This window comes from Rheinheimera sp. (assembly GCF_037442345.1).
Taxonomy (GTDB): domain Bacteria; phylum Pseudomonadota; class Gammaproteobacteria; order Enterobacterales; family Alteromonadaceae; genus Pararheinheimera.
This window is the reverse complement of the sequence record NZ_JBBIQL010000014.1, coordinates 57672-115342: the sequence shown is the minus strand read 5'-3', so window position 1 is coordinate 115342 and position 57671 is coordinate 57672. Positions and strand designations below refer to the sequence as shown.

Here is a 57671-nt window from a genome sequence, read left to right as displayed (position 1 = left end):
GGGCGGCTTAAAACCACAAGTGGAACTGGCACTGCAAATGGGCCTGCTGGGCATGGGTTATACCCATTCCGATTTGGGCGGTTTTGCCGGTGGTGAGCAATTCGATCAGGAGCTCTATGTGCGCTGGCTGCAATACGGTGTGTTTCAGCCCGTGTTCCGGCCTCATGCGCAGGAGCATATAGCGCCTGAGCCTGTGCTTCACGACCAGGCCACTCAGGACCTGCTGCGGCCTTTCGTCAAGCTGCGTTACCGCATGGCGGCGTACAATTACACCCTGGCTTACCAGAACTCCACTTTGGGCTTACCCCTGATGCGGCCGCTGTTTTTTGCGGACGACAGCCAGCCACAGCTGATGCTGAATAAAGACAGCTACTTCTGGGGGGATGCCTTTTTGGTTACCCCGGTCACAGCACCGGGCGTAAAAGCCGTAACAGTGCAGCTGCCTCAAGGCGTCTGGCTGGATTATTTCACCGGCCAGCGCTACGAAGGTGGCCGCAGTATTGAGCAGCCGACCAGCCTGAGCACTTTACCTGTGCTGGTCAAAGCCGGTGCTTTTGTGCCTTTGGTACCGGCCGTGCAGAGCCTGAGCCAATACAGCAGCCGTCAGCTGGAACTGCATTATTACCATGACGACAGCGTCAGTCAGGCACAGGGAGAGATGTTCGAAGACGATGGCCGCTCGCCAGACAGCCTGGCCAAAGGCCAGTATGAGCTGCTGAAATTCAATGCCACTTATGCCCAAGGTCAGTTGCAACTGAGCTTAGATCGCACTGGCCTGGGGTATGCCGGTATGCCAGCACAACGCAGCCTGACGCTGGTGGTGCATCAATTTAGTAAGGCAAGCGCCATCACGCTGGATGGTCAGACCCTGCCAGAGCTGCCAAGCCAGGCTGCGCTGGACGGGGCGGCGGTTGGCTTCTACCGGGATAAAACCAACAACAAGGTATGGCTGAAATTCGACTGGCAGCGAGCACGGCATCAGCTGCAACTGACAACAGGGAGCTAAGATGAAACAGGTTCTGTGGCTAAGTATTTCGCTGATGGCGGCCTCAGCCGGGGCTGCGACTATAGACCGGCTGGAGCCCGCCTTCTGGTGGGCAGGGATGAAAGAACCCAGCCTGCAGCTGATGGTGTATGGCAAAGGGATCCAGCATTCAACTGTGAGCCTGAAGTACCCCGGTGTCCGTGTCACAGGTATTCAGAAAACGGCGAACCCGAACTACCTGTTTATTGACCTGCAGCTGGCGGCCGACGTGCAGCCGGGTCAGTTTGATCTGGTGTTTTCGCAAAGTGGCAAAGAGCAAAGCCGTTATCAGTACCGCCTGTTACCACGGCGTGCAGGCTCAGCAGAGCGGCAGGGCTTCAGCCAGAAAGATACTATTTATCTGATTACACCAGACCGCTTTGTCAACGGTGACCCGGGCAACGACAGCGTGGCGGGTTTGCCAGACCGGCTGGACAGAAGCAATCCGGGTGGCCGCCATGGCGGCGATATTGCCGGTATGCAACAGGCGCTGCCGTATTTGCAGCAGCTCGGCATCACACAAATCTGGCCGCAGCCTTTGGTGGAAAATAACAGCGCGGCTTATTCCTACCATGGCTATGGCGCCACAGATTTATACAAAATTGACCCGCGTTTTGGCAGCAATGCCAGCTACCAGGCCTTTGTTGCGGCCGCCAAAAAGCACGGCATAGGGGTGATCCAGGACATAGTGGTCAACCATATTGGGGTGGATCACTGGTGGGTAAAGGATTTACCGTCCAACGACTGGCTGAATTATGGCGGCAGCTTCCAGCCGACCAACCATGCCCGCACCACGGTGCAGGACCCTTATGCGTCGGACGCCGATAAAAAAGCTTTTGTGGATGGCTGGTTTGTCGACAGCATGCCTGATCTCAACCAGCGCAACCCGCTGCTGGCGACTTACCTGATCCAGAACTCGGTCTGGTGGGTGGAATATGCCGATTTATCCGGTATTCGGGAAGACACTTACCCTTATGCTGACAAAAACTTCTTAACCGCCTGGTCGAAACGCCTGATGACCGAGTACCCCAATTTCAATATTGTCGGTGAAGAGTGGAGTGCCAACCCGCAGGTGGTGTCGTACTGGCAACGTGGCAAACAGAACCCTGACGGCTATGTGTCCTACACCCCCAGCATGATGGATTTTCCGCTCTATTATGCGTTGCTGGGGGCCTTAACTGCGCCTGAGAGTTGGGATGCCGGTTGGGTGAAATTGTATGAAGCCCTGGCCAACGATGTGCTGTATCCAGACCCGACCAACCTGGTGCTGTTTGAAGGCAACCACGACACAGCCCGGCTGTTTTCACTGCTGGACAATGACGTTGACCTGTACCGGATGGCCCTGGTGTATCTGTTTACCAGCCCACGTATTCCGCAGCTGTATTACGGCACCGAAATTCTGGCGCAAAGCCCGAAACAACGGGACGATGGCCTGGTGCGCAGTGATTTTCCCGGCGGCTGGGCGGGCGATGACCGCAATGCCTTTACCGGCAAAGGTTTAACAGCGCAGCAGCAACAGGCACAGCAGCTGGTGAAACGGCTGGCCAATCTGCGCAAAAACCAACAGGTGTTGCAGCAGGGCAAGATGAAACATTTCAGCCCCCTGGATGGGGTTTACAGTTACGCCCGTTACAACGACAAGGAACAAATCTGGGTGTTTTTTAATAAAAACAACAGCGACAGTCTGTTGCCGCAAAGCCGTTTTGCCGAGCTGATGCCTGCCGGGGCCAAAGCGACCAATCTGCTGACAGACCAGGCGGTGCAACTGGGCTCACAGCTCACTGTTCCGGCCCGGGGCACAGTGCTGCTACACATCCTGTTACCTTAAACAGCGGCCAGTTGGTCGTTAATCCATACAAGCCTGCTGGACATCAGCAGGCTTTTCTTTACACTGGTCCGGTCCAGGATGCGCTTAGGCGCAGTGTGTATCTCAATAAAAAATAACGAAATTCAACGAGGTTCTTATGCAACATCAATCCTTACTGGCGGTGGCCGTACTGGCTGCACTGGCCGGTTGTGGTCAGCCGCAACAGGCTGTGCCTGCTGACAGCAAGCCAGCGGCTGTGGCAGAACAAAAACAACTGACGTCCGGCATTGAAGTGGCCAATATGGACACCAGCGTTAAACCACAACAGGATTTTTTCCGCTACGTAAACGGCCAGTGGCTGGAACGCACCGAAATTCCGGCTGATAAAGGCCGTTGGGGCAGCTTTGATGAGCTGCGCGAAAATGCTGACAAACAAGTGCTGGCTATTGTGAAAGAGCTGGCGGCACAACCTGCGGATGCAGGCACAGACGCACAGAAAATTGCTGACTTGTACCGCTCTTATATGGACACTGAAACGCTGGACAAGCTGGGCCTGACCCCGCTGACGGCAGGTTTTGAGCGCATCGACAGCCTGAAAACCCATGCAGATCTGGCTGTACTCTGGGGCGAATGGCAGGCCTACCGTGTGGGAACCCCTGTGGTGCTCTTTGTCGGTCAGGATCAGAAACAGTCTGATCAATACACCACTATGCTGAATCAGGCCGGTTTGGGTATGCCAGACCGCGACTACTACCTGAACAGCGACGAAAAATCGAAAGAGACACAAACCAAATACCTGGCGTATATCCAGAAAGTGGCCGAGCTGGCCGGCTGGCAAGAGCCGGCTAAAGTGGCTGCCACTGTGTACGCTATTGAAGAGAAACTGGCGAAAGAGCAGTGGAGCCGGGTACAAAACCGCGACCGCAATGCCACGTACAACAAGCTGACAGTGGCTCAACTGGCCGAAACCGCACCTGGCCTGGATTGGGCGGCGCTGCTGAAAGCGGCCAGGCTGGATACAGTCAGTGAGGTTGTCGTACGTCAGCCAACCTATCTGGCTGCTTTTGCCAAACTGCAGGCCGAAATTCCAGTGGCAGACTGGCAGACGTACCTGAAGTTCCATCTGGTCCGCGCCAACAGCGACAGCCTGGCCAAAGCCTTTGACGAGGCCAGCTTCGAGTTTTACGGCAAAACCTTATCTGGCCTGGAAGCCCAACGTGAGCGTGAAAAACGGGCGGTGGAATCTGTGCAGCAGGCGCTGGGGTTTATGGTCGGCAAAATGTACGTTGAGCGCTACTTTAAACCTGAAGCCAAAGAACGGATGGATCAGCTGATCAAAAACCTGCGGCTGGCGTTTAAAGAGTCGATTGATGGTCTGGAGTGGATGAGCCCAGAAACCAAACTGGCGGCACAGGAAAAACTGGCCAAGTTCAACACCAAAATTGGTTATCCGGATGTCTGGCGTGACTACAGCTGCCTGGAAATCAAAGGTGGTGATTTGATGGGCAATATGCAGCGCTCCAGCCAGTGTGAATACGACCGCATGATTGACAAACTGGGCAAGCCAGTAGACCGCACTGAGTGGGGCATGACACCTCAGACAGTGAACGCCTACTACAGCTCGACGATGAACGAAATTGTGTTCCCGGCCGCTATTCTGCAACCACCATTCTTTAATGTGGACGCCGATGACGCGGTGAACTACGGCGCTATCGGTGGTGTGATTGGTCACGAAATTACCCACGGCTTTGACGACCAGGGCAGCCGCTCTGATGGCAACGGTAACCTGAAAGACTGGTGGAAGCCGGTGGATGCCGAGCAGTTTAAAAAGCGCACCCAACTGATGGTTGAGCAGTACAGTGCCTTTAACCCTATTGACGATTTAAAACTGCAGGGCGCGTTGGGCCTGGGTGAAAACATTGCCGATTTGGGTGGCCTGACCGTGGCTTTTAAAGCCTACCAGAATTCTTTGCAGGGCAAAGCAGCGCCGGTTTTGGACGGCTTCACGGGCGATCAGCGCTTCTTTATGGGCTGGTCTCAGGTGTGGCGTATCAAGTTCCGCGACGCCGCACTGCGTCAGCAAGTGATCACAGGCCCGCACTCTCCGGGCATGTACCGCGTGCTGGGCGTGCTGTCGAATATGCCTGAGTTCTACCAGACCTTCGACGTCAAACCGGGTGACGGCATGTACAGACCGGACGATGTGCGGGTGAAGATTTGGTAAGCGCTAATGCATTGAGTTGGTTGAATTAACCCTTTATAAGCCCTGGACTGTCTGGGGCTTTATTTTTGTTGATTACGCAGTGGCCACCCTCTTGCCATCAGCCACAGTAAAAATACGCAGGCATGTGCGTTGAGTGCAAAGCTGCAGTCGAAAAGGATTTCCAATGGCGAATTTCACTTTATTTAAAAGTTATACTGCGTGGTTGCTATCCAGTGCGAACTTTTTGGTCACACTCCTCTTTTTGCTGGTTTTTTATGCCTTCCATGACAAGGTCTTTAACTCGGCTTCAGTCGTCGATATGAATTACCTGACTGCGACCATAGTGGCACACGGCGCTTTGGTTTTTTATGGTGGGAAATTCATCGTATTTGTCTGTAAACCCAAAACTCTGGCGATTGTCGTGCAGCAGGGAACAGTGCAGCTTGGTAGCGGTGCGTCTATTGCTGTGGATAAGGCGGTGTTCCGGCTGAACAGGTTTGATGACGAAGTGGTGGTGATTAATTTTTACCACAACGACAAAAATGTACTGAATATTGATCTCGGGTACCAATGTCCAGATGGCTTTAAGCCGCTCGCCAAACAACTGCAAAGCATGCAGTGCATCGTTGAATTGACCTAGCTAAAACTCTGGGTCTGTTTCAGTGCTTAAAGTGAGTCACCGCAGGCAGCCAAAAGAGAGCTGGCTGCTTGAATACGTATTCATCTGTAGTAGCATGGAAAAGCTGCTCTAATCGGGCACCCGCGCGCGTTGGCAGTGTCTGTCGTACTGCCGCAGCAAACGCGGTATCGGTGACACATATTCTAAAACAGGACTTCAGTCCGGACGCTCTCTGGCAACAGCCCCTAAAGTTGTTTGCACTGCAGGGCTTAATAAGACAACAGGACAGCAGATGAAACAACCACAGTTAAGCTTCTGGCAGATCTGGAACCTGAGTTTCGGTTTTTTGGGGGTGCAAATTGGCTTTGCACTGCAAAACGGCAATGTCAGCCGTATTTTATCCGACTTAGGCGCCGATTTATCGTCGTTATCGTTATTCTGGCTGGCCGCCCCTATTATGGGCTTGCTGGTGCAACCAATTGTGGGCGCGGCGTCTGACCGCACCTGGAATAAACTGGGCCGGCGTTTGCCTTTTATGCTGGGTGGGGCCTTAGTGGCGGCGGCGGCCATGTTGCTGTTGCCAAACTCGTCGATGGTGGTGGCTTTTATTCCGCCTATGTTGTTTGGTCTGGTGATTTTTGCCATTAAAGACGCCGCCTTTAACGTCACCTTTCAGCCGTTCCGCTCTTTGGTGTCGGACATGGTGCCGGCCAATCAGCGTAACCTGGGTTACTCAGTACAAACGCTGCTGATCAATATTGGCGCTGTGGTCGGTTCTGTATTGCCTTTTGTGCTGACCAATGTGATGGGGCTGAACAATGCCTCCACACCGGGTGAAGTGGCGCCTTCCGTGGTCTGGTCTTTCTATATTGGGGCCGCTATTTTGCTGGGCTCAGTGGCCTGGACTGTGTACCGCACTCATGAATACCCGCCGGAGCAGTACTTTGCCTACAAAGGTGAAACCGCGCAGCCTGCTGAACCTGCCGAAAAAAGCTTTGGCGAAAAGCTGGCCGGTTTCTGGCAAACCACCAAAACCATGCCACGTATTATGCGTCAGCTGGCGCTGGTACAGTTTTTCTCCTGGTTTTCGTTATTTATTATGTGGACTTATTTCCCGGCTGCTATTGCTCAGCACAGCTGGGGCGTGGACGTGCAATGGTTTGACCCGGCGTATATCACCCAGATGGGAGGCTTGCCGGCCGATATTGCCGCCGCCAAAGGTGCTGCAGGCGACTGGGTGGGTATTCTGTATGCCGGTTATTCTTTGTTTGCCGTGCTGTTCGCGCTGGTGATGGCCAAACTGGCCAACCTGTTTGGCCGCCGTCTGGTGTATTCAGCCGCGCTGCTGTGCGGTGGTTTGGGTTACCTGAGTTTTATTCTGTTTAAAGACCCCAGCATGATTGAAGTGGATTTACTGATCACCCAGGTCACTATTCCACAAGGGGCCCTGAGCCTGATGTTCCCTATGGTCGGCATTGGTATTGCCTGGGCCGCTATTCTGGCCATGCCATACGCCATTCTGGCGGGTGCATTGCCAGCGCACCGCACCGGCGTTTATATGGGGATTTTTAACTTCACCATAGCCGCACCACAGATTATCTCAGGCCTGCTGGCCGGTTGGATCTTAGGCAACCTGTTTGCCAACAATGCGGTGTACATTGTGATGCTGGCCGGTGGCTCTATGGTGCTGGGCGCCCTGTCGGTCTGGCTGGTGCAGGATAAAGACAGCAAAGAGTAACTGCTGCCGTGATTGACAACAAAGCCGCTGATACAGCGGCTTTGTTGTTTCTGGCAGCGTTCATTCAGCCGGGATTATTTCAATCTGTACTGACACCATAACTGACGCTGTTTGGCGTTTTGCCAGCTCCAGGCCAGAATGCGGCTGCTTTTCTGGCCTTGTTGCATCTCAATGGATTTGACTTCGGCTCCGGCTTGCTGCGCCTGTCTGGTTAACGCTGGCAGGTGATCGGCTTTGGACACCAGGCTGCTGAACCAGAGCACCTGGCTGGCGAAGGTTTTGCTTTCATCAATCATCTGGCGGATAAACCCCAGTTCACCCCCTTCACAGACCAGCTCATGGCGGCGGCCAGCGAAATTCAGCCCGCTGCCGGTTAAGCCGAGCTGACGTTGTTTGCGTTCGGTACCGGCGGCTGCTTCTTGCTCTGTGGCATGAAAAGGCGGGTTGCACATTGTCAGTTCAAATAAATCTTTGGGGCCAATAATGCCGTTAAAGATCTGTTGTGCCGAAGCCTGCTGGCGCAGCGAAATTTTCCCCTGCAGCTGGTTCTGTTCTATCAGCTGCGCGGCCACAGCCAGAGCGTCCGGGTCCAGTTCTGCTGCCACTACCTGCCAGCCGTAGTCGGCCTGCGCCAGCAGTGGGTAAATCAGGTTGGCACCGGTGCCAATGTCCAGCAGCTGTACCTTGCGGCCTTTCACCAGTTTGCCGGTTTCCTCTGCCAGCAGGTCGGCCAGATGGTGCAGGTAATCCACCCGGCCAGGCACGGCAGGGCATAAAAAGCCGTCCGGCAATTGCCAGTGCTGCACACCATAGTGGTGGGCTAATAAAGCTTTGTTTAACTGTAAAACTGCCGCAGGGTCGGCAAAGTCAATGGATAAACGGCCATAGCCATTGTCGCGCACAAAGGGCTGTAAGGCCGCATTGGCCAAGGTTAATGCGGCGAAATCATAGCCGTGCAGGTGTTGGTTACGTAAGTGCATAGGGGGCGGGTTGGCTCAGCTTTGCGCGCCGCAGGACTGACGCACCACAATTTTCGGTTCAATTTCCGTCAGTTGCACCGTTTCATGGTTAATCAGGCGCAGCAGGTTCACCACCAGCATTTCACCGGCCAAAGAGGTGTTCTGCGCTATGGTCGTCAGGGCTGGCGACGAAAACGACGCCACCGGAATATCGTCAAAACCCACCACAGCCACATCTTCGGGTATGCGTTTGCCGAGTTTTTGCAGCGCACGCATCGCCCCTATGGCGATCAAATCGCTGGCACAAAACAGGGCGTCAAAGTCGTTGCCTTGGGCCTGCAGCTGCATAATGGCGTCAAAACCAGCCTGTTCAGTGGAGATGGCATCCAGCTGCGCCACCTGGGATTCGTCTATACCCGCCTCTGCAATGGCTTTCAGCATGCCCTGATAACGGTCAAAAAACTCCGGGCTGCCTGCCGAGGCATTGCCAATAAAGGCAAAACGGCGCCGGCCCAGGCCCAATAAATGCTGGCCGGCCAGTTTGCCACCTTCGAGGTTATTGCTGCGGATGGTCACTTCCGGATGGTTCAGTACTTCGGCCCCCCAGCAGACAAAATGAGTTTGTTGTGCCAGCAGGGTATCCAGTTTTTCTTCGTAATCTTTGTAGTCGCCATAGCCCAGCAGAATAATGCCATCGGCTTTTTTACTGTCTTCGTAATCGGCATGCCAGTCGTTACTCAGTTGCTGAAAGGACACCAACAGATCATGACCCCGCTGACTGCAGGCGCGGGTAATGCTGCCCAGCATCGACAGGAAAAACGGATTAATCTGCGATTCGTCCACAGTCGGGTCTTCAAACAACAACAAGGCCAAAGTACCACTGCGTTGTTTACGCAGGTTGCTGGCGTTTTTATCCACCTTGTAATTCAACTGCTTGGCAATAGCGAAGATTTTATCTTTGGTTTCCTGATTCACAGCCGGGCTGTCGCGCAGCGCGCGCGACACTGTGGATTGAGACACCCCTGCCAGATAAGCGATATCAAAAGAGGTCGCTTTTCCTTTTAGTACGGGCCATTGCGTTTTGTCTGACTTCATCTGAGGATTCGGTGCTGTTTACGACTGATGCGGCATCATAGCATTATTCCGCTGGATTGGATCGCGGCAGACCAACGTGCAAAAATTGTCATGCATTTTGTGAAACATTGTTATGTTGGCTTAAGCTGGTTTTCAGAAACTGCTAAAGTATCGCCATCTGATGAGGGCTGGTTGAGGTTTCAGGGGTATTTTTGCAGCAGTCTGGCCGCACCCTGAACTTTGTCACTCGTCGCTTATTCAGACGAACTAAACTTCGCTCCTCGTTTCGCGTTCAGAACGCCACCAGAGCGGACAAAATTTAATCTCGAACGTCCACAGGCCCTAGTGAGTTATTCCTATGAAGAAACTGCTGATGATTGTGCTGTTGTGTCTCAGCGGTCTCCAGACTGCTTTTGCCTCCTGCACAGAAACATCTGCGTCCGCTGATTGTGTGGAATCAGGCCAGCTGAATCTGGCGCTGGCCTTTGGCCTGGGTCAACGCACCAATCCTCTGCATCAGGGCGAAAATGTGCCTTTGTTGCTGATACCGGATGTCAGTTATTACGGCGACCGCTGGTTTTGGGATAACACCACGGCAGGTTACAGCCTGGTGCAGCAGCCTGATTTTGTGATGAGCCTTGTGGTGAAGCTGAATCAGGAAAAAGGCTATTTTCAGCGCTGGTTTGCCGGCAACCTGATGACCTACAGCACCTCGGGCTCGCTGTTGCCGCCAGAAGTCGATACAGGGACGACCAAACAAATGGCGATGGTGTCTGTCACTGAGGTGAATAAAAGACCCACAGCCTGGGATGCTGGCGTGCAATTGCAATGGTTCGGTCAGGGCTGGCAACTGGGTATGAACCTGATGCAGGACGCCAGCGGTGCTTATGACGGCCAGAATGCCAGTGTCTCAGCCAGCACTCAGGTCCCTCTGGCCGGAGGTCAGCTGCAGCTGGGCGCCAATCTGCACTGGAAAAGCCGGAAGCTGATAGACAGGTATTATGGGCTGGATGATTCGGAGCTGTTTTATCTGCAGCGTTATCGGGGGGAAGCCAGCTGGCAACCTGAACTAAGGCTGGGCTGGCAAAAAGCGTTAACACCCCAATGGTCCTTGCTGAGCTTCTATCGTATGCTGTTGCTGGATGATGCAATGACAGACAGTCCTTTGGTAAAAAGCTCCAGGGTGCATACCTGGTTTGTCGGGGTGAGTTACCAATTTTTTTAAGGCAGGGATAGAGCATGTTTGGGCTGATATTGTCCAGCCAGTTGTGGCTGGCGCCCGCCCCAAAACCAGAATGTAACCAAGATTTATGCTGGTCGGTCAGTCCGGCTTTTTGTATTTCTGCGTTACCTGAACAAGCCTGCGAGGCACAGCTGTCGGTGCACTGGCAACACAGTGCCAGTCTGAATTTGTGCCTGACACTGGCGCAGCAGAATTTATCCTGCTGGCAGGATGCTCAGTCTGGGCACTGGCAACAAAACATTGTCTGGCCGGATAAAGGCGTGTTGAGTTTGCAGCAGGGAGAGCGGGTGTTATTGCAAAAGGAGTTGGTGGTGTTAAGCCGGCAACCTGAAAAAAGACGGCGTCTGGTAGCGCCCTGGAGTGTATTCTGATGCATAAAATTTTACTGGTCGAAGACGACGCCCGGCTGGCCAGCCTGGTGCAAAGCTTTTTGCAGCAACAAGGTTTTGAAGTGCGGCTGGAAAGCCGGGGTGACACTGTGGCGGCGGCCTGTCAGTCCTTTGCGCCTGATTTACTCATTCTGGATTTAATGCTGCCAGGTATGGATGGGTTTACTGTCTGCCGTACTATCCGGGCCTGGTTTCAGGCACCCATTCTGATGCTGACCGCCAAACAAAGTGATATTGACCAGGTGCTGGGATTGGAACTGGGCGCCGATGATTATGTCATTAAACCGGTGGAACCCAGGGTGTTGCTGGCCAGGGTCAATGCCTTGCTGCGACGGACTCAGGCGGCCAGTAAAAGCGATAATCAGGAATTGCAGTTTGGCAAACTGAAACTGAACAACAGTGCGCGGGAAGCGCATTATGGTGCTGAGCTGGTGGAACTGACCAGCTATGAGTTTGATTTATTATGGATGCTGGCCAAACACGCTGGCCAGACCGTGAAACGTGAAGCCATTCACAAGCAGATTATCGGCCGTGAATACGACGGTCTGGACCGCACCGTCGATGTGCGGGTATCGCATTTACGCCGTAAATTAAACGACAATGCCGACACCCCTTTTCGGATAAAAACCGTCTGGGGCAAAGGGTATTTGTTTGTCGCTGACGCCTGGAATGACTGACAAAAAGCCATTCGCAGCCATGCCCAGGCTGTTCTTACATTTTTATTTGTTTATCTCGCTGGTGTTGGTTGGCATTGGCTGGACGGTCGAGCGGCTCTGGCAACAGGTGCATGCCGAGCAGGTGCCGGCTTGGGTACTGGTGCTGGCCGGGCAAATCAGTCAGCAGCTGAAACAACAGCAGTTAGCCGCCAACAGCCATGATCTGGTGTTGCCGGTCACCGCTTTGCCTGAAGGCAGCATTCTTTGGTCTGACGCCGAGTTGCAGCAATTGCAACAAGGTGAGGTGATCCCGCTCTTTACCAAAGACCAGGCATTTTTTTACGCCATGCAACAGCAGCAGCTGTGGCAGCTTGGACCTTTGGATCTGACCGATGACAGTCAGGTGCCAGGGTACTGGTTCAGCTTGTTGTTTTTGGGGTTGCTGGCCGTGGCGGTCTGGTTGTGGCTCTGGCCTGTGGCCCGTGACTTACAACGGCTGAAGCAACAGCTGCAGCAGGGCCAGTCACCCGTTGAGGCCTTACCTGTACGTTCCTTTATTGCGCCAATTGCCCACAGCTTTCAGCAAATGCGTCAGCAGATCGAGCGGTTGTTGGGGTTGCAACGCGAGATGACGCAGGCGGTGTCGCATGAGCTGCGTACTCCACTGGCCCGGCTCAGTTTTGCACTGGAGTTGTCGTCGCTGCCAGAAACGGAAAAAGAGCTGATGCTGAAGGATGTGAAAGAGCTGGAGCTGCTGGTCGATGAAATGCTGGACTATGCCCGGTTGGAGTCGGCGCAGCCAGCGCTGGACTGGCAGCAGGTGGACCTGACCGAGCTGTTGCAGAACCTTTGTGAAAAACTGTCGCCTTTGCCCGGCGCTGCCATCGAAACCCGGCTGCCACCTGTGGCGCTCTGGTGGTGTGATGCACATTATCTGGAGCGGGCTGTGCAGAATTTAGTGGTTAACGCCAAAAGGTATGCCAAAAGCCGGGTATTGCTGAGCCTGCAGTTAACGGCTACCGACTGTCTGTTGCAGGTGGATGATGATGGCCCCGGTATTCCGGCCGCCCAGCGGGCTGAAATTCTGAAACCATTTGTCCGGCTGGACCCAAGCCGGCAAAAAGGTTTTGGTGGTTTTGGGCTGGGGTTGGCCATTGTCTGCCGGGTGCTGGAGTGGCATCAGGCTGAGCTGGAAGTACAAAGCAACAGTTGGGGCGGTGCGCGTTTTGTATTGCGTTTTCACCGCTCCGGTAGGCCTGGGGCTCTATAGACCCAGGTTTTTCAGAAAATCATCGTCTGCGTCATCGACCACAGCGGCTGGCGCCACCTGTTCGCTTTGCGTGGCGTTGGCCAGAATATCATCCGGGTTCTCTTCGGCATTAGGCGCAAAGTCATGCAGCTGGATAAACTCGGTTTTGTCCATCGACAGTTCCATATAAAAAATGGCGTGGCTTGGTGTACTGAAGGTGACACGACGCGCCTGAGGCTGGTCCAGCTGGGTATTGACCATGATCTGCACCTGCTTGTTAATGGCCATCATTTTCGGCTGGCTCTGGTTGATGGAGGTTTGCAGTTCCTGCCGTACCCTGTTGGTAAAGTCACCGACAATCTGGTTCATCAGTTCACCCATCACATTGCCCACTTCATCGGAGGTGTGGAACTGCGCCAGTTCGGATTCTGGCATGCCCATGCTCATCAGGTATTTGCGGTAAATTTCCATCGCTGCCGATGCGGTGAAGTTCATAATCACCAGGCCGGAGAAGCCGCCATCAAATAACACAAAACAACCCAGGTCAGGGCGCAGGCAGGTTTTGTGGATCTTCTGCACCATAGGGGAGTAATTGACATTGTGGTTGCCAGCCGCGGATAACACATCGGTGACAGAGCGGCATAACGTCAGCAGAATTTCTTCAGTGGTAATAATTTTGTTCTTTTTCATTGTGTTCTCTACAGCCAGACAGAATTTAACCTAGTATAAGCCGATTTTTAACATGAAGACCATAACTCAGAATTGGGTGATGCAGAGGGAAATGAAAAATGACTGAGCTGGAAAAAATGCGCAGCGGGCTTTGGTTTAACGCCGGGGACAAAGAGCTGGTCGCGATGCGGCAAAAAGCCAAAGCCTTGTGCAGGCAAATAAACCAGCAGGGACCTGTACCGGTGAAGGCGCATCAGCAACTGGCAAAGCAACTTTTTGCCCGGGTCAGCCGTTGTTACATTGAGCCAGACTTTTATTGCGATTACGGTGTTCATATTGAACTGGGGAACAATTTTTACGCCAACCATCACTGCGTGATGCTGGATGCGGCGCCGATACGCATTGGCAACGACGTGTTATTGGGGCCTGGGGTGCAGATTTATACCGTGACTCATCCATTGGACGCGGAGCTGCGGAAAACTGGGGTGGAGCAAGGGTTGCCTGTCACCATAGGCGACTCGGTCTGGATAGGCGGCGGTGCGCTGATTATGCCTGGTGTCAGCATAGGCAATGGTGCCGTGGTGGCCGCTGGTGCTGTGGTGACCAGGGATGTGGCGGCTTTTAGTCTGGTGGCCGGTAATCCGGCCCGTGAAATCCGCAAACTGGAGCCGGGGCCGTCAAAGTCGCAGCCTCAGAATCGAGGCTGCGCATAAATTTCTGCCAGCTTGCCTTGTGTCTTCAGCTGTTCCAGGCCCTGATTAAATTGCTGCTGCAGTCCGGCATTCCAGAACGCTGCCGGGTAATCGACTGCAGGGAAAATCGGATAAATGCTCAGTAAATTGGGGCCGTAATAAGTGCGTGAGTAAAACGACAACACCCGCTCGTCGCCGACAATCAACTGCACTCTGTTATTAAACAGCAGTTCAAACTGCTTTTTCCGGTCTGCTTCTTCCAGGTAATAAGCCTGCTTCATTTGTTGGGCAAAATCTGGTCCTAACACGGCACTGGCCTGTTGATAAGCCACTATGCTTTTGCCTTTTAAATCAGAGAGCTGGCGAATTGGCATTGGACTGTCACGACGGCTGACCACCACGTCCTGGATGGTAAAATAGGGTTGGCTGTAGTAGGCCCCGGGGTAAGGCACAGCCACAGGGCTGGCGATATCCAGTTTGTGCTCTGAAAACAGTTTGAGCAGGCGGCTGTAGCTGTAGAGTTCAAATTCGGCTTCAATGCCTTGCTGGCGCAGAATGTTCTGCACTATGTCGTAATCAATGCCGGTAATTTGTCCCTGGCTGTCGCGGTACGCCCAAGGGGCAGAGTCATGCAAACCAACTTTGATAGGACTGGTGTGGGCCAGGCTACTCAGACAAAGGCCAAGGCAAAACAGGATAAATTTCATAAAGTCCATAAAACTGGCTCAGCTCTGGGTTCAAGTCTGGCATAAATTGGGTTTAAAGTGGCGCCCTGCGCGACAGATAGTAACAGGTTTTTGTGTCAGATCAGCTATCATAGTAAGCCCTCTCGGTTCGAAACCAAAAGTCTGTTGATGAAGTCTCCTGTTTCCTTTGCGATGCTGGCATTGTTAGCCAGTATTATCGCCAGCACCCCGCTGGCAATTGATATGTACCTGCCGGCTATGCCTCAAATGGCACTGGAGCTGGGTACCGATATAGCGGTGATCCAACAATCCCTGAGCAGTTACCTGGCCTTTTATGGCCTGGGGATGTTGCTGTTTGGTCCACTGGCTGACCATTGGGGGCGCAGACCATTGGCCCTGTTTGGTTTGAGTGGTTTTGCGCTGGCCAGTCTGGCGTTGTCCTTTTGTCAGGACGCGCATCAGTTGATTTTTCTGCGGGCAGTGCAGGCCTTTTTCGGCAGTGCAGCCACAGTGGTGGTGCCTGGGATTATCCGCGCTTTGTTCAAGGAGCATACCGCCAAAGGCATGTCTTATGTGTCGATGATTATGATGCTGGCACCGCTGATTGCTCCGGCCATTGGCAGTGTGGTGCTGTGGCTGGGGCACTGGCAGCATATCTTCTTGTTGCTGGCCTTTTATGCGCTGCTGGTGTTGGGCTGTGCCTGGCGTTTCCTGCCCGATCCGACGCCCAGGCTGGCAGGTAAACTGAATTTACTGACCGGCTACAAAGTGGTGTTTGCCCAGGCCAAAGCCCGGCCTTATATCGCCACCTCCATGTTCAGCTCCTTTGCCTTTTTCTGCTTTTTAACCGCAGTGCCTTTTGTGTATATCCAGTTTTATGGCGTGGATGAACAGCAGTTCAGCCTGCTGTTTGCACTCAATGTCGGCGCCTTGATGCTGGCGAATTTTACCAACAGCCGATGGGTGGTACGGGTGGGATCGCCTCGTATGCTCAAAGCAGGTTTAGCGGGTGCGCTGTTTTGTGCCAGTGCCCTGGTCACGGTGAACCTGCTGGGCTGGTCTTTGTGGTGGACAGTGCTGTGTATAGCGCCACTGATGGGCTGTCTGGGCTTGGTCGCTACCAATGCCGACGCTATGATTCTGATGAAGTTTCCGCAGCACAGTGGCAGTGCGACCGCGGTGATAGGCACACTGAGGTTTGGCAGCGGTGCAGTGGCCGGCCCCCTGCTGGCGCTGAGTTACACCGGCACCCCTGTGCCTTTTGCCTGCCTGATGCTGGCCGGGGTGCTGGCGATAGCCTCTTGTCAGTATTGGGCCATCAGGACTGATGCAGGTACTGCAGCAACCGGTCAAACGCCCGGTAACTGATGGCTTCGAGCATATGCTCTCGCCTGACTTGGGGGCTGGCGGCCAGATCGGCAATGGTGCGGGCCACTCTGAGCAGTTTGTGGTAGCAGCGGGCCGACAGCTGCAGTTTATCCAGGCTCAGCGCCAGAAAGTCCCTGTCAGTCTGACTTAACTGACAATACTGCTCCAGCTCGGCAGGCGACAGCCGCACATTGGCTTTGTGCTGGCGCTGCAGTTGCCGCTCTCTGGCTTGCCACACCCGGCTGCGTACCTGCGCCGTACTCTCTGTTGTTTGCGGTGTGTGCAAAGCCTGAATGGGTAATAACGGTACTTCAACCTGCAAATCTATTCTGTCCAGTAAAGGACCTGACAAGCGGCTGAGGTAACGGCGGATCTGCTCGTGACTGGCGCGGCCATCCTGATGGTGACCGGACGGGCTGGGGTTTAACGCGGCCACCAGCTGAAATTCGGCCGGAAACTCAGCCTGACGGGCGGCGCGGGAAATAAACACAGTACCGGCTTCCAATGGCTGACGTAATACCTCCAGCACAGTGCGGGGAAATTCCGGCAGTTCGTCCAAAAATAATACCCCATGATGGGCCAAAGAGATTTCACCAGGTCTGGGCACAGAGCTGCCGCCAACCAGAGCCACCGCTGAACAGCTGTGATGCGGCTGGCGAAAGGGGCGCTGCTGCCAGTCAGCCAGGGGTCTGGGCTGACCGGCAATCGAATAAATGGCGGCGCAGCTTAAAGCTTCACTGGCGGTTAAAGGCGGTAACAAACCTGGCAGGCGTTGGGCCAGCATCGACTTTCCGGTGCCGGCCGGGCCATACATCAACAAATGGTGGCCGCCGGCCGCCGCCAGTTCCAACGCGCGTTTGGCCTGCTGCTGGCCCCGCACATCCTGTAAGTCCGGCCAGTCAGTGGCGGATGCCAACGGCAGTTCAGGCACGGCAGGCAATGCTTGCCCATGCTGCAAAAAGGCGTGGACCTGCAACAGATGGGCGGCACCATGCACCACAGCCTGTGGGATCTGCCTGGCCTGACTGGCGTTGTCCAAGGGCATCAGCGCCTGATGCCCTGCGTGCTGGCAGGCCAGCATCAGCGGAATTTCACCCACAATAGGACGTAAGGCTCCGGACAGCGCCAGCTCGCCATAAAATTCATAGCCTGAGGTGTCGGCCTGCAACTGGCCGCTGGCTTTCAGAATGCCCAGGGCGATGGCCAAATCGAAACGGCCACTTTCTTTGGGCAGGTCGGCCGGGGCCAGGTTGACGGTGATTTTTTTATCCGGAAACTCAAACCCACTGTTCAGCAGTGCGCTACGCACTCTGTCTCTGGCTTCTTTTACCGAAGTTTCAGGTAAACCCACCAGCAGAAAAGCGGGCAAGCCGCTGCTCAGATGCACTTCCACTGTGACTATGGGGGCTTGCAGGCCACAACGGGCTCGGCTTTGGATCAAGGCCAGACTCATCACAGTTCCTTTGTGATTCGTGGTGTTTGCTCAGTCTAATTCAGCTGCTGTTTTTTGCCACTGCCCCGGCTCTCGCTTGTACCGGAAAGAGTTCTGGTCAACAGGTATGGCTCTGCGCTATTTTTAACGGGTGTTAAGTTGTTGTGAGAACCCGGATGCGATTGACGTTGGTGCTGACTCTGTTTTGCCTCTGTCTGAGTGCGGCTGCTGTAGCAAAGGAGTACCTGATAGGTATAGAGCAACTGGATTATTACCCGCATTATGATTTTAAATCGGCGCAGCCCAGAGGCTACATTTACGATCTGATCCAGCTCTACAGCCAGTGGAGCGGCGACAGTTTTCGTTTTGTGCCTTTGCCGGTCAAACGGCTCTATGCAGACGCAATGGAACTGACCGATTTTGTTTACCCGGATAACAGTGCCTGGCAGGCACATCTGGCTGTTGCTGGCCAACCGGAAAAAATCTTCAGTGACCCGGTGATTTATACCCTGGGCAGCACTATGGTCAGGCCGGAAAATGCGGCTATGCAGCTGGAACAATTTAAGGTGCTGGCCCATATCCATGGTTTTTCACCCACTTTGTGGGCGCCATTACTCAGCCAATACAAGATCCGCATTCTGGAGGTCCCGGACGCCGAGTTTGCGCTGAAAATGACATTGCGGGGGCGGGTGGATGGTGCCAACGTGGAATACAATGTGGCGGCTTATCATCTGGCGCAGATGAAGCAGTCTGGCGCCCTGGTGGCCGGGCAGTCGTTGCCGTTCAGCAATCTGGCTTTTCATCTGTCCACCCAAAAACACCCGGAGCAGATCCGGCGTTTTAACCGTTTTTTGCAGGAGCAGGCGGCAGCTGTTAAGGCGCTGAAACAACGATACGCCTTAATAGAATTTAAACACCAGTTGCCTGCAATTGCACCGGCGGCACCGCAAGCTGCTGAAATCCGCCAATAAAGCCGCTACACTAGCCGCAGTTTCTCAACTTTACAGGACATTGTTATGTTTGAATGGATCGCCAGTCCCGAAGCCTGGATTGCGCTGGGTACCCTGGCCGCGCTGGAAATAGTGCTGGGTATCGACAATATCATTTTCTTATCCATCCTGGTCGGGCGCCTGCCCGAGCATCAGCGTGCTTTTGCCCGCCGTTTAGGTCTGGCGCTGGCCATGATTGCCCGTCTGGCCTTGTTGTTCTCCATCAGCTGGGTGATGGGCCTGACTGAACCGCTGTTCAGTGTGTTGGGTAACGAAATATCCGGCCGGGACATTATCCTGATCGGCGGTGGTCTGTTCCTGCTGGCTAAATCGACTCAGGAAATTCACCACAGTCTGGAAGGGGTGGAGGAGCAAGCTTCAGGCCCGAAAGTGGCGGCCAACAGCCTGATCATGGTGCTGATCCAGATTGCGATTCTGGACATCGTCTTCTCGCTGGACTCAGTGATTACCGCCGTAGGTTTGGTGAATGATATTGAAATTATGGCCATTGCCATTATTGCTGCTGTCGCAGTGATGATGTTTGCTGCCAAGCCGATTGGGGATTTTGTCGACGAGCATCCGTCGGTGAAGATTCTGGCTTTGTCCTTCCTGATTGTGGTCGGTGTCACCCTGATGGTGGAAGGCTTCGACGTGCATGTACCTAAGGGGTATATCTACTTCGCCATGGCCTTCTCGGTGGCGGTGGAGATGATCAATATCCGTATGCGCAAAGGCAAAGCGGTAAAGCTGCACAAAGCCATGTCGGATTCCGAGCAGGCATAAGCTGCTGACGTTATTAAAACAGGCCCGTAGGGCCTGTTTTTTTTAGCTGTCAGTGGCGGCTACGCCGTTCCAGTAAGTAAAACGCACAGGTAGCGAGCACCAGCATCACCCCAACGGCCACTGTGACCGAACTGATACGGTACAACGCGCTGTACATCATGTCCTGATTGGGGGTCAGGTACTGACCAAAGATAATGGCCATCGTGGTCATGCCGCCAAAAGCGACGCCTGAACCTGGTCCTTCTTTTTGCTGGGCGCGGGCAAACAGCAACATGCCCAGAAAAAACAGTGGCAGGACCAGAGTGATTTGCTGGTAGTGGTTGTACAGCAGCACCTGGCACAACACCGCATAAGCCGAGCCCAGCAGCACCCCTGTCGCTCTTTTCAGCCCGGCCTGTACTATGGCACTGAATTGCAGAGGCAGCAGGATCAGAATGGTGCTGGCCTGGGCAGATAAAGAGTCCTTCAGGTCCAGCCACTGAAACGCCAGGAAGGACGCCGTTACCAATGCAGCCAGGACCAGCAGGTGCGGGACTGGAATGGGGGGCGGAGCGGGCCGTGCCGGCGGTGGCGCTGTGGGTAACAGGTAGGTCAGACTCAGCGCAATCAGCATAGCGCTCACATTGGCCAGCACGCTGTTCTCCAGCATGGCCCCGGCGTCCAGGCCAGGATAGCTGGCAAAATGCAGAAAAATACTGCTGTTTATCAGTGCTGTGGCGGCAAACACAAAATAGACCCCAGCGGCCATCAGACGGAATAACCAGAAAAAATAGCCAAACAACAGCAGGCTGAGTACGGGGCCATAGCCGCCCAGCCATTGGTAGACCAGCACAGTGCTGCCGGAAATCAGTGTTGAGGCGACAAACTGTTTCAGCAAAAAGCCATTCAGCGTGGGCAGCAGCCCCAACAGCAATACCGGGCCTATGGTAAAAAATACACCCCAGTTATCGGAGTCTGTCAGTTTGGCCAGCAGCAGGCTCAGGCTGGCACCTATCGCCAGCCTGAGTACAGCGTTAAAAGGGTGGACGGCAGCGGGGCGCATACGGACCTCAGTGGTGAGCGTTCAGCACGTTAATAAATGTAGTGCAGCAGGCTGATGGCTTTAATTTGTAACTGCGCCAGCCTGTTGAACAGGCTCCAGCTGTGCTCAGCAGGTAACAACTGCACAGTAGCGCGCGAGCCGACCACCAGTTTGTCCGGCACCTGACTGTTCAGCGTCAGGTTGACCCGCAGACGCTGTGCATCCCGCACCCAGCGGGTGCTGCTTTCCACACTGGCCAGCTGGCCATCGGGTTTCCCTTGAGCTGTGGCGACACCTGCATCTATGGTATTGACCTGGGCCGCAAATACCTGGCCCGGCAGGGCGTCAAAAGCCACCAGCGCCTGAGTGCCCTGCGTTACATGCAACAGGCTTTTTTCACGAAAGGCGGCGCTGACCCAGCTCTGCTGGGTGGATACCAGTGCCAGCACGGCCTGATGGCTGTTCAGATTGGTGCCGACTTCCAGTTGCAAATCGCTGACCACCCCATCAACATCGGCATAAACTTTGGTGCGCGACAAATCCAGCTCGGCCTGCGCCAGCTGAGTACGGGCCTGCTGAATAGCCACCAGTTCAACACCCTTGGCACCCAGTTCGGCCACCACTTCCGCTGTGGCCGCCTGTGCCGCTTGCCAGGCGGCATCAGCTTGTTGCAGGGCCGTCAGGCTTTGTTCCAGTTGCTGTTGTGGGATCAGTTGCTGCTGGCGTAATTGCCGGGCCCGGCCTGCGTCCAGCCGGCTTTGCTCCAGCTGCACCTGGGCCTGCTGTTGCCTGGCTTTGGCACTGTCCAGTGTCGCCAGCAATTGTTGGTGTTTCTGCTGCATTTGTTGCAGTTGCAGTTGTGCCAGTTCCAGTTTCAGCTGCTGGTCTGTGGCATCCAGCTCAAATAACAAATCACCCTTTTTCACCTGCTGGTTATTACTGACTGCCACATGAGTGACACGGCCCTGCACTTGCGGCGCCACCTGTACTACATAACGTTGCATCAGGCTGTCCGTGCTCAGCGGCATCAGCAAATCGGCCAACAGGTAATAACCAAACAACAAGGCAAAGCTCAGCAGGGTCCAGCGGACCCAGCGGTTAAAGAGTTGTTCTGCACTCATGGCTGTACTCCGGATTTTTGCTGCTCCAGCAACAGGCTGCTCTGTTGCACCAATTGCTGGATCAGCAAGGGGAAAAGTTGTTGCTGTTCAGCGGGCAGGCAGCCCAGCATCTGTTGCTGCAACGCAAGACGGCGTTCGTTGATTTGTGCCACCAGCGGCAGGGCATCCGGCAGTAACACCAACACTTTTTGCCGTCTGTCCTGTTCGGATGGCTGGCGTTTTACCAGTGCCTGTTTTTCCAGCTGGTCCAGTACAGGCACTAAAGACGGCGTTTCAATGCCTAATAAGCGAGCCAGCTCCGTTTGGCTCAGGCCCTGATGCTCGGCGATGTAAACCAAAGCGACCCCTGAACATTGGGTAAACCCCAAAGGGGCCAGTTGCTGGTCCAGCAAACTACGCCATTGGCGGGATAACGAATGGATTAACAGGCCTATGCTTTGGAAACTCATTGTTCGTCGCTTAATTGTTAGGAATCTAATTAAATTATAATTAGCTTCCTAACTAATTGCAAGCGAGCTTTGGAAAGTGGTGGTGTGACTCAGCGTAAATCGCCTTTTTTGCCAAACACCGGAATGGTCAGATGCCAGCGAATAGCGGCCAGCCGCAACGCCAGCAATGCCACCATACCTGCCAGCATGGCCGGCATTTTGGCGGTGCCCAGCGCCAGCAGCTGCACATAGACCAGGCCTCCAAAAATGCAGGTTATGGCGTAAAGTTCGCCGCGAAACACCAGGGGGATCTCGCGGCACAGCACGTCGCGGATCATACCGCCACAGACCCCACTCATGGTGCCGAGCATAATAGCGACAAAACCGGATGCGCCGTGGTCCAGTGCTTTTTGCGTGCCCATAATGACGAAAAAAGCCAGCCCTATGGCGTCGGCAATCTGCAGCGCATTGTTGGGGATCCGCAGGCGTTTGCGCACCCAGAGAATCGTCAGCAGAGCGGCAGTGAAAATGGCGACAAAATAGCTGTTGTTGCTGAGCCAGATCACCGGGGTATCCAGGATCAGATCACGCAGGGTACCGCCCCCTATTGCCGTCACAGTGGCCAGCACTATGACGCCAAAACCATCCATTTGTTTGCGCCAGGCCGCCAGGGTGCCAGTGGCGGCAAATACGGCAATACCCAATAAATCAAACCAGTGAAAGTACTGTTCCATCCCTGCAAAATCCTGCTGGCCGGTAAAGCGACAGAGTAGCGTCCGGGCCTTGCGGCTGACAAGCAAAAAGCCGCCGTGGTAGCATGGCGGAAATTTCGAAAGGACAAGCAAATGACCAAAAAACTCTGGATAGGTGGAAGTGTGGTACTGATCCTGGCCGCAACAGGGGCTCTGGTCTATGCCAATCATCAGGCTGAGCTTTATGTTGCAGCGCAGATTAAGGATGCAAACGCGCAATACAGAGCTTTGGCTGAACTGGGAGAGATGCCGCCATTTCAGCTGGGGTATCAGGATTTATCGGCCAATGTGCTGACCTCGCATTACAAGGTGCATGGCCTGACACTGAGCATGGACGGCATGGGGGTCATTGCCAGCGTGGAGTTGGTCGACTTAAAAGGGGTGCAACTGTCTGGTATGCCAAGCCAGAGTTCGGCCCGGCTGGAAGGGATCCGTATTGCGGATGCAGCCTTACAGGGCTTGCCGCCGGATCTGTCGGCTTATTTGCAGCAATTGACCATGGGACTGAACTATCAGTACCAGTACGATGCCCATCTGGGTGAACTGAATTTTTCCCAGCAGTTGCTGGTGCAGGACAAGCTGGAGCTCAGTTATCAGTTCAGCCTTGGCGGGATGCAACCTTTATGGGGCTATGCGGAAGAATTGCAAAAACTCAGCCCTGAGCAACAGCAACAAAGGGCCGAACAGGAAGATTACCTGCCACAGCTGATGCAAAAAGTCGGGCAGGCCAGCCTGATCAAAGGCGAGGTGCAGATTGACAATCATCAATTCTGGCAACAGTTGACCGGCCATTTTGCCAGTGCAGGTTTCAGTGCTGATTTCGCCACGCTGCAAAGTTTGCTGCTGGCCCAATTGGATGACAATCCGCAGTTGCCTGCCGCCATCCGGCAACCTTTGCAGCAATTTATCCAGCAGCCTGAACAGATCCGGCTGAGTTTTGAATTTGCTGAACCCGTCAGCTTTGCCAGCATGCAGGACGGCACTGCTATGCAGGGTATTGAAAGCACAGAGCAGTTGCTGGAAAAAGCGGGTTTTGTGCTGGAAGCCAAAACCTTCTGACGCCCTGTTTGGGGTGCAAGTCCGATCAACTCCAGGTTGACATAAGAATGGTTCGCATTTATAAATGCGAACCTTTTTCAATCCTGGTGCTCCCGAAATGAAACTGACGAAATTCGCCCTGTTATGTCTGCCTTTGCCGTTATTGGCTGCAGAATCTGTCGATCCTGTTGAAACTATTGAGATTTCTGCAACAAGGAGCAGTTACCCAGTCAGTACAGTGCCAGCCACTATTACGGTGATCGACCAGGAACAAATTAAACAACAGCTGGCAACCACCTCGGATTTATCACAAATTCTCGGCAACCTGATGCCGTCCTTTTCACCCAGCCGGCAAAAAATGACGGCCAATGGTGAGACGCTGCGAGGCCGTGAACCTCTGTATATGATTGACGGGGTGCCACAATCCACACCTTTGCGTAATGGCTCACGGGATGGCAACACCATAGACCCGGCCATGATTGAGCGTATTGAAATCATTCGTGGTGCCAATGCCATTCAGGGCATGGGCGCCAGCGGCGGTATTATCAATATCATCACCAAATCGCCTGCTGAGCTGCAGCATCAGGTGAAGCTGACCGGTGTGGCTCCCACTGCAGGTGGCAGCGATACCCAAAGTTATAAAGCCAGTTACCTGTATTCGGACCAGTTTGACAATGTATCGCTGGTGACCGGCGTGGCCTACAACAAAACGGGCCTGTACCTCGACGGCGACGGCAATCCTATAGGTGTGGATACCACGCAGGGCGACACCATGGATTCGGACAGTGTTGATCTGTTTGTCAAAACCCGCTGGCAGCTGGACACAGAGCAAAGCCTGCAACTGATGGTGAACCACTTCGACCTGCAGGGCAATAACAACTACGTACTGGTAAACGGCAATGCCGCCGCTGGTATTCCGGCCACGTCCAAAGCAGGTGAAACCGAAGGCAAAGCGGCACAAAACAAAGTGACCACAGCCTCTTTGGATTACCAGCATCAGAATTTCGCTGGTGGCTCGCTGAGTCTGCAGCTGTTTGGCAAAGATTTTAAATCCATGTTTGGTGGCAGTCGGGCGGCCACTTTCCAGGACCCGGCGCTTGGCAGCAATATTTTTGACCAGTCCCAAAACGTGTCACGCAAACTCGGCAGCCGCGCCACTTACTTCAAAGCCGACCTGCTGGGTTCAGACCTTGACCTGAGCACAGGGCTGGACTGGATGCAGGACACCACCTATCAGCAACTGGTGATGACAGGCCGTAACTGGGTGCCGGAAGCCACCTTCAGCAACTACGCCCCTTTTGTGCAGCTGCGTTATGACGGGCTGAAAAACTGGATCTTCAGTGCTGGTGGTCGTTATGAATATGGCAAATTAAAGGTGGATGATTTCACCACCCTGGCGTCCAGCAACAGCAGCTTTGTCGAAGGCGGCTCGCCCAGTTTCAATGATTTTCTGCATAACTTTGGCGTGGTCTATCAGCTGACCGCTATGACCCGGGTGTATGCCAGCTACAATCAGGGCTTTGGTATGCCGGACGTGGGCCGGGTGCTGCGGGCGATCAATAAGCCCAATCAGTCGGTGGCTCAGTTCCTGAATCTGCAGCCTGTGGTGTCAGACAATGCCGAGTTTGGTTTTGAAATGGCGGATGATCTGTACCGCTGGCAGTTGAGTTATTTCCAGTCGGATTCGGACTTAGGTTCACGGCTGCAGGCGGACGCCGACGGTATTTACAGCGTGATGCGCGAACAGACCGAAATCAGCGGCGTTGAATTTGAAGCCGAGTTGTATCTGAGCAGTGAAACAACCCTCGGACTGACTTACGCCACTACGGACGGTCAGTACGACAGCAACAATGACGGCCGGGTCGACCGTGATTTAGGTGGCATTAACATTGCGCCTGAACGGTTGAACCTGTACTGGCTGGCCCAGTGGCCACAGCACATCAGCAGCAGAGTGCAATTCAGCCAGCTGATGGATATGAACTTCAATGATGGCAGTTCCTTTGAGGGCTATCATACGGTGGATGCTTCAGTCCGTTACGACAATGCGACTTACGGCAGCTGGAGCCTGGGGATCGAAAACCTGCTGGATAAGCAGTACATTACTTACTATTCACAGACCACGCCGGCCAATGCGACCTATTTCTCTGGTTTGGGACGCACTGTCACCTTGAGCTGGCAAACCGCCTTTTAAGAGGTTTTGATGAGCCGTACCTGGCACCGACAACTTGGACTTTGGTTTGGCTTGCTGTTGGTGCTGATGGCTGTGACCGGCGGTATTCTGCTGTATAAAAACAGTCTGCTGCAGTGGCACTACCCGCAACTGCAGCTGCCTTACCAGCCAGATTTGAAAGTCTGGGGTCAGGTACTGGACCAATTGCCACAGCAGGACTACGGCTACGCCCGCATTCCGACCCCTGAGCGGCCCTGGCTGGAGCTGGCCCGGCACGATGGCACACTGGAGTACTTTTCACCTGCGGGTGAACTGCTGCTGAGCCGCACACCTTATCAGGACTGGATCGGCTGGAGTTACCAGCTGCATCTGTATTTTTTTGTCAAAGACTGGGGGCATCAGCTGCCCGGTGTGGTTGGGCTGCTGGCGTTGCTGCTGTTTGCCCTGGGTGCAAAACTCAGCTGGCCCAGACACTGGAGCTGGCGTGTATGGCAGCCTCCTGCAGGTCCGGCCGATGGCCGTCGCGCCCGGCACTGGCACTGGCTGGTCGGCCTGTTGAGCTTGCCTTTGTTAAGCTGGACTGCTCTGACCGGCACTTTGGTGGTGTATAACAAAGAAGTGAGCGCCGGTCTGAACTGGCTGCTGCAGCAGGCGCCGCCAGCGAACACCAGCCTGCCTGCAGTGAATTACCCGATACAACAGGGGCAATGGACTTTGTGGTTGCAGGCGGCTCAGCAGGTCGCGCCGCAAGCGCAGATCCGGCTGGTCAGTTTTCGTAAAACTGCAGACCAGCCCTTGTCGATGCGGCTGCAATTGCCAACAGAATGGCACCCCAATGGCCGTACCCAATTGCTGCTTGACCCAGGCAATGCTCAGCTGTTGCAGCTGAACAAAGCCACAGAAATGGGCTGGGTCAGCCGGCTGATGCAACTGCTGTATCCACTGCATATAGCGGCAGTAGGAGGAACCCTGTACTTACTGGTGTTGCTGCTCGCAGCGCTGCTGGTGCCGCTGCTGTGGGGACTGGGGTTGTTGTGGCACAAAGGCCGGACTGCAAAATAAAAAATCGCCAGGAGCGATTTTTAACAACGCAGCGCGTTGGCCTGTAAGGTGCCAGCCATGGACAGGCAGGCATAAAAAATCGCCAGGAGCGATTTTTAACAACGCAACGCGTTGGCCTGTAAGGTGCCAGCCATGGACAGGCAGGCATAAAAAATCGCCAGGAGCGATTTTTAACAACGCAACGCGTTGGCCGGCATAAAAGCGGGAATCAATCCCGCTTTTGGTTGAGCCAAATGGTGGATTAATCCTGGCCGATACGGGCCTTGATATCGTTCAAAAGGGCTGAGCTGCCAAAACCGTTGGCTGCAGCCCAGGCTTCGAGCCCTTCCGCTTGCAGCGCTTTGGCTGGCATCTGTTTCACAAAAAATGCACCTGTTTCATAAGCATCGCTGCGAATGGCAAACTGGATCAGGCTGTCACCATTGCACTTTACGGCATCGTATATTTTGCGCACGTTCATTTTGTTGTCTGACAACACTTTACGTACCCGGTTTTTATCGTCGGCTTTGGTGTATTCACATAACGACACCAGCCATTGCTCTTGCGCCATCGCAGGGGCTGCAACAGCAGTGAAGGTCAACAGCGCCGCACAGGTAACAAGTTTCTTCATTGGATTTTCCTCAGTGGTTAAATTGATAATATCGAAACTATAGACAGGGTGTTGAGCTTTGCCAAGTATGGTTCTGCTGAAGAAATAAGCAAACGAATTAATTTAAAATCAGTGGCTTACGTCTGGATGGCTAAAGGTGCCTGAGCTGGCGTTGCCGTACAGCTCAGGCAGAGCGGGGTTAACCTAACCAGGGTTGCTGCTGGCGGCGTTTCTGTTCGTACTGCTCTATTTGCGGATTAAACTGCTCGCTGGCACCGATAAAATCCAGGCCAGACAACAGCCGTTGTTTAATATCCGGGTCTATCTGAAAACCCAGCGCTGCATTGTTACCGAGAATGATTTGCTGGCCTGCCAGGTCAATCGACAGCTCCAGCGGGCCTTGCTGGCAGCGGCTGAACAGGTAATCAATATTGGCCGGGCTTAAGCTGATCAGCAACATACCGTTGTTAATGCTGTTATTAAAGAAAATGTCTGCAAAACCTTCGGCAATCACCACATGAAAGCCGTACTGCTGAATAGCCCAGGGCGCGTGTTCCCGGCTGGAACCACAGCCAAAATTGGCACGGGTTAACAACACGGATGCCCCCTGATACTGCGGCTGGTTCAGCACAAAATCTGGGTTGGGTACTCCGTTGTCCAGATAACGCCAGTCAAAAAACAGCGCTTCGGCAAAACCGTCGCGGCTGACTGAGGTTAAAAACTGTTTCGGGATGATCTGGTCGGTATCGACATTGTTTTTATCCAGCGGACAAACCAGGCCTTTGGCAAAGATTGGGCTCATTTCAGGCTCCTCGGGCTATATCAACAAAACGGCCGGCAATAGCAGCGGCGGCAGCCATGGCCGGGCTGACTAAATGGGTGCGGGCACCACGGCCCTGACGGCCTTCAAAATTACGGTTCGAAGTGGAGGCACAGCGCTCACCGGCACCCACACGGTCATCATTCATGCCCAGGCACATAGAGCAGCCGGGTTCGCGCCATTCAAAACCTGCGGCTTTAAACACCTCGGCCAGCCCTTCGGCTTCGGCCTGACGTTTGACCGAACCTGAGCCCGGTACTATCAAAGCGCGCACGCCAGAAGCGACCTGCTTGCCTTGCACCACGGCGGCCGCCTGGCGCAGGTCTTCAATCCGGCTGTTGGTGCAGGAGCCGATAAAGACCACATCCACGGCCAGGTCGGTCAGCTTCTGGCCAGGTTCTAAGCCCATGTAACTCAGCGCACGGCGGGCGGCGTCGGCTTTGATTAAATCGCTGAAGGACTCAGGAGAGGGTACTGGCTCGTCGACGGCGATCACCTGTTCCGGGCTGGTGCCCCAGGTGACCTGAGGTTTGATACTGTCAGCGGCTATGGTCACTGTTTTATCAAACACTGCATCGGCGTCGGAAAACAGGCTTTGCCAGTACTGCACGGCACCATCCCAGTGTTCTGCTGTTGGCGCATAAGGACGGCCCTGCATATAAGCAAAGGTAGTGGCGTCCGGTGCGACCAGGCCAGCTTTAGCGCCCATTTCAATGCTCATATTGCACAGCGTCATCCGGCTTTCCATGCTCATGCCACGAATGGCTTCACCACAAAACTCGGCGACATAACCATTACCACCCGCTGTGCCTAACACCCCAATCACCGCCATAATCACGTCCTTGGCGGTCACCAGCGGTGACAGCTGGCCTGTCACTTCGACTTTCAGTGTTTTGGCCCGTTGTTGTGGCAAGGTTTGGGTGGCCAGCACATGCTCCACTTCAGAGGTCCCAATACCAAAAGCCAAAGCACCAAAAGCGCCGTGGGTGGAGGTGTGCGAATCGCCGCAGACAATGATCATGCCTGGCTGGGTTAACCCCAGTTCAGGGCCAATCACATGCACTATGCCCTGATCCGGGTGGTGTAAATCCAGCAGGGTAATGCCATTGGCTGCACAGTTGGCGGCCAAAGCTTCCAGCTGCTTACGGGAGGTTTCGCCAGCAGCGTCGTAGCTGCGTACCTGAGTGGAGGTGTTGTGGTCCATAGTGGCAAAAGTTAAATCCGGACGGCGTACAGCGCGACCCGCCTGACGCAAGCCGGCAAAAGCCTGCGGGCTGGTCACTTCGTGAATTAAATGCCGGTCAACAAACAGCAGGTCGGTGCTGCCATTCACAGCGGCAACCACATGGCTTTGATAAATTTTCTGGTACAGAGTCTGGCCCATCTTAGGTTCCTCGTCAGATAGCGGCAATCACGGCTGCACCTACATCTGCAGTGCCGTAGTTTGAATTTGGATGAATGTCACGGGTGACCACCCCATCGCTTAAGGTTTTGGCCACTGCCGCTTCAATGGCGCGGGCTGCGGCTTCTTCAGCAAAGCTGTAACGCAGCATCAGGGCTGCACTTAAAATTTGGGCTATTGGGTTGGCAATGCCTTTGCCGGCAATGTCAGGTGCAGAGCCGCCCGCCGGCTCGTACAGACCAAAGTTGGAACCGTTCAGGCTGGCGGATGGCAATAAGCCCAGAGAGCCGGCAATAGCGGCTAACTCGTCGGACAAAATGTCGCCAAACAGGTTGTCACACAGCAGCACGTCAAAGGCCTTAGGCGCACGGATCAGTTGCATAGCCGCATTGTCGATATACATATGTTCCAGTTCGACCTGCGGGTAGTCTTTCGCAACCCGTTCCACCACGTCGCGCCATAACACGCTGGTGGACAGCACATTGGCTTTATCAATCGAGGTGACTTTGTTGCGGCGTTTGCTGGCGGCGTCAAAAGCGACGCGGGCGATGCGTTCAATTTCAGCCACACTGTAGCGCTGGGTGTCGTAAGCGTCGATGTCGCTGCGGCCTTTGTCGCCAAAGTAAATGCCGCCGGTCAGCTCACGCACACACAAAATATCCATGCCCTGGCTGCTGATGCGCGGGTGCAGTGGAGATAACTCCGCAAAGGCCGGGTAAATCTGGCCTGGGCGCAGGTTGCAGAACAAATCAAAAGCTTTACGCAAAGGCAATAAAGACGCGCGTTCAGGGTGTTGCGCCGGTGGTAAACTGGCAGTCCATTTGGGGCCACCGACCGAGCCGAATAAAATGGCGTCGCTTTGTTTGCACAGGGTCAGGGTGTCATCCGGCAGTGCTGTGCCTGTGGCATCAATAGCAGCACCGCCGATCAGCGCCTGAGTGGCGGTGATTGAAAAGCCGTACTTGCCGGACACTTTATCCAGCACTTTTAACGCCTGAGCCATCACTTCAGGGCCAATGCCGTCACCGGCCAACACGGCAATTTTATAGTTCTTCATGCTTATTTCTCTGTAGGTTCTGTCTGGAATTCCGGGCTGCGACGCGCTTGTTTGGCAGCGTCTACCTGTTTGCTGCGTTCAATTAAATTCAGCACATGCACATAAGCCAGCACGGATGCACGCACTATGTCTGTGGCCAGACCGGCGCCGTGGTAACGGCGGCCCTGATGCTCGGCAATAATGTCCACCTGGCCCAACGCGTCTTCGCCGCTGCCTTTGGCCTGCAGGTTAAAGTCGACCATCCGTACTTCGGTACCCACCATACGCTGAATGGCCTGGAAGGCTGCTTCCACCGGGCCATTGCCTGTGGCGGCCTCAGTTTTGACTGTGCCATCCACACTGATCCCCACTGTGGCACTGGCCACATGGCCTGTATGAGTCGAGGAGCTTAGAAACTCCAGCTGGTAAGGTTCATTGGTGTCTTGCAGATTCTGGAAAAACACCAGAGCTTCCAGGTCGTAATCAAAGACCCGGCCTTTTTGGTCGGCTAAGGCCAGGAAGGCCTGATAAATCTGATCCAGGTTGTAGTCGTCCTGGGTGTAGCCCATTTCGCTTAAACGGTGCTGGATCACAGCGCGGCCGGAACGTGAGGTCAGGTTCAGTTCGTTCTGACGGATACCGACCTGCTCCGGTGACATAATTTCGTAGGTGTTTTGTGCCTTTAACACGCCGTCCTGGTGAATGCCTGAGCTGTGGGCAAAGGCATTTTCACCGACTATGGCTTTGTTCGGCTGGATCGGCATATGGCAAATCTGGCTGACCAGATGGCTGGAGCGGTATATCTCGGTGCTTTTGATGTCGGTGTAAAAGGGCAACACGTCGCCACGGGTTTTGATAATCATCGCCACTTCTTCCAGCGAGCAGTTGCCAGCCCGTTCGCCTATGCCATTGACTGTGCATTCAATCTGGCGGGCGCCAGCCTGAATGGCGTTAATGCTGTTGGCCACCGCCAGGCCCAAATCGTTATGGCAGTGCACACTTAAAATGGCCTGGTCGATATTGGGCACTTTGTTTTTCAGTTCGGTAATGATGCGGCCAAATTCATTTGGAATGGTGTAACCGACAGTATCCGGAATATTGATGGTACGGGCACCGGCTTTGATTGCGGCTTCCACGGCGCGGCATAAATCATCAATCGGAGTGCGGCCGGCATCTTCACAGGAAAACTCCACATCGTCGGTGTAACGACGCGCCTGCTTGATGGACGCGACGGCCTGTTCAATGGCCTGGTCCAGTGTGCGGCGTAACTTGTACTGCAAATGCAGAGGGGAGGTGGCGATAAAAGTGTGAATACGTTTACGTTCGGCGGGCGCCAGGGCTTCACCGCAGGCGTCGATGTCAGCGGCCACAGCGCGCGCCAAACCACAGATGATCGGGCCTTTAACGTCGCGGGCTATGCTTTGCACCGACTGGAAATCACCGGGTGAAGACACAGGAAACCCCACTTCCATCACATCCACATGTAAGCGGGCAATGGCATGGGCCAGCTGGATTTTCTGTTTATGACTTAAGCTGGCACGCAGTGCCTGCTCGCCATCACGTAAGGTGGTATCGAAGATCCAGATTTTGTCGCGGCCACTCATAAAATAATCCTCTTAGCATATGAATTCCTGTGCGGTGGCCTTGGTTTGGATACAAAAAACCCCGGCCTGTGGCACGGGGTTGAAGTGTGTGGTAACTACAGATTTACCAATGCACAAGACCCCGTGGTCCGTTGAGGAGCACGAGGAGGCTGAGCATGGTGGTGTTCTGAGTTACAAAATTCATCGACTGTTATTCGCCGTATTTGTTATGGCTTTTATTAGTAGCACGGCCACATGGTGATTGCAACAGTATAGATGGCTAAACCGCCATGTTTTTTGCCGGCTATTTCGGCAGAAATTGCGCGGGTTTTGCGCAAACACAAAAAAACAACCTTGTTTTTGCTGAATTTATCAGCAGTTATTTAATTTTTTACGGCTTTTGATGAAAAATACATGACGAACACTGTTTCTGCGCATAGAATACGCGCCGTCGCCCGGGTGGTGAAATCGGTAGACACAAGGGATTTAAAATCCCTCGGGGGAAACCCCGTGCCGGTTCAAGTCCGGCCCCGGGCACCATCTGCAGGCAGTTTATTCCTTATCATTCCTTATCCTTACCTACGTAACGCTATCTGGTGCCTGACTGCAGCTCAGGTTAAATGCATTCGTTCGCCATAACTCTGTGGCCACTTTTCTGGATAGCAACATCAGCAGGACAGCATCTGGTGGACAGTTATGGTTGCTGACTGCAGTGTTTAACATGCTTCCAGTATGGGTGCTTATCTTTTTTCCGGCGCAGATCCTACTCTGGCGCCCTTGCCATGCTTTTTCTTTCAGTCCGGATACCACTGCACAGATCCCCCTTTTCTGTCAAAAAAGAGGTCCGCGGATGGAAAGGCTGTGGAAAGCGCATCGTGCCGGACAGACCGTCAGGTTAAATAAACTGAACTCGAGCTAACAGGCGCCGGCTTTTCCCCTGAATGAAACTGGCTTTGGCCTCAGCCCGAGAATGCAGAATCCTGATTTTGGCGACTTTTTAGTCACAATTGCTTTGCTAACCTTGCAGCGTTTTATCACATTCATACGCTTGATAATTGGAGGAATAGAAGGATGAACAGGCAATTAAGAAAGCTATGGTGGTTGACTCTGTGGGCGCTGCTGATTGACTTGCCACTTTTTAGCCACGCTGCAGAGGCGCCAGGTGCGCTGAGCCTTATCGTCACAGATCAGCAGACTGACCGGCCACTCGCAAGCGTGCAGATCACGCTCAGGAAAAGGGAAACCTCTGCCAGCCAAACGTTCGCAACCGACGGGCAGGGCCGCATCCTCGTTGAGCAGCTCGAGCCAGGGCTGTATTCGGTAAGCGCAGCCAAAAGTGGGTTTGTGTCCTCCTATGAGCCAAGCGTCCGCGTCATCACACGCAAAACGATGCAGATTAACTTCGAACTACTGAAAGAAGAGGCGATTGAGGTGGTGGAGGTCCGGGCCCGGCAGGCGGATGCCTTTGCCTCAGCATCGAGTACCTACCTCGACAGGGAAGCATTACAAAGTGCCGTGGGAGGAGGTGCAGATCCGCTGTTGTCACTGGATGGCTTGCCTGGTCTGGCATCCACAGGGGAGTTTGCCAACTTTAGCGTACGTGGCCGTGGCCCACGGGATAATTTGTTATTCGTGGATGACTTTCCTTTTGATAAGGCGGTGCACTTTGATGCAACTTTGGGTGAAGACGAAGATGTCGGTGGCGGCGGCCGTTTCTCGATTTTTGCACCGAACCTGATCAGTGGTGCAGAGTTTTCGCCCGGTGGCTGGGGGCCCGCTTATGGCGGCCGGGCGGCATCGCTGCTCAAACTGGAAGTCGCCGATGGCAATCCTAGCCCTTCAGCAAGTTTCCGCTACGACCTGGCAGGTTATGAAGTGGGTTACGATGGCCCAACAGGTGTGACCGGGGACTCTACTATGCTGCTTTCGGCCCGGCGGCTGGATTTTGGCGCTTTTTTTGAAACTATCGAAGAACTGGACATTGGTGATCCTGTGTTAAGAGATATCATCGTCAAGTCGGTGATCCCAGTGAACCAGAACCATACAGTTGAAATTCTGCTGATGGATACCTACGAAGACTACATTCGTGATGTCACTCATGTGTTTGCGTCGCCCAATTTCGAAGATGTTGCGCTGCTGGATTTCAAACAAGACAGTGACTTGTACGGTCTGACGTTGCGGTCATTGGTGGGTGATGAAGCGGTCTGGACCAACAAACTTTACTCCCGTAAAAGCGACAAGCTGAGTTCTGAGGGCGAAGCCTTTCCTGATCTGGTCCCTCCGGGGTCACCGGCATCCAGTTTTCCGGTGCGGGAGGACATTCTGACCATAGGTGAAAATGAAACAGAGCTGGGCTGGCGCAGCGATTTTGAGACCCTGAATTCATGGGGTCGGTTCAGTGCAGGTGGACAGGTCACGCAAATTGAACTGGACTACACCACTGTGCTGGCGGGGGATTGGACCCGGTTTATCTACGACGAAGATGACTTCAGACCCGACCCCGAACAGCGTTTTATTGTACTTGAGCCCGACCATATCAACTCTGCCATGAAGCGGAAAGAAACCAGCTATGCGGGCTACGCCGAGCAGGTTTTTGAAGTTGGTGATTGGGATTTTGGCACTGGCTTACGGCTGGAGCGGGATGGTTTTGCCGACCAAAGCCTGGTGTCGCCGAGGTTCAATGCAAACTGGCAACCCACTCAAAGGGTCAGATATTTTGCGACCGCAGGACTTTTTCATCAGTCGCCACGCTTTTTACAGCTGGCCGCCAACGAGTCCAATGACCTGAAGAACGAAAAAATCAGCCATGGCAGTGTCGGTTTCAAATATTTCCTCAATACCCATTGGTCGGTACTCACGGAGGCCTATTATCAACAGCTCGACGATCTGGTGGTTGACCTTGACCGGGCCAGCGGTACCTTTGCCAACATAGGGGACGGTACTTCCTACGGCGTGGATATAGTGGTTAACGGCACCATCCGCGAAGGGCTTTACACGACGGCAACCTACTCGTATAACGATATCGTGATAGACCGCAAGGACGGTCGTGGTGAGGTTGCGGCCGACTTCAGCCGAGAGCATGTCGCCACCCTGGGCCTGACCTGGGAAATTAACGACCGCTGGAAGGTGGCCGGACGCTACAAATATCTGTCTGGCCGACCCTATGACGACTTTATTATTCACTCCGATGTGTTGGGACCCGGACAACCCCTACGCTACTCAAAAGAGATCACTGCCCGTAATGTCGGTCGTTATAGCGGCTATGGCTTGTTGAACCTTCGGGTTGACTATCGACGCGCATTTGGTCCCATTGATGTGACGGCCTTTCTCGATGTGATCAACGCCACCTCCGCGTCGTCGGGCGATGACACCGAGTTTGATTACCGCCGGGGTGTAGAGGTGAAAGACGACAGCGAAGCCGAGCCACTGATTGGTCTTCGGCTGGATTACGCCTGGTAACAGAGGAAAGCAGATGGTTCGCAAACTTGGTGACGCACCGATCAGAGCCTTGATTGTCGAAGACAATCGCGACATTTGTGCCAACATTGCCGCTTATCTGGAAACGCATCACTATATTCTGGATTTTGCCTATGACGGGTTAAGTGCGATGCACCTGGCGTTGACGAACCCGTTTGACGTCATTGTGCTGGACCTGATGCTACCGGGCATGGATGGCCTGAGTTTTTGCAAAAAGCTGCGCGCCGATGCCAATCTGGAAACGCCTGTGCTGATGCTCACGGCGCGAGACACCCTTGAAGACAAACTGAAGGGGTTCGAGGCGGGCGCCGACGACTACCTGGTCAAGCCGTTTGCATTGCAGGAGCTGCACGCACGGTTGCAGGCGCTGTACAAACGCAGCCACGGAAAAACCGACAACCTGCTCACTGTGGGGGAGCTGACGTTCAACAAGTCCACACTGCAAGTTCATCGTGCCGGACGGCGTGTTGATCTGAACCCTACGGGCATGAAACTGCTGCAACGCTTGATGGAAGAGGCGCCCTCTGTGGTGGACCGCGATGCGCTGGAAACCTTATTGTGGGCGGATGAGGTTCCCGATGGTGATGCGCTTCGATCCCATATGTACAAGCTGCGACAGGCCATTGACAGGCCGTTTGACAGGCCGCTTATTCACACAGTGCATCGTATCGGCTACCGAATTTCAGAGGAACTTGAATGATGTACAGGCACAGTTTGCGCAAGCGTGTTGCATTTGCTTTTGCGGTCTGTGTCGCTGGACTCAGCCTGGTCTGGGGATTGGCTTTTTTTGCGGCGATCAGGTTGAGCGAAGACCGGGTGCTGACCCGGCAGCTGGAGGTGGCGGCCAAAAGCTATCCGGAAATTTCGGTGAACCTTCGCAGTTACGCTGAGGCTGCCAGTTTGCCGGAATCACTGAAGGAATGGGCGCAGACGAACCCCGCTGAGGGATTGTACGAATTCGAAAGCGAAGAGTTGCATGTCGCGGTCGTCGCTGCCGGCAAGGCGCAGCAACAGGCCTTTGTGGTGTTCGACGTTGCCGGGATTGAAGCGGCGTCGTCCGAAGACTGGTGGTTGCTGCTGGTGATCACCAGTGTGGTGGGAACCCTTGGTGTGCTGGGCTTCGGACTGGGTTTAGTGGTGATGCGCAGAGCTGTCGCCCCTGTCACACAACTTGCCAAAGTGGTGGCGGACATCGACGTAGAACATCTGTCGGTGGATGATCATAAACGCATTGAGTCTGGCCGTTTTGGCGGTGATGAGGTGGGTGTACTTGCTGAGACTATTGAGCGGACGCTTGAACGTATCAGTGCATTTGTGGAGAGAGAGCGGTACTTTACCAGTTCGGCCAGCCATGAGTTGCGCACGCCCATTACGGTTATTACAGGTGCGCTGGAGTTGCTGGAACACAGTGATTTGTCAGCGGCCGATGTCAGGGCACTCGAGCGGGTAAGGCGTGCCACGCTTGATATGAAAACCACCATTGAGATGTTTTTGTGCCTTGCCCGCGAAAGCGATGATGGGTTGTATGACGCGCAGTTTTTTGTGATGCCGCTGGTGACCAAGGCAATAGAACAGCAACGCTACCTGCTGAGTGGTAAGTTTGTTGCCATTGAGATAGACGAACGCGCAAACCCCAGACTCTGCGGACATCCACAGGCGTTTTCGATTGCGGTCACTAATCTGGTGCGAAATGCGTTTGAGCACACGCTGGCCGGACAAGGGCCGATCAAGGTTCAGATCCATGACCATGAACTGCTGGTCACCAACCAGCTGAGCAATGAGATGGATGACCGGCACAGGCCAACCGAGGCCTCGTCTTCTCACGGCTATGGCTTGGGGCTGGGAATAGTGCAGCGGCTGTGTGAGCGCAATGGCTGGTCGTTTTCGCTGCTTGCTGAAGAAACGCATGTCGTCGCCCGTCTTTCCTGGCCTGAGGCCAGCACTCCGTCAGACCAATGGCAGCCCCCCTAAGCCGTTCTCCGGTTGCTTGACACCAGGCTTTGCCATTCCTGTTAAAACAGCAGTACCGGCGCTTGCTATTGTTTTGTAAAAAGAGCTAAAGTCCCGCCGAAATGCAGTGGTACCCCGGTTGGGGGTCATTGCATTGTTCTCTGGAGCAGTGTGTTGTTGTAAGGCGTGGTGGTGTTAAAGGGGAGGGAGCCGTTACCGGGCACCAAGACCACGGAGTTTTCTCATCTGTTGATTCACTGAATTTCTTCGGTATTTTCTTCAAGCACATACTGCTATAACTAAAACCAGTCGTCTTTATTCGTGAGTTTTAGCTGATGCACTATTATTCCTTTGATTTTATTAAAGAAATGCCGAAGTCGGATTTACATCTGCACTTAGACGGCAGTTTAAGGCTCGACAGCCTGATTGAAATGGCGGCCAAAGCCAATGTCAGTTTACCCAGCCAGACGGTGGAAGGCTTAAAGCAACTGGTGTTTAAAGACAGTTACCAGAACTTAGGCGAATACCTGCATTGCTTTCAGTACACCTGTGCTGTGCTGCGCGATATGGAGAATCTGGAACGGGCGGCTTATGAACTCGCCATCGATAACCAGCTGGAAGGGGTGAACTACATTGAGGTGCGCTTTGCTCCGCAATTGCTGATTGATTTACCAAACGGCATTGATTTTGACCGGGTGATGCATGCGGTCAACACTGGTCTGAAGCGCGCACAGCAGGAATACAATCAGCAGCCAGCTATTCAGAATGGTGACAAACCGCCTTTTGCTTACGGCATTATCAATTGCGCCATGCGTATGTTTGGTGACAAAGGGTTTTCACCTTATTACACCAACCTGTTCCAGCTGATGCGCGATTTCACCCCAATAGAAGTGATTAAACTGGCGGCGATGGAGCTGGTGCGGGCCAGTGTCAGGCTGCGTGATGAGGCCGGTATTCCTATTGTTGCGCTGGATCTGGCGGGGCAGGAATCGGGTTATCCGGCGCATAACTTTAAAGAAGTCTATGAATATGCCCACCAGCACTTTTTACTGAAAACCCTGCATGCCGGTGAAGCTTATGGCGCCGAGAGTGTGTTTGAAGCCATTACTGAATGTTACGCCGACCGTATTGGCCACGGTTATTCGTTGTTTGTGCCGGACATGATCCAGGACTCAGCCATCAAAGACAAAGCGCGTTATATCCGCGAGCTGGCGTCTTATATTGCCGACAAGCGCATTGCGATCGAGGTGTGCCTGACCAGTAACCTGCAAACCAACCCGGCTATTGGTTCCATTAAAGCGCATAAGTTTGGCGATATGCTGGACCACCGTATTGCCACAGTGATCTGCACCGACAACCGGCTGGTGTCGAACACCACGGTGTCGCGTGAATACAAACTGGCACTGGATCACTTTGATATTCCGCTGAAACGTTTAAAAGACATGGTGGCTTATGGCTTTAAAAAGAGTTTTTTCCCTGGCAGCTATGTCGAAAAACGTCAGTACGCCAAACAGTGCCTGGAGTACTTTGACAAGGTCGCCCGTAAATACGGTTTTATTGACTAACCCCTCTGGGGTCAGAGTACTACTCTGACCCCACGCCTGCTTGCAACTATGCCTCACCACTCATTTTATCTATCTGATTTTTAAAGACTTTAATGGGTTTTAACTTTTTCTGAGAAAACTGTCGCTAAAAAGATACAGTTTAAGTTGTTGATTTGTATCGATTTATTTTATGAGGGGGATTTGCTGTCGCTAATTGGCAACAGATCTTTTGTGGTTGGCATTCAGTTTCAGCCCTTTACTAAGGATGAGCTGACATTTATTTATTTATCTTATTGTTTTTAAATGATTTAATTTTTTATTTTGGAGTTGGCACAGTCTCTGCATTGTTAGTGTCGTCACGGTAAATTAGGTAAGAGATACGAGGTTGTTGCTCTTACCTAATTTACCGACCGGCGCAGCCCAGGCTGCAACTCAACAGATGTAAGAGAGGTCAATCATGGATATGTTTTTAATCACCGCAGTCGCCTTCTTTATGGTTAACGCTTTTGTGTTCGTCAGCTTCCTGCGCAAAATTGATTTGAATGGTGCCCAGGTAAAGGAGTTGGAGCGGGCACAGGCAGCTGATGCTTATGCCCGCACTGCTGCCAAGGCGCGTAAAGCACGTGCTCTGGCCTCTGCTGTGCAGGTTGCCCAATAAGCTGCTGTCAAACTTGAGAAAAGCCGGTCCTTTGACCGGCTTTTTGCTTTCTTGCGCCGGATAAAATCCGTTATGATACCGGCAGTTTTTTCCGGCCTTTGCTTATCCTATGCGTATGCCTATTCAGCCAGCCAGTCTGCGGCAATTTGTGTTACTCAGCTTCTGTATGGCGCTGATCCCGCTGACTGTGTTGTTATGGCAAAGCAACAGCTCGTTATCGGATGTCAGTCGTTTTGCTATTGCCGAAGCCGAAAGTTCAGTCGCCAATGTGCGTCGTACTGAAAATATGCAAAAGCTGGTCAATGACATCGAACGGTCCGTGTTGCAGTTCAGTATTCTGAAAACCGATGCCTTGTCTAAGCTCGCCGCGACCCATCTGGACAATTACCAGCAGAACCTGACGTCGGTCTGTCTGAACCTGGCTCAGCCGTTGTTATGTCAGCAGCAGCAAACACAATTGCAGTTGTTGCTGGACAATTACCTGACGGAGAACAATGAAGAGCTCAGCCCCATACTGCAGAAAATCCGTCAGCAGCAACTGCAACTGACACAGGCCATTTGGGCCATGCTGGAACAACGGTTACAGCAACAACAAAGTTATGCCGAAGAAGCGCAAAGCCAGCTGGCCTGGCAAACTGTGGCTTTGGTGGTGCTGACTTTGCTGCTGGTCATCTGGGCATCCGCCCGTATTACGGCGCCGGTAAAAAAACTGGATGTGATGATCCGATCCATTGGCCAGCCGAGCCATCATTTTCCACATGATAAAGTCGATGGCCCACGGGAACTGACCGAACTGGGCGAACAGCTGCGTTGGCTGGCGTCTCGTTTACAGCAACTGGAGGCCTTGCGGCTGATTTTATTGCGCCATGCCTCGCATGAGCTGAAAACCCCGCTGTCCAGTATCCGCGAAGGTTGCGCCTTGCTGGCCGAACAACTGGTGGGGCCTTTAACGCCACAACAAATGGAAGTGGTGACTTTATTAAATGGCAGTGCGGACCGTCTGAGTGTGCTGACCGAACAACTGCTGGATTACAACAAGTTGCTGCAACAGGCCAAGCCGGAGCTGAGCTGGCATGACAGTGACAAGTTGTTGCAGGACTGTTTTAACGACCATGCGCTGTCATTGCAGCAGCGCGAGCAGCAGATTGAGCTGGATTGTCAGTTGCCGCGTATTTATACCGATGGCATGTTATTCCGCCGCATTCTGGATAACCTGATTAACAATGCCCAGGCTTATGGCGCCGAAGGCAGCAAAGTCTGGGTCAGCCTGCGGCCGCATGATAAGTACCTGATTTTGGATGTTGCCAACAACGGTACTCCTATTCCGGCCGAATTGCGGGCCAAACTTTTTGAACCCTTCCAGCGTGGCAAAGCCCAACGTTTTGATTCAGTGCAAGGCTCAGGCCTTGGCTTGTCTATTGTGGCTGACTGCGCCCGTTTGCTGGGAGGAATAGCCGAAATTGTCGATGTGAATTACGCCGATGTCTGTATTCAGGTCCGGTTGCCTTTAGTTGAGGAAAGCATATGAAAGTCTGGTTAAGCATCACCACTGCCGTGTTGTTGGTGGGTTGTCAGTCAGTGAAACCACTGCACCCTGTGGTGAAGAAACCTGAGCCTCAGCCTGCCCTGGTGCAGCCAAAAACAGTGGAACCGGAAAAACCAGTCAAGGCTGAACTGGCGATAGCAGACGATGTGCTGACTTTACAGGCCTGGCGCGATTTTCGTGCCCAGTTACTGCCCACCACTCAGGATCAGCGCGATGCGTTGTTACGCAGCCTGACCAGCAGTGCGGTAACCCAGCTGCAAACCTTGTTGATCCGGCTGCATCCGGACAGCCCTTATTCAGTGCGTTTTGCCGCCCAGACGCAGCTGTCTGACCGGCTGAACACCTTGCCCAAAGGTCTGGCCGATTTATTGCGTTGGGATTTAGCCTATAACCAAAAGCTGCTGGAGAGTGAATCCGCAGTGACGGCGCTGTCCAGGCTCAATGCCCAGCATCAGGGCCGCATTGAGCGGCTGAACCGGCAGACCAAAGATCTGCAGAAAAAAATCGATGCCTTAACCCAGATTGAAGCCAAATTAAATCAGACAGGTAACTAAAATGAGCCACGGAGCCCGTTTACTGTTGGTGGATGATGACCCCAGCCTGCTGCGGCTGATGACATTGCGGTTGGAAGGGGAAGGGTACCAGGTGACCAGCGCGGACTGCGCGGAAACGGCCTTGCCGCTGCTTGGCAAAAACAGCTTTGATGTGGTGCTGTCCGATTTACGGATGCCAGGCCTGGATGGGATGGCGCTGTTTGATGAAATTGCCAAACGCTGCCCTGGTTTGCCTGTGGTGCTGATGACGGCCCATGGTTCTATTCCGGAAGCTGTGGCGGCGACGCAGCGCGGTGTCTTTGGTTTTCTGACCAAACCGTTGAATAACAATGAGCTGCGCGACATTCTGGCGCAGGCCGTGCACCAGTCGCATATACCCAGCCAGGATCAGTGGCGTCAGGCCATAGTGACCCGCAGCAAAGTGATGGAACAGGTACTGGATCAGGCGTACCGGGTGGCTCAGCGAGATGTCAGTGTGCTGATCACCGGGGCCAGCGGGACGGGTAAAGAGCTGCTGGCCAAAGCCATTCATCAGGCCAGCCCAAGGGCCAAAGGGCCTTTTGTCGCGATAAACTGCGGTGCCTTACCTGAGCATTTGCTGGAGTCGGAGCTGTTTGGTCACACCAAAGGGGCTTTTACCGGTGCGGTCAATGAACACGCCGGTTTGTTCCGCGAAGCTGACGGCGGCACGTTGTTTCTCGACGAAATCGGCGATATGCCGATGCCACTTCAGGTGAAGTTATTACGTGCCTTGCAGGAGCGGCAAATCCGCCCTGTTGGCAGCACCAAGACCATTCCCATTAATGTGCGGGTGTTGTCGGCCACCCACCGCGATTTAAAGCTGGCGATGCAAGAGCAGAGCTTTCGCGAAGACTTGTATTACAGGCTCAACGTGGTGAACCTGCAACTGCCCAGCCTGCGCGAGCGGGCCGAAGATATTCCGCTGCTGGCCCGCCATGTGCTGGCACAAAGCGCTGAGCGCCATGCGGTGCAGGTGAACCGTTTCTCTGACGATGCGATGCAGGCGTTGGTGACAGCCCAATGGCCGGGTAATGTGCGTCAGCTGGTCAATGTGGTGGAGCAGTGTGTCGCCCTGACCCACAGTCCGGTGATTAGCCTGGCCCAGGTGGAACAGGCCTTGTCGCAGAATGTCAGTTTCTGGCCGACCCTGACCGAAGCCAAAGATCAGTTTGAGCGTCAGTACCTGATCAAAGTGCTGAAAATGGCTGAAGGCAATGTGACCCGGGCGGCAGAGCTCGCCGGTCGTAACAGAACTGACTTGCATAAACTGATGAAAAAACATGAACTCAGCGCGGCTCAGGTGGCGGAGCAGGGTGACGAAGTTGAATAGAGGGGCCAAGTGCCTTTGAAGAGAATACAGATGAACGAAAATTTTGCCGTGGAACCTGAAGTACAAAAAGCCAAAATTACCAGCGAAACCGCCCGCATTAACTGGCTGGAGCTGCAAAAATTTTATGCGGCCGGTTCTGTGGTGCAGGTGGCCGCCAGCCTGGATTTAGTCGACGTGGCTTATGCCTTTAGTCAGGACGATAAAATGCAGGTGCAGCTCTGGTTACAGCAAGGCCTGGTCGACCGGGTCAATGACAGTCAGGCAGGCCTCTGGTTTGAACAAAAGGCGGAGTTATGGGCTGTGGTGGTGTCGCCTTGGGTGCTGGTGCAAGACAAAGCGGGCTCAAAGCTGAATTAGGAGCCGATGATGTTTGCCGAAAATTTTGATTTAGCTGCTTACTTCCAGCGTATTGGTTATAGCGGTCCGGTGGATCAGACGGCGGAAACCCTGCACGACCTGATGCGGGCCCAGCTGTTTGCGGTGCCTTTTGAAAACCTCGATGTGCAGGCTGGTCAGGTGGTGTCTATGGTGCCGGAGCAAATCGTGGAAAAAATTGTCCACAAGCGCCGTGGCGGTTACTGCTACGAGGTGAATGGCCTTTTTGCGATGGCACTGCAGGCGCTGGGTTTTAACTACCGTTTTGTTGCTGCCCGGCCGATGTTTTATCCGGTACGCCGGCCAAAAACCCATATGGTGTTGCTGGTGGAAGCCGAAGGCGAACAGTATCTGCTGGATTTAGGTTTTGGCAGTTATGGCATTCGGGCCCCCATAGCGTTGTCTCAGTTGGATCTGGAGTTGGTGCAGGACTTTGACCGCTTTAAACTGACGCTGGATGACCAGGGCGCTTATGTACTGCAGGCTTATGTGGACGGCCAGTGGCTCAGTCAGTTTGGTTTTGACGGCTATGAAAGTGAGTGGGTCGACTTTATGCCGGCCAACTACCTGAACTCGACACACCCGGACACTATTTTTGTACAAAAGCTGCTGGTGATCCGGCACAGCCCGGCAGGCCGCGATATTCTGCTGGGGGATCAGCTCAAACAAATTCGCGCCGAAGGCACCAGTGTGCGTCAGCTGTCAGAGGCAGAGCGGGAAACAGAATTACAACGTCTGTTGGGGTCAGAGTAGTACTCTGACCCCCAATATTGGGTTGGTATTAGTATCCGGCGGCCTGACCGTCTTTACGGGACTCGGAAGCGCCATAATAAACGCCGCTGTTCGGGTCGCGGTAAATCGCCTGATAACCACCAAACTCACCTAAACCTGAACGCACGTCATGGCCTTTTTTCATCAGCTCACGGGCGGTTTCATAAGGCACCCCTTTTTCCAGCTGCAGATAACCGCCATTTTTCAGGTAAGCAGTGGCCGCTTCGGTAGGCTCTGTGCTGCCCAAATGCTGCCAGCGGGCGGCGTCACCGGCTTCCTGCAGATTCATACCGTAATCAATCATATTGATCACAATCTGCGCATGGCCTTGTGGCTGCATGGCTCCCCCCATCACACCAAAACTCATCAGCGGCTGGCCGTCTTTGCTCATAAAAGCCGGAATAATGGTCTGGAAGGGGCGTTTGCCTGGTGCATAGGCATTGGCATGTGTCGGGTCAAGCGAAAACAGCTGGCCACGGTCCTGGAAACCAAAACCTGTGCCTGGTACCACCACACCTGAACCCATGCCCCTGTAGTTGGATTGGATCAATGACACCATAGTACCGTCCTTATCGGCTGTGGTCAGGTAAATGGTGTCGCCTGTAGAGAGGTGCGGGTTACCGGCATCAACCCGTTGCGCGGCTTTATCGGTGATCAGTTTGGCGCGCTCTTTACCATAGGCTTCAGAAATCAGTGCTGCGACTGGTGTTTTGTTAAAGTCCATGTCGGCATAAAATTTGGCCCTGTCTTCAAAGGCCAGTTTTTTCGCTTCAACCTGGGTATGAATGCTGTCCACGCTGTTGTAACCCATGGCTTTTAAGTCAAAGTTTTTCAGTATTTGCAGCATTTGCAGCGCGGCTATGCCCTGGCCGTTTGGCGGTAACTCCCAGACATCATAACCACGGTAATTGACCGACACGGGTTGCACCCAATCGGATTTATGGCTGGCCAAGTCGTCATAACGCAGGTAACCGCCATTGGCTTTCATAAAAGCGTCGATGCGTCTGGCTATTTCGCCTTTATAAAACGCGTCCCGCCCGCCTGTGGCGATAGCACGGTAAGTCTTGGCCAGGTCTGGGTTTTTAAACAGTTCCCCTTTGGCCGGGGCTTTGCCATTGATGGTAAAAGTGCCTTTAAAATCGCCGGGCTGAACAGATAATTTTGGCACTGAACGCTCCCAGTAATAAGCAATCAGCTCGCTGACCGGAAAACCTTTTTCGGCGTAGTTGATCGCCGGTTGCAAGACTTGTTGCATCGGCAGTTTGCCGAATTTCTGATGCAGCTCAAACCAACCGTCGACCGCGCCAGGCACACTGATCGGCAACATGCCGTGTGGCGGCAGTTCCGTCAGGTTCTGTTTTTTCAGCTCTTGTTGCAGTGTGCTGAAACTTAAACCTTTGGGGGAACGGCCGGACGCATTCAGGCCATACAGCTGTTTGGTTTTACCGTCCCAGACAATGGCGTATAAATCACCGCCAATACCACAACCTGTAGGTTCCATCAGGCCCAGCGCTGCATTGGCCGCTATGGCCGCATCGACGGCACTGCCACCTTGTTTCATCACATCCAGCGCAATCTGGGTGGCCAAAGGCTGGCTGGTGGCCGCCATCGCATGGGGGGCAATCACTTCTGAGCGGCTGGCAAAATCAGCGCCTGTGATACGGTCATAGGCCAGCAACTGGGGGCTTAAAGCCATCAGGCAACATAAAACGAGTTTTTTCATTCTGGTTATCCTCTGTGTCTTAAGCATTTCACGCTACCCGGTTCGATGAGGGCTTACCACCCGACATCGACTAATGGCTGCTTTTTATGGGTAGAGCGCAAAGTTGGTATGGATGAGCAAAACTTTTGCTAATCATCCGGCTGCGGTTGTATTGTGTCTGACCATGAAGCGCAAGGTCGTTACCGCTCTAACCCGAGGCCGTTTGGTTTTTTATGCACGATTTTATTGAAGTTTATGATGATGTTCTGTCCGCTGAATTCTGCCAGCAGCTCATCCGTGTTTTTGAACACAGCCCTTACACCACGGCCGGCCGCACGGGCGGTGGGGTGGATACCAGCAAAAAAATCAGCACCGATTTGTATCTGAACCAGCATGCTGAGTATCAGCAGGCGTTAAATGACATTTGCCGCCCTACCAGCCAGTACGTGATGGACTACTTTCGCAAGTACTATTTTGCGCTGATAGGCCCCATCAGCATGACCTTGCCACATCCATCCGGCCAGGGGGCAGTCACTCTTACCGCAGATAATTTTCATGAATTTGGCATGCCGCAGGTACCACAGCTGACACAGACTATTTACCGGCTTGGGCCTGTTCAGATGCAAAAATACCAACAGGGTCAAGGCAACTACAACTACTGGCATTCCGAGGTCTACCCCCAGTTGCCGCATAACGAAGCGCTGCACAGGCTGCTGTTGTTTATGTTTTATCTGAATGATGTGGCCGAAGGTGGTCAGACTGAATTTTATTATCAGAACAAAGCCATTCAGCCCAAAGCAGGCCGTATGGTGATAGCACCGGCCTACTTTACCCATACTCACAGGGGCTGTATTCCGGTCTCAGGGGATAAATACATTCTGACCAGCTGGGTGCTGTTTAACCGCGCCGAACAGCTCTATGGTCAACCTGGCTAGCCGTCAGGCGGGTCTGAGCATTTCCAGATGTGGAATATTGTCTTCCAGATACGCTTCACTGCAGGCAATAAAACCAAAACCTTCATAAAAACGCTGCAAATAACACTGGGCTGAAATGCGGATCGGCTGTGAAGGCCAGTGTTGTTCAGCCAGCCCAATTGCCTGACGCACCAGCTCTTTGCCCAGGGCTAACTGGCGGGCGCCTTGCGCCACACAAATCCGCCCCAGGGACGGATTATCCGGATAACTGCTGCCAGGTGGCAGAATACGGGCATAGGCCAACACTTTCTGCTCGTTGTGCAGATATAAATGCTGGGTGTCGGGTAGCAGGTCTTTGCCATCCAGCTCCGGGTACGGGCAATTTTGTTCAACCACAAAAACATCCACCCTTAACTGCAATAACTGGTACAGGGTGCCTGCATCCAGTTCACTGAAACGACGACTGTGCCACTGCATAAATTCTCCTCCGGATAAAGCTGAGCACATGATAACAAAGCTTCAACTGAAAAAACTTAAGCAATACAGCAGCTCCTGGTTAACACTTAACTAAACTGTCGGGCAGGCAAACGGATAGCGACGCAGGAGCTGGCCATGGGACTTTTTGAATTACTTAAACGCAAGCAGCGCTGGCAAATCATCTTGTTTTTGGGCGCGTTGTTGTCGCTAAACGCTTTGCTGATGGTTGCAGCACCGGCCATGCCAGACCGCTATCTCCCGCTGGCACTTTGTCTGAATCTTCCTTTTGTGCTGATTACGGCCTGGTGGCTGTGGTGGCAACCTTTTATGCGTGAACAATTACAGCTCTGGCAGCAAACGGAAATCCAGGCCAGGGCCTTGCTGAATCAGCTGGAAATGGACTATCAGGACGCTGTGCCTGTAGCTGCCCAGTTGCAGCGCGCCACACTGAAGCTGAAAAACTGGCAAAAACGCGATGCAGAAACCCGCCAGTTGGTGCGGGTGCAAGGTCTGGTGGATCACGAGCTGGCGGTTGGCAACCGGCTGTATTTTGAAAGCCGGCTGCAGCATTACCTGACCGATAGTGCTGAACCTGCTTCCGGAGCCCTGTTTTTATTACAAATCAGCCATCCGGAAGCCGTACTGCTCAGCACAGTGAAGTTACCAAGATTACGCAGCTGCATTGATTTGCTGACCGAGCTCTGTTCGGTCTGGCCACAAATGGTGATAGCCCGGATGGCCGACAATGATCTGGCACTGCTGATCCCAGGTATGCAAGGTAAAGAAGCTGAGGCTTTCGGCGATCGGCTGGCGCTGGTGCTGAGTCAGGCCAATTGTTTCAGTGAGTTGCAGGATTTTGATCTGATCCATGTCGGATTTGTATTGTATGAACAAGGTCAAAGCAGTTATCAGTTGTTATCGGAAGCGGATATGGCACTGAAAACCGCTCAGCTGCAAGGACCCAATGCGGCTTATGGTTTTATCGATCCGCAAAAGCCAAAAATCAAAGGTTCTGTCTGGTGGCGCACTGAGCTGAACAATGCACTGCGGGACAAACGCTTTTTATTGAGTTTTCAACCTGTGTTCTCCTGGCAGGATGAAGATGTGCTGCAGCATGAGGTGCTGGTCAGGTTACAAAGCAGTGATGGCGACAAACTGCCTGCCGGGGTTTTTCTGCCCATGGCGGCCAACTGTGGTTTGACAGCAGCTATCGATCAGTTTGTGCTTGCCCAGGTGGCAGTGGTCTGTATCCGTGAGCGCCAGAGCTATCAGGGGCGGCGCTGCAGCGTCAATATTGCCGTTGCGTCAGTGTTGGACAACAGCTGGTGGCGCTGGCTGGAGGACCAGGTGCAACAACGGCTGTTACCGGTGGATTTAATAGCACTGGAGTTTCATGAACATCATCTGCATCAGCACTACCGGCAACTGAAACCAAGGCTGTTGCAATTGCAGCGCTGGGGCTTTGCGTTAGTTGTTGATCATGTAGGCCTGAGCCTGACGCCGGCGCCTTACAGTGATGAGCTGCCAATCAGCATGCTGAAAATCCATCCGGCTGTGGTCAGGCATATTGACCAGCAGCTGGAGCAGCAGTTGTTTGTGCGGGGCTTGCTGGCCAGCAGCAGTGGCACCGATACCCTGGTCATCGCAACGGCCGTGGAGAGCGAAGCCGAATGGTATTGCCTGAAAAAACTCGGGGTTGCCGGGGCCCAGGGTTACTATTTCAGTCAGCCGCTGGCCCGCATCATTGCCCAGAATCAGTTGATGGAATAAGACCGCAATAGGCCAGCCCTGCCAGGCCTTGTAAACCACCGGTATGGAAAAAACTGAGGCGCCGCCCCACACTGAGTTGGCCCTGTTCAATCAGCTGTAACAGGCTGTACAGGGCTTTGCCGGTGTAGATGGGTTCAAGCATGATCCCTTGTTCTTTGATCCCGCAGCAAAAATCCCATAATTTTCGGTCGGTTTTACCATAACCAGGCAAGTGTAACGCCTGCTGCAGTTGCCAGTGGTTGGTGACGTTCCCGGCCAAACGGCTGATCTTATCCCTGAGCCCTGAATCCTTGACCACCTGAATACCCACTACTGAGGCCGGGCCTGCACCACGAATTAAACCCGCCAAAGTTCCACCGCTGCCGACTGCACTGATCAGCCAGTCCGCCTGGCCTGCCGGGGTTTGCCCCAAAGGAAACTCACTGACGGCCCGCACTGCGGCGTCACAGGTCCCTCCCTCTGGCACCCAGAGAAAATCCGAAAACTGCTGCTGCCAGTGCTGTTGCCATTCCGGGGTGTCGCGTTGACGGTAGCTTTCGCGGCTGACAGCAATCAGCTGCATGCCCAGCTGCAGGCAGAGTTTCAGGCTTGGGTTGTGCTGGTCCAGCTGGTCAGTCCGGACCAGCCCGACACTGGACAGACCCAACTGAGCACAGGCGGCTGCTGTGGCCACCAGATGATTGGAAAATGCGCCGCCAGGCGTCAGGATCCCGGCCTTTTTTTCTTTGAGTGCCTGCTGCAGTGGGTATTTTAGTTTGAGTGCTTTATTCCCAGAAACGTGCGGATCTGGGCTATTCAGTTGACAAACCCAGAGCTCATGCTGAAATCTGCTCAGTACCGGATGAGATAAAAGCTGCCATTCTGTGGTTAACACCATACAATAGCCTCGGTGTTACAGGAGTTGATGAATATTTTTATCATTTTTATCGTTTCTGTGATAACGTAGCGTTGCAATAACTGGATTAAGTGAAGGGTAGTATTTGCATTTATGTTAGCAGCCTGGTTGGAACGCCTGAACCTTAAAAAGAAGCCAGCTGGCTATTATGCCGGCGTTCACTGGTCACCCCAACAACTAAAAGTCGCTGTGGTGCAACACCTGGCCGGGCAATGGCTGAACCCTCAGTACTATAGCTTTGCCGTGACGGGGCCTGCCCAACTGGCTCAGACCTTTCGGCAGCTGGCCGAAAAACTACCCGCTCATTGTGACTGCACTTTAGTGATCCCGCCTGAACGTTATATGGTGCTGCAGATTGATAAACCTCCGGTGCCACCTGAAGAGCTGATGCTGGCTTTACCTTGGACTATCAAAGATTTAGTGGCTTTGCCCGATGATGACCTGGTGGTGGATTATCTGGACCTGCCACTGCAAAACCAATTGCAAAGCGCCAAAGTGAATGTCGTGGTCAGCTCAAAAAGCTGGTTAAAGGAACTGGTGGCTTTGTTTGTGCAAAACAAACTCAAGCTTAAAGGTATTCAGCCCGAAGAATGGCTGGCGCGTAATTTATTGCCCAAAAAGAGCCATGCGGTCATGCTGGTTTGTCACCAGCCAGGGCAGGACCTCAGCGTGCAGATCATTCAAAATGGCAGCCTGTATTTCTCCCGGCGTTTGCGGGGTTTTAACCGGCTGGATCAATTCAGCCCCGATGAATTGCAACAAGGGCTGTTTGACAATTTGTTACTTGAGTTACAACGCTCTATCGATTTTTTCGAAGGCCAGTTAAAACAGGTTCCGGTGAGGGAAATAGGGCTGTGGCTCAGTGGGCCTCACCAGCAGCAGATAGTGCAGCTCTTTATTCAGAATGGCTTTACTCAGGTGTTCAGTGTCACTGCTGATGCCCTGCAACTGAGGATCAGCGCGGATGATTTTGAGCGCTATGGTCAGGCGCTGGCGGGGGCGGTAGAACCTGTGATGGCCGCTGTGGAGGCGTCAGATGAAGTTACGCCTTAACCTCTATACCCAGGCGATACAACCGGAACGGGAGAAAGTCAGCCTGAAACTGGTGCTGCAGATTGTGCTCAGTCTGGTGCTGGTACTGACACTGCTGGGGCTGGTGCTGGATTACCGTGCGGCGTCGCTCACTGAAGAACTGGCGGCGATGCAGCAGAAAACCGCGGCACAACAAAGTCAGATTGAGCAACTGCGCACCAGGCTGCAGGCGAAAACACCGTCCCCTTTACTGGTAAAACAGCACAGTGAACTGAGTCAGATGCTGGCTCAGAAAAATAAACTGCTGAACTTTGTTCAGAACGAGCAAAAAAAGACCGCAGTAAAATATGGGCCTGTGTTTGATTATCTGGCGCAGATTGATCCGCAGGGATTCTGGCTGACGTCCTTTAAGCTGTCGGCACAACGCAGTACCTTTAAAGGCTATGTGCTGAAGGCGGATCTATTGCCTTATTGGCTGAATCAACTGGGGCAGAATGCGTTTTTTAAAGGCCAGAGTTTTGCCCAGTTCGAGCTTGAACAACATCAAAGTCAGGTTCTGTCTTTTGTGGTGCAGTCAGAAAAAGCCACAGCAGCAGAAACCACAGCAGGGGATGCACCATGAATCAATGGCTGTTGTGGCAGGAAAAATTCAGGGCGCTGAAGCCGAGAGAAAAATTAATCACCCTTTATGGTGCGGTGTTGTTATGTCTGTGGCTGTTTCTGTTGCAGTGGCTGCTGCCCGGTCTGGAGCAGCAGTGGAAAGATCAGCAGCAGGTACAGAGCCTGACCAGCCAGTTCAATGCGAATCAACAGTTAATCCAGACCCTGACTCAGCAGGAAGGGGTTGATCCTGACCTGAGTTTAAGAGAAAAGATCCAGCAGCTTGAGCAGGAAGAACTGCAGCTTCAGCAGCGCATTTCAGCGCTGACCAGCTATTTTATTGGTTCAGAGCGAATGGCGGTGGTGCTGCAGGACGTATTAAAAAGCAGTGACGAGGTCGTTGTGAAACAGGTTAAAGTGACGCCTCCGGTGCCGCTGACCTTTGCGGATTCCGCGTCTGAGCAAAAAGCTGTAGTGTATCGTCATTCTACTGTGGTGGTGCTGGCAGGAACCTACCCGGCTTTAACTGAAGTACTGCGCCGGTTGGATCAGTTGCCCTGGTCCCTGGGCTGGCAGCAGCTGGAGTATAAAGTGACCGACTATCCCAATGCAGAACTAACTCTGGACCTGTTAACGGTAAGTGACAATGAAAGTTATATTAAGCTTTAGTCTGCTGTGCTGCAGTGTTCTGGTTCAGGCCTTGCCAGACCCGACAGAACCCGAGCTGAGGCTGAGCACAACGACCGAAGCGCCGGTTGAGGCAGCCCAGGCGGGTCCGGAGCTGAAACTGAGCCTGATCAGAACAGTGCAGGGCAAGCCGATAGCCCTGATTAACGGTCAGACGCTGCGCCAGGGCGACAGTCTGGGCGAATGGAAAGTGCAGGCCATTGAGCCACAACAGGTGGTGTTGCGTCAGGGGTCAGAGCAAAAAATTTTACAGCTGTTTAAAACGATGAAAACCAATGATTAAACAAACAAGCTTAGTGATCACGTTAAGTTGTCTGAGCTTACTGGGATGCCAGGGGCTGGAGCAAAGCAAGGTTGCCAGGGAAGCCAGTGCAGAGCTGGCCAAAGCAGCGGCTCCTGCAGCGAAACAAACTGCGGCGGTGCCAGACAGCGTGACTGAGGATTTACTGGCGATGACCAGTCCCATGCAGATGGCCGCTCCGGTGTTACCGCGTTTTAATGTGGCTGCGGCCAATGTGGATGTCAGCGACTTTTTTACCTCGCTGGTGGCCGACACGGACTACAGTGTGGCGTTGCACCCCGCAGTGAAAGGCCAGATCACACTGGATTTGAAACAGGTGACACTGCAGGAAGCTTTTGCGGTGGTTGAACAACTCTATGGTTTTCATATTGAACAGGTCGGCCAGATTTACAAAGTGATGCCAGGGGGCTTGCGGACTGAAACCATAGCGGTGAATTATCTGCTGATGCAACGCTCCGGTAACTCGTCGTTGCAGGTCACCGCAGGCGGTATTTCTGCTGCGGAAGGCAACAATAACGGCAGCAATAACGGATACAGTCGGTCATCTCAATCACAGCAAACTGATAATGGCAGTGAATACAGCAGCCAATCACAATTTGGCCAGACTGCTGGCAGCTCGATTCAAAGCTCCAATAAAACCGATTTCTGGAAAGATTTAAAAGAGGCCATTACCGGCATTATTGGTTCAGGTCAGAACCGGGCTGTGGTGATTAGCCCTCAGGCTGGTCTGGTCACGGTACGGGCAATGCCGGCTGAAATTGCCGCCGTCAAAGCCTATCTGGGGCAAACCGAACAAAGCCTGCAGCGTCAGGTGGTGCTGGAAGCCAAAATTGTCGAAGTGACGCTGAATGACGACTACCAGCAAGGCATTAACTGGTCTGAAATTGCTGGCTCCATCGGCAATACCGACTTTAATTTCAGCACGTCAGGCTTTGGAGTGGTCAGCAGCTCGGCATCAACGGCCAGTGGCCGTACCGGCATTGATTTCAGTGGCCCGGATTTTAGCGGTGTCATTGAACTGCTGGAAAGTCAGGGCAATGCCCAGGTGCTGTCCAGCCCCAGAGTCACGGCCATTAATAACCAGAAAGCGGTGATCAAAGTTGGCACTGACGCCTATTTTGCCGTCGGGGTCAACCCGGGTTTTGCCTCCACAGGGAGCTCCAGCAGCACAGTGCAGCAGGCCACGGCTGAGTATTCGGCTATCTTCTCGGGCATAGCCCTGGATGTCACTCCGCAGATCAGCCCGAACAATGACGTCATTCTGCATGTGCACCCTTCTGTCAGTGAAACCACTGAACTGCCGCGTTCCATAGGCCGGGATGATTCTGGCCAGGATATTCAGGTGGATTTTGCCCAGACCAATGTGCGGGAGTCCGACACCATTATCAAAGCCCGCAATGGTGAGATTGTCGTGATTGGCGGCCTGATGCAGTCGACCATCACAGATTCCGAATCTAAAGTGCCTGTTCTGGGGTCTGTGCCTGTGGTGGGTAAACTGTTTAGCCGGGTCAGCAAAGTAGAACGCAAAAAAGAACTGATCATTCTGATCAAACCCACTGTGGTCAGCTCAGGTGTGATGCAGCAGCAGGTGCAACAATCTGCCGAGCTGATCGACCAGTGGTATCCGAAGAAGAACTGACCATGTTGTATCTGAAGCATTTTGGTCTGCAGCAAAGTCCCTTTGGTTTAACGCCGAATACCGCTTTTTACGTGGACCTGCCGCAGCACCACGAGGCCTTGCAGGTACTGACCACAGCGCTGCAGGCCGGTGAAGGTTTTATCAAAGTCACAGGGGAAGTAGGCACTGGGAAAACCATGTTATGCCGCAAACTGCTGAATGAGGCCCAGCCCGACTGGGTGATTGCCTACATTCCGGATCCCTACCTGTCACCGTCCGAACTGCGTTGGGCAGTCGCCTGTGAACTGGGTTTAAAACACTCAGACAATATTGATCATCAGCAGCTGGGGCAACTGCTGCAGCGGCATCTGATGATGCTGGCCGGTCAGGACAAAAGAGCCATACTGGTAATAGATGAAGCCCAGGCGCTGCCGGACGACACGCTGGAAGCGCTGCGGCTGTTGACCAATCTGGAAACGGAGCAGCGCAAACTGCTGCAGGTGGTGCTGTTCGGCCAGCCAGAGCTGGATGAACGCCTGGCCAGCCACAAATTCCGTCAGCTCAGGCAAAGGGTCAGTTTTTCTTACCATTTACGTGGTATGTCGTTTGAGGAAGTACGGGCTTATGTCCGGGCCCGGCTGGAAATTGCAGGTGTAATGCAACCTTTATTTGCTGATTCGGCGCTCAAGGCGTTATGGCGTTACAGCAGAGGGGTGCCGAGGCTGGTCAATGTACTGTGCCACAAAGGCCTGATGCTGGCGTTTGGCGAGCATAAATTTCAAATCAGCGGCAGTCATCTGCGTTATGCCGCCAAAGACACTGAAGATGTACAACTGAGTCCGGGTCACAAAAAACGCTGGCTGCTGCCGCTGCTGTTGGCAGGGGCCATGGCTGGGGCTGCGGCTTATGTCAGGTGGGCGGGCTGGTTATGAGTGTGATCAATAAAATGCTGCGTGATTTAGACAAGCAGCAACAGGAACGCGGCCATAGCCCGCTTGTCCTGCAAAACAGCACACGAATAAACTGGTTGCCCTGGTTGATTATTCCGCTGGCGTTGCTGGCGGGCTGGTGGGGCCAGGCTTGGTTTTCTCGCGACGAGGCCACCAAAGCCCTGCCTGTCGTGGCTGACCAGCAAACGCCGCCTGCTCAGTTAAGCCCTTTGCCTGGAGTGGCTGCAACACCAGAGCCCCTGCAGCAACAACCTGTTGCGAAGCCTGCGGAGGTCCAAACCGTTCAGGCAGAAAATACGGCGCCAACCCTGACGGAGCCTTTGGCTGCAGAGCCTCAGTCTGCGGCAGTTGCCAGAGGTGCAACGCAAGAGCCGCCTGCGATGCCAGAACCTGCGCCGCTGGCCGCAGCCCCTGCTGAGGCTGAGCAACAGGTGGCAGCAGTTGAGACTGTGGCTACTGAGCAGGACGAACCTCATTCTGATTGGCTGCAGGAGCCAGCGTTGGCTCCTGAACCCGCTGCAAAAAGCACCCACCTTGCCATTGAAAAAGTGCAGTTAAGCCCGGCGGAGCAGCTGGCGCTGTTGAGTCAGCAGGCCCGGAAAGCTGAAAGTGCAGGCCAGACTGCACTGGCCCTGCAGCTGTGGCAAAAAGCCAGCACAGTGTTGCCGACAGAGGCCGAAGCTTATTTACAACAGGCCAGGCTCTGGCAATTGCAGGCGAATTTCGCCGCAGCTGAGCAGGCACTGCAGCAGGGGCTGGAACGGGGCGTCACTGATCCGGCGCTGGCGATGGCGCTGGCCGCTCTTGCGGTCAGGCAACAGCGGTGGCCAGACGTCATCCGTTTGTTAAACACAGAGCCTGAGTTCAGCCTTTACCCGGATTTTTATGCGCTGAAAGCCACGGCACTGCAGAAAACCGGTCAGCATGCCCAGGCGGTCAGTCTGTTTCAGCAGCTGGCCCGTTTACAGCCGCAGCAGGCGCGCTGGTGGCTGGGCATGGCACTGAGTTTTGATGCAATGGCTCAACCGGAACAAGCATTGCTGGCGTACCGTCAGGCCGAAAAACAGGGGCAGAACCTGGCGGCAGACAGCCTGAACTTTGTCCGTAGCCGCATTGCGGAACTGGAGTAACAGATGCTTAAACCCAAACTCAAAATGCGCTTGGGCGATTTACTGGTTCACGAAGGCATCATTAGTGAAGCCCAACTGCAGCAGGCTTTGGCACAACAGCAAAAGACAGGCCGTAAGCTGGGCAGCAGTCTGATAGACCTGCAGTTTCTGTCTGAAGATCAGCTGCTGCGGTTTCTGGCACAGCAACTGAAAGTGGACTTGCTGGATATCCGCCAGCGCCAGATTGACCCGAAAGCCGTGGCCTTGTTGCCTGAAGTGCACGCCCGCCGTTTCCGTGCCTTGGTGCTGGAAGATCGAGGCAATGAAGTGCTGTTAGGGATGAGTGACCCGGCGGATTTGTCGGTGCTGGACCAGATAGCCCCTATGCTGGCACCCAAAAATATCGCCATTGCGATAGTGCCGGAAACGCAGCTGATCAGCGCCTTTGACCGTTTGTATCGCCGAACCAAAGAGATAGAAAGTTTTGCCACCCAGCTGAAACAGGAATACTCCGAAACGGAAGAGCTGGATTTTGGCGCACTGAACGACCCCACAGACAGTGACAACACCATTGTCAAATTACTGCAGTCGATTTTTGAAGACGCAGTGCAGGTGCGGGCGTCTGATATTCATATTGAACCGGACGAAAAACTGTTGCGGATCCGCCAGCGGGTCGACGGTGTGTTGCAGGAAAATGTGTTAAAAGAAGTGTCCATTGTGCCAGCGCTGGTACTGCGGCTGAAACTGATGGCACAGCTGGATATTTCGGAAAAACGTTTGCCACAGGA

Annotated in this window: 53 protein-coding genes and 1 tRNA gene (2 of these 54 cut by a window edge); 37 read left to right on the top strand and 17 right to left on the bottom strand. The window is 53.6% G+C overall.

The window, feature by feature from the left end; all coding sequences use genetic code 11:
- The 5 genes from WKJ04_RS10420 to WKJ04_RS10400 form a co-directional block, all read left to right on the top strand.
- Positions 1–1006: the 3' portion of a TIM-barrel domain-containing protein gene (locus WKJ04_RS10420; protein WP_337880367.1), read on the top strand. Its footprint begins 1430 nt before the window's first position; only the last 1006 of its 2436 coding nucleotides appear in the window; its start codon lies off the left edge, out of view; its stop codon occupies positions 1004–1006.
- 1 nt (position 1007) lies between these two features.
- Positions 1008–2852 carry a glycoside hydrolase family 13 protein gene (locus tag WKJ04_RS10415; protein ID WP_337880366.1) on the top strand — a complete coding sequence of 615 codons (1845 nt, stop codon included), beginning with the start codon at positions 1008–1010 and terminating at the stop codon, positions 2850–2852.
- A gap of 136 nt (positions 2853–2988) precedes the next feature.
- The gene (locus WKJ04_RS10410; protein ID WP_337880365.1) at positions 2989–5055 is read left to right on the top strand and encodes a M13 family metallopeptidase; all 2067 of its coding nucleotides are present in this window, start codon (positions 2989–2991) and stop codon (positions 5053–5055) included.
- Between the two features lie 223 nt (positions 5056–5278).
- Positions 5279–5674, top strand: coding sequence for a hypothetical protein (locus tag WKJ04_RS10405; RefSeq protein ID WP_337880364.1), 396 nt, complete (start codon positions 5279–5281; stop codon positions 5672–5674).
- Between the two features lie 271 nt (positions 5675–5945).
- A complete protein-coding gene (locus tag WKJ04_RS10400; RefSeq protein WP_337880363.1) occupies positions 5946–7391 on the top strand; it encodes an MFS transporter in 1446 nt (481 codons plus the stop codon).
- A 74-nt stretch (positions 7392–7465) separates the two neighbouring features.
- Here WKJ04_RS10400 and rlmF read toward each other — a convergent pair whose 3' ends face one another.
- Positions 7466–8371, bottom strand: a complete 906-nt coding sequence (gene rlmF, locus WKJ04_RS10395) for a 23S rRNA (adenine(1618)-N(6))-methyltransferase RlmF (protein WP_337880362.1) — start codon at positions 8369–8371, stop codon at positions 7466–7468.
- Between the two features lie 15 nt (positions 8372–8386).
- The gene (locus tag WKJ04_RS10390; protein ID WP_337880361.1) at positions 8387–9445 is read right to left on the bottom strand and encodes a LacI family DNA-binding transcriptional regulator; all 1059 of its coding nucleotides are present in this window, start codon (positions 9443–9445) and stop codon (positions 8387–8389) included.
- 337 nt (positions 9446–9782) lie between these two features.
- On the opposite strand from WKJ04_RS10390, the gene WKJ04_RS10385 reads away from it, so the two are divergent.
- Genes WKJ04_RS10385 through WKJ04_RS10370 form a run of 4 tightly spaced genes read left to right on the top strand, consistent with a single transcriptional unit; the run spans position 9783 to position 12982 of the window.
- Complete coding sequence (locus WKJ04_RS10385; protein WP_337880360.1) at positions 9783–10649, top strand: MipA/OmpV family protein; 867 nt, start codon at positions 9783–9785, stop codon at positions 10647–10649.
- Between the two features lie 14 nt (positions 10650–10663).
- Complete coding sequence (locus tag WKJ04_RS10380; protein WP_337880359.1) at positions 10664–11038, top strand: DUF3019 domain-containing protein; 375 nt, start codon at positions 10664–10666, stop codon at positions 11036–11038.
- Positions 11038–11733, top strand: a complete 696-nt coding sequence (locus WKJ04_RS10375) for a response regulator (protein WP_337841524.1) — start codon at positions 11038–11040, stop codon at positions 11731–11733. Before WKJ04_RS10380 ends, WKJ04_RS10375 begins: the two co-directional genes overlap by 1 nt.
- Positions 11726–12982, top strand: coding sequence for an ATP-binding protein (locus WKJ04_RS10370; protein WP_337880358.1), 1257 nt, complete (start codon positions 11726–11728; stop codon positions 12980–12982). Before WKJ04_RS10375 ends, WKJ04_RS10370 begins: the two co-directional genes overlap by 8 nt.
- Here the strand turns inward: WKJ04_RS10370 and WKJ04_RS10365 are convergent.
- A complete protein-coding gene (locus tag WKJ04_RS10365) occupies positions 12977–13651 on the bottom strand; it encodes a DUF3334 family protein (protein ID WP_337880357.1) in 675 nt (224 codons plus the stop codon). The two genes, WKJ04_RS10370 and WKJ04_RS10365, sit on opposite strands and share 6 nt — an antisense overlap.
- Positions 13652–13749: 98 nt before the next feature.
- Between WKJ04_RS10365 and WKJ04_RS10360 the strand changes: the two genes are divergently transcribed.
- The gene (locus tag WKJ04_RS10360) at positions 13750–14343 is read left to right on the top strand and encodes a sugar O-acetyltransferase (protein ID WP_337880356.1); all 594 of its coding nucleotides are present in this window, start codon (positions 13750–13752) and stop codon (positions 14341–14343) included.
- On the opposite strand, the gene WKJ04_RS10355 is transcribed toward WKJ04_RS10360, so the two are convergent.
- On the bottom strand, positions 14322–15029 hold the full coding sequence (locus WKJ04_RS10355) for a transporter substrate-binding domain-containing protein (RefSeq protein WP_337880355.1): 708 nt from the start codon (positions 15027–15029) through the stop codon (positions 14322–14324). The two genes, WKJ04_RS10360 and WKJ04_RS10355, sit on opposite strands and share 22 nt — an antisense overlap.
- Positions 15030–15176: 147 nt before the next feature.
- On the opposite strand from WKJ04_RS10355, the gene WKJ04_RS10350 reads away from it, so the two are divergent.
- On the top strand, positions 15177–16376 hold the full coding sequence (locus WKJ04_RS10350; RefSeq protein WP_337880354.1) for a Bcr/CflA family efflux MFS transporter: 1200 nt from the start codon (positions 15177–15179) through the stop codon (positions 16374–16376).
- Here the strand turns inward: WKJ04_RS10350 and WKJ04_RS10345 are convergent.
- Entirely contained in the window at positions 16327–17829 is a 1503-nt protein-coding gene (locus WKJ04_RS10345; protein ID WP_337880353.1) for a YifB family Mg chelatase-like AAA ATPase, read from the bottom strand. The genes WKJ04_RS10350 and WKJ04_RS10345 overlap by 50 nt on opposite strands.
- A gap of 155 nt (positions 17830–17984) precedes the next feature.
- On the opposite strand from WKJ04_RS10345, the gene WKJ04_RS10340 reads away from it, so the two are divergent.
- Both WKJ04_RS10340 and WKJ04_RS10335 read left to right on the top strand, forming a co-directional pair.
- On the top strand, positions 17985–18779 hold the full coding sequence (locus tag WKJ04_RS10340; protein WP_337880352.1) for a transporter substrate-binding domain-containing protein: 795 nt from the start codon (positions 17985–17987) through the stop codon (positions 18777–18779).
- A 45-nt stretch (positions 18780–18824) separates the two neighbouring features.
- A complete protein-coding gene (locus WKJ04_RS10335) occupies positions 18825–19580 on the top strand; it encodes a TerC family protein (RefSeq protein ID WP_337880351.1) in 756 nt (251 codons plus the stop codon).
- 49 nt (positions 19581–19629) lie between these two features.
- On the opposite strand, the gene WKJ04_RS10330 is transcribed toward WKJ04_RS10335, so the two are convergent.
- From WKJ04_RS10330 to WKJ04_RS10315, 4 genes are all read right to left on the bottom strand, one after another.
- A complete protein-coding gene (locus WKJ04_RS10330; RefSeq protein WP_337880350.1) occupies positions 19630–20622 on the bottom strand; it encodes a DUF2955 domain-containing protein in 993 nt (330 codons plus the stop codon).
- Between the two features lie 29 nt (positions 20623–20651).
- Entirely contained in the window at positions 20652–21722 is a 1071-nt protein-coding gene (locus WKJ04_RS10325; RefSeq protein ID WP_337880349.1) for an efflux RND transporter periplasmic adaptor subunit, read from the bottom strand.
- Entirely contained in the window at positions 21719–22171 is a 453-nt protein-coding gene (locus WKJ04_RS10320; protein WP_337880348.1) for a MarR family transcriptional regulator, read from the bottom strand. Before WKJ04_RS10320 ends, WKJ04_RS10325 begins: the two co-directional genes overlap by 4 nt.
- An 89-nt stretch (positions 22172–22260) precedes the next feature.
- Positions 22261–22884, bottom strand: coding sequence for a trimeric intracellular cation channel family protein (locus WKJ04_RS10315; RefSeq protein WP_337841512.1), 624 nt, complete (start codon positions 22882–22884; stop codon positions 22261–22263).
- Between the two features lie 111 nt (positions 22885–22995).
- Here WKJ04_RS10315 and WKJ04_RS10310 point away from each other — a divergent pair, with 111 nt between their 5' ends.
- The 3 genes from WKJ04_RS10310 (at position 22996) to WKJ04_RS10300 (ending at position 27172) form a co-directional block, all read left to right on the top strand.
- Entirely contained in the window at positions 22996–23961 is a 966-nt protein-coding gene (locus WKJ04_RS10310; RefSeq protein ID WP_337880347.1) for a hypothetical protein, read from the top strand.
- A 97-nt stretch (positions 23962–24058) separates the two neighbouring features.
- On the top strand, positions 24059–26131 hold the full coding sequence (locus tag WKJ04_RS10305; protein ID WP_337880346.1) for a TonB-dependent receptor: 2073 nt from the start codon (positions 24059–24061) through the stop codon (positions 26129–26131).
- 9 nt (positions 26132–26140) lie between these two features.
- A complete protein-coding gene (locus tag WKJ04_RS10300; RefSeq protein WP_337880345.1) occupies positions 26141–27172 on the top strand; it encodes a PepSY domain-containing protein in 1032 nt (343 codons plus the stop codon).
- Positions 27173–27413: 241 nt separating this feature from the next.
- Here WKJ04_RS10300 and WKJ04_RS10295 read toward each other — a convergent pair whose 3' ends face one another.
- The 5 genes from WKJ04_RS10295 to leuA form a co-directional block, all read right to left on the bottom strand.
- Entirely contained in the window at positions 27414–27782 is a 369-nt protein-coding gene (locus tag WKJ04_RS10295) for a DUF3718 domain-containing protein (RefSeq protein WP_337880344.1), read from the bottom strand.
- Between the two features lie 178 nt (positions 27783–27960).
- A complete protein-coding gene (gene leuD, locus WKJ04_RS10290) occupies positions 27961–28563 on the bottom strand; it encodes a 3-isopropylmalate dehydratase small subunit (protein ID WP_337880343.1) in 603 nt (200 codons plus the stop codon).
- 1 nt (position 28564) lies between these two features.
- Complete coding sequence (gene leuC / locus WKJ04_RS10285; RefSeq protein WP_337880342.1) at positions 28565–29965, bottom strand: 3-isopropylmalate dehydratase large subunit; 1401 nt, start codon at positions 29963–29965, stop codon at positions 28565–28567.
- Positions 29966–29978: 13 nt separating this feature from the next.
- Positions 29979–31040, bottom strand: a complete 1062-nt coding sequence (gene leuB / locus WKJ04_RS10280; protein ID WP_337880341.1) for a 3-isopropylmalate dehydrogenase — start codon at positions 31038–31040, stop codon at positions 29979–29981.
- Positions 31041–31042: 2 nt separating this feature from the next.
- Entirely contained in the window at positions 31043–32623 is a 1581-nt protein-coding gene (gene leuA / locus WKJ04_RS10275; protein WP_337880340.1) for a 2-isopropylmalate synthase, read from the bottom strand.
- Between the two features lie 432 nt (positions 32624–33055).
- Between leuA and WKJ04_RS10270 the strand changes: the two genes are divergently transcribed.
- From WKJ04_RS10270 to WKJ04_RS10220, 11 genes are all read left to right on the top strand, one after another.
- Positions 33056–33142 (top strand) — tRNA-Leu (locus tag WKJ04_RS10270).
- Between the two features lie 531 nt (positions 33143–33673).
- Positions 33674–36061 carry a TonB-dependent receptor gene (locus WKJ04_RS10265; protein WP_337880339.1) on the top strand — a complete coding sequence of 796 codons (2388 nt, stop codon included), beginning with the start codon at positions 33674–33676 and terminating at the stop codon, positions 36059–36061.
- 40 nt (positions 36062–36101) lie between these two features.
- Entirely contained in the window at positions 36102–36779 is a 678-nt protein-coding gene (locus WKJ04_RS10260) for a response regulator transcription factor (protein WP_337880375.1), read from the top strand.
- Complete coding sequence (locus tag WKJ04_RS10255; protein ID WP_337880338.1) at positions 36779–38050, top strand: HAMP domain-containing sensor histidine kinase; 1272 nt, start codon at positions 36779–36781, stop codon at positions 38048–38050. The genes WKJ04_RS10260 and WKJ04_RS10255 overlap by 1 nt, the downstream gene beginning before the upstream one ends.
- Positions 38051–38364: 314 nt before the next feature.
- Positions 38365–39594 (top strand): adenosine deaminase family protein, encoded by a 1230-nt coding sequence (locus WKJ04_RS10250; RefSeq protein WP_337841501.1) that lies wholly within the window; start codon positions 38365–38367, stop codon positions 39592–39594.
- Between the two features lie 436 nt (positions 39595–40030).
- Positions 40031–40231, top strand: a complete 201-nt coding sequence (locus WKJ04_RS10245; RefSeq protein ID WP_337841500.1) for a hypothetical protein — start codon at positions 40031–40033, stop codon at positions 40229–40231.
- A gap of 109 nt (positions 40232–40340) precedes the next feature.
- The gene (locus tag WKJ04_RS10240) at positions 40341–41759 is read left to right on the top strand and encodes a HAMP domain-containing sensor histidine kinase (RefSeq protein ID WP_337841499.1); all 1419 of its coding nucleotides are present in this window, start codon (positions 40341–40343) and stop codon (positions 41757–41759) included.
- Complete coding sequence (locus WKJ04_RS10235) at positions 41756–42331, top strand: hypothetical protein (RefSeq protein WP_337841498.1); 576 nt, start codon at positions 41756–41758, stop codon at positions 42329–42331. Before WKJ04_RS10240 ends, WKJ04_RS10235 begins: the two co-directional genes overlap by 4 nt.
- Position 42332: 1 nt before the next feature.
- On the top strand, positions 42333–43682 hold the full coding sequence (locus tag WKJ04_RS10230) for a sigma 54-interacting transcriptional regulator (protein ID WP_337880337.1): 1350 nt from the start codon (positions 42333–42335) through the stop codon (positions 43680–43682).
- A gap of 30 nt (positions 43683–43712) precedes the next feature.
- On the top strand, positions 43713–44039 hold the full coding sequence (locus WKJ04_RS10225; RefSeq protein ID WP_337880336.1) for a DUF2288 domain-containing protein: 327 nt from the start codon (positions 43713–43715) through the stop codon (positions 44037–44039).
- A gap of 9 nt (positions 44040–44048) precedes the next feature.
- Positions 44049–44810 carry an arylamine N-acetyltransferase gene (locus WKJ04_RS10220; protein WP_337880335.1) on the top strand — a complete coding sequence of 254 codons (762 nt, stop codon included), beginning with the start codon at positions 44049–44051 and terminating at the stop codon, positions 44808–44810.
- 28 nt (positions 44811–44838) lie between these two features.
- Here the strand turns inward: WKJ04_RS10220 and ggt are convergent, their stop codons facing one another.
- The gene (ggt, locus tag WKJ04_RS10215; RefSeq protein WP_337880334.1) at positions 44839–46551 is read right to left on the bottom strand and encodes a gamma-glutamyltransferase; all 1713 of its coding nucleotides are present in this window, start codon (positions 46549–46551) and stop codon (positions 44839–44841) included.
- Between the two features lie 212 nt (positions 46552–46763).
- Between ggt and WKJ04_RS10210 the strand changes: the two genes are divergently transcribed.
- Entirely contained in the window at positions 46764–47465 is a 702-nt protein-coding gene (locus WKJ04_RS10210) for a 2OG-Fe(II) oxygenase (RefSeq protein WP_337880333.1), read from the top strand.
- A gap of 3 nt (positions 47466–47468) precedes the next feature.
- On the opposite strand, the gene WKJ04_RS10205 is transcribed toward WKJ04_RS10210, so the two are convergent.
- A complete protein-coding gene (locus tag WKJ04_RS10205) occupies positions 47469–47921 on the bottom strand; it encodes a GNAT family N-acetyltransferase (RefSeq protein ID WP_337880332.1) in 453 nt (150 codons plus the stop codon).
- Between the two features lie 135 nt (positions 47922–48056).
- On the opposite strand from WKJ04_RS10205, the gene WKJ04_RS10200 reads away from it, so the two are divergent.
- Entirely contained in the window at positions 48057–49691 is a 1635-nt protein-coding gene (locus WKJ04_RS10200) for an EAL domain-containing protein (protein WP_337880331.1), read from the top strand.
- Here WKJ04_RS10200 and WKJ04_RS10195 read toward each other — a convergent pair.
- Positions 49663–50568 carry a pyridoxal-phosphate dependent enzyme gene (locus WKJ04_RS10195; protein WP_337880330.1) on the bottom strand — a complete coding sequence of 302 codons (906 nt, stop codon included), beginning with the start codon at positions 50566–50568 and terminating at the stop codon, positions 49663–49665. The two genes, WKJ04_RS10200 and WKJ04_RS10195, sit on opposite strands and share 29 nt — an antisense overlap.
- Positions 50569–50679: 111 nt before the next feature.
- On the opposite strand from WKJ04_RS10195, the gene WKJ04_RS10190 reads away from it, so the two are divergent.
- The 8 genes in view from WKJ04_RS10190 to WKJ04_RS10155 are tightly spaced (at most 3 nt apart) and all read left to right on the top strand, a layout consistent with a single transcriptional unit that may run on beyond the window.
- The gene (locus tag WKJ04_RS10190; RefSeq protein ID WP_337880329.1) at positions 50680–51639 is read left to right on the top strand and encodes a hypothetical protein; all 960 of its coding nucleotides are present in this window, start codon (positions 50680–50682) and stop codon (positions 51637–51639) included.
- A complete protein-coding gene (locus WKJ04_RS10185; RefSeq protein ID WP_337880328.1) occupies positions 51623–52240 on the top strand; it encodes a PilN domain-containing protein in 618 nt (205 codons plus the stop codon). The genes WKJ04_RS10190 and WKJ04_RS10185 overlap by 17 nt, the downstream gene beginning before the upstream one ends.
- On the top strand, positions 52237–52887 hold the full coding sequence (locus WKJ04_RS10180; RefSeq protein WP_337841487.1) for a hypothetical protein: 651 nt from the start codon (positions 52237–52239) through the stop codon (positions 52885–52887). Before WKJ04_RS10185 ends, WKJ04_RS10180 begins: the two co-directional genes overlap by 4 nt.
- Positions 52865–53188, top strand: a complete 324-nt coding sequence (locus WKJ04_RS10175) for a hypothetical protein (RefSeq protein ID WP_337880327.1) — start codon at positions 52865–52867, stop codon at positions 53186–53188. The genes WKJ04_RS10180 and WKJ04_RS10175 overlap by 23 nt, the downstream gene beginning before the upstream one ends.
- A complete protein-coding gene (gene mshL, locus WKJ04_RS10170) occupies positions 53181–54845 on the top strand; it encodes a pilus (MSHA type) biogenesis protein MshL (RefSeq protein WP_337880326.1) in 1665 nt (554 codons plus the stop codon). The genes WKJ04_RS10175 and mshL overlap by 8 nt, the downstream gene beginning before the upstream one ends.
- Positions 54824–55756 (top strand): AAA family ATPase, encoded by a 933-nt coding sequence (locus tag WKJ04_RS10165; protein ID WP_337880325.1) that lies wholly within the window; start codon positions 54824–54826, stop codon positions 55754–55756. Before mshL ends, WKJ04_RS10165 begins: the two co-directional genes overlap by 22 nt.
- Positions 55753–56904: a hypothetical protein gene (locus tag WKJ04_RS10160; RefSeq protein ID WP_337880324.1), complete on the top strand. Its 1152-nt coding sequence runs from the start codon at positions 55753–55755 to the stop codon at positions 56902–56904. The genes WKJ04_RS10165 and WKJ04_RS10160 overlap by 4 nt, the downstream gene beginning before the upstream one ends.
- 3 nt (positions 56905–56907) lie before the next feature.
- Positions 56908–57671, top strand: partial view of a GspE/PulE family protein gene (locus tag WKJ04_RS10155; protein WP_337880323.1) — the 5' portion only. The gene runs 976 nt beyond the window's last position; the window shows 764 of its 1740 coding nt (coding positions 1–764); it begins with the start codon at positions 56908–56910; its stop codon lies off the right edge, out of view.

Coding starts and splice junctions, on each gene's coding strand:
- WKJ04_RS10200 (WP_337880331.1), top strand. CDS start 48,057: ATGGGACTTTTTGAATTACTTAAACGCAAGCAGCGCTGGCAAATCATC.
- WKJ04_RS10380 (WP_337880359.1), top strand. CDS start 10,664: ATGTTTGGGCTGATATTGTCCAGCCAGTTGTGGCTGGCGCCCGCCCCA.
- WKJ04_RS10375 (WP_337841524.1), top strand. CDS start 11,038: ATGCATAAAATTTTACTGGTCGAAGACGACGCCCGGCTGGCCAGCCTG.
- WKJ04_RS10410 (WP_337880365.1), top strand. CDS start 2,989: ATGCAACATCAATCCTTACTGGCGGTGGCCGTACTGGCTGCACTGGCC.
- WKJ04_RS10250 (WP_337841501.1), top strand. CDS start 38,365: ATGCACTATTATTCCTTTGATTTTATTAAAGAAATGCCGAAGTCGGAT.
- rlmF (WP_337880362.1), bottom strand. CDS start 8,371: ATGCACTTACGTAACCAACACCTGCACGGCTATGATTTCGCCGCATTA.
- WKJ04_RS10340 (WP_337880352.1), top strand. CDS start 17,985: ATGCGATTGACGTTGGTGCTGACTCTGTTTTGCCTCTGTCTGAGTGCG.
- WKJ04_RS10235 (WP_337841498.1), top strand. CDS start 41,756: ATGAAAGTCTGGTTAAGCATCACCACTGCCGTGTTGTTGGTGGGTTGT.
- leuA (WP_337880340.1), bottom strand. CDS start 32,623: ATGAGTGGCCGCGACAAAATCTGGATCTTCGATACCACCTTACGTGAT.
- WKJ04_RS10415 (WP_337880366.1), top strand. CDS start 1,008: ATGAAACAGGTTCTGTGGCTAAGTATTTCGCTGATGGCGGCCTCAGCC.
- WKJ04_RS10355 (WP_337880355.1), bottom strand. CDS start 15,029: ATGAAATTTATCCTGTTTTGCCTTGGCCTTTGTCTGAGTAGCCTGGCC.
- WKJ04_RS10345 (WP_337880353.1), bottom strand. CDS start 17,829: ATGAGTCTGGCCTTGATCCAAAGCCGAGCCCGTTGTGGCCTGCAAGCC.
- WKJ04_RS10210 (WP_337880333.1), top strand. CDS start 46,764: ATGCACGATTTTATTGAAGTTTATGATGATGTTCTGTCCGCTGAATTC.
- ggt (WP_337880334.1), bottom strand. CDS start 46,551: ATGAAAAAACTCGTTTTATGTTGCCTGATGGCTTTAAGCCCCCAGTTG.
- WKJ04_RS10295 (WP_337880344.1), bottom strand. CDS start 27,782: ATGAAGAAACTTGTTACCTGTGCGGCGCTGTTGACCTTCACTGCTGTT.
- leuC (WP_337880342.1), bottom strand. CDS start 29,965: ATGGGCCAGACTCTGTACCAGAAAATTTATCAAAGCCATGTGGTTGCC.
- WKJ04_RS10195 (WP_337880330.1), bottom strand. CDS start 50,568: ATGGTGTTAACCACAGAATGGCAGCTTTTATCTCATCCGGTACTGAGC.
- leuB (WP_337880341.1), bottom strand. CDS start 31,040: ATGAAGAACTATAAAATTGCCGTGTTGGCCGGTGACGGCATTGGCCCT.
- WKJ04_RS10205 (WP_337880332.1), bottom strand. CDS start 47,921: ATGCAGTGGCACAGTCGTCGTTTCAGTGAACTGGATGCAGGCACCCTG.
- mshL (WP_337880326.1), top strand. CDS start 53,181: ATGATTAAACAAACAAGCTTAGTGATCACGTTAAGTTGTCTGAGCTTA.
- WKJ04_RS10185 (WP_337880328.1), top strand. CDS start 51,623: ATGAAGTTACGCCTTAACCTCTATACCCAGGCGATACAACCGGAACGG.
- WKJ04_RS10265 (WP_337880339.1), top strand. CDS start 33,674: ATGAACAGGCAATTAAGAAAGCTATGGTGGTTGACTCTGTGGGCGCTG.
- WKJ04_RS10180 (WP_337841487.1), top strand. CDS start 52,237: ATGAATCAATGGCTGTTGTGGCAGGAAAAATTCAGGGCGCTGAAGCCG.
- WKJ04_RS10245 (WP_337841500.1), top strand. CDS start 40,031: ATGGATATGTTTTTAATCACCGCAGTCGCCTTCTTTATGGTTAACGCT.
- WKJ04_RS10385 (WP_337880360.1), top strand. CDS start 9,783: ATGAAGAAACTGCTGATGATTGTGCTGTTGTGTCTCAGCGGTCTCCAG.
- WKJ04_RS10190 (WP_337880329.1), top strand. CDS start 50,680: ATGTTAGCAGCCTGGTTGGAACGCCTGAACCTTAAAAAGAAGCCAGCT.
- WKJ04_RS10255 (WP_337880338.1), top strand. CDS start 36,779: ATGTACAGGCACAGTTTGCGCAAGCGTGTTGCATTTGCTTTTGCGGTC.
- WKJ04_RS10220 (WP_337880335.1), top strand. CDS start 44,049: ATGTTTGCCGAAAATTTTGATTTAGCTGCTTACTTCCAGCGTATTGGT.
- WKJ04_RS10300 (WP_337880345.1), top strand. CDS start 26,141: ATGAGCCGTACCTGGCACCGACAACTTGGACTTTGGTTTGGCTTGCTG.
- WKJ04_RS10175 (WP_337880327.1), top strand. CDS start 52,865: ATGAAAGTTATATTAAGCTTTAGTCTGCTGTGCTGCAGTGTTCTGGTT.
- WKJ04_RS10335 (WP_337880351.1), top strand. CDS start 18,825: ATGTTTGAATGGATCGCCAGTCCCGAAGCCTGGATTGCGCTGGGTACC.
- WKJ04_RS10315 (WP_337841512.1), bottom strand. CDS start 22,884: ATGGAACAGTACTTTCACTGGTTTGATTTATTGGGTATTGCCGTATTT.
- WKJ04_RS10240 (WP_337841499.1), top strand. CDS start 40,341: ATGCGTATGCCTATTCAGCCAGCCAGTCTGCGGCAATTTGTGTTACTC.
- WKJ04_RS10350 (WP_337880354.1), top strand. CDS start 15,177: ATGAAGTCTCCTGTTTCCTTTGCGATGCTGGCATTGTTAGCCAGTATT.
- WKJ04_RS10330 (WP_337880350.1), bottom strand. CDS start 20,622: ATGCGCCCCGCTGCCGTCCACCCTTTTAACGCTGTACTCAGGCTGGCG.
- WKJ04_RS10230 (WP_337880337.1), top strand. CDS start 42,333: ATGAGCCACGGAGCCCGTTTACTGTTGGTGGATGATGACCCCAGCCTG.
- WKJ04_RS10310 (WP_337880347.1), top strand. CDS start 22,996: ATGACCAAAAAACTCTGGATAGGTGGAAGTGTGGTACTGATCCTGGCC.
- WKJ04_RS10320 (WP_337880348.1), bottom strand. CDS start 22,171: ATGAGTTTCCAAAGCATAGGCCTGTTAATCCATTCGTTATCCCGCCAA.
- WKJ04_RS10225 (WP_337880336.1), top strand. CDS start 43,713: ATGAACGAAAATTTTGCCGTGGAACCTGAAGTACAAAAAGCCAAAATT.
- WKJ04_RS10160 (WP_337880324.1), top strand. CDS start 55,753: ATGAGTGTGATCAATAAAATGCTGCGTGATTTAGACAAGCAGCAACAG.
- WKJ04_RS10360 (WP_337880356.1), top strand. CDS start 13,750: ATGACTGAGCTGGAAAAAATGCGCAGCGGGCTTTGGTTTAACGCCGGG.
- WKJ04_RS10400 (WP_337880363.1), top strand. CDS start 5,946: ATGAAACAACCACAGTTAAGCTTCTGGCAGATCTGGAACCTGAGTTTC.
- WKJ04_RS10390 (WP_337880361.1), bottom strand. CDS start 9,445: ATGAAGTCAGACAAAACGCAATGGCCCGTACTAAAAGGAAAAGCGACC.
- WKJ04_RS10370 (WP_337880358.1), top strand. CDS start 11,726: ATGACTGACAAAAAGCCATTCGCAGCCATGCCCAGGCTGTTCTTACAT.
- WKJ04_RS10365 (WP_337880357.1), bottom strand. CDS start 13,651: ATGAAAAAGAACAAAATTATTACCACTGAAGAAATTCTGCTGACGTTA.
- WKJ04_RS10305 (WP_337880346.1), top strand. CDS start 24,059: ATGAAACTGACGAAATTCGCCCTGTTATGTCTGCCTTTGCCGTTATTG.
- leuD (WP_337880343.1), bottom strand. CDS start 28,563: ATGAGCCCAATCTTTGCCAAAGGCCTGGTTTGTCCGCTGGATAAAAAC.
- WKJ04_RS10325 (WP_337880349.1), bottom strand. CDS start 21,722: ATGAGTGCAGAACAACTCTTTAACCGCTGGGTCCGCTGGACCCTGCTG.